This window comes from Winkia neuii subsp. neuii DSM 8576 (assembly GCF_000420405.1).
Classification (GTDB): Bacteria; Actinomycetota; Actinomycetes; order Actinomycetales; family Actinomycetaceae; genus Winkia; species Winkia neuii.
In genome coordinates, this window is the sequence record NZ_ATUW01000005.1 from 115343 (window position 1) to 173013 (window position 57671).

Here is a 57671-nt window from a genome sequence, read left to right on the forward strand (position 1 = left end):
AGGGCGGCATCTAGCGGATCGGCAAGACCTGGCAGCAGAGTAGCTACCACCTGGGACATGTCACTGCGGTACGCAGGGGGCAGCGAAGCCGTAGACTGTGCACCGATCCGGCGCACCGCCCTCGCCAAATCTGAGCTAGTGACAGCATGCGCCTGCGGCACTGAAGAGTGTCCAATAACTTTATTTCCAGCGTTTATACGCAGCCGCTTCAACGGATCCGGCCGGAAACGGCGAATCCAAGAAAGCACCGGCCAGCCGGTCCACATTCCGCCTCGGTGCTTATACGAGCCCGCCGCGGCCTCCGCTACGGTTTTTGCCCCGCTAGCCCGATAGGCGGCCTCGGTCACCTGCCGCAAGTCCCTTTGCTTCAGGGGTGAGCGAACCTTCCCAGTTCCCACTGTTTCACCCAGCTCCAAACGCAGTTGTTCGAGGTCAGCCGCAATCCTTTTAGACCCGGCCTGTTTTTGTGCTCCCAGCTCGCCTATCTGCCGCCTTAGTGTCTCCACGCCCTCGCCAGTGACTGTGGAAACTGCGAGCACGGGAACCGAAAGGCCATCGGAGGCAAACACCTGTCGGGCGTGGGCAAGCAGCTTCTCTCTTTCGGAATTGGGCACCTGATCAATATGGGTCATTACCGCAATAGTCACGTCAGCATGGGCAGCGAAGGTACGCACAAACCCTTCGTGTAAGGTTGCGTCGGCATATTTTTGGGGATCTACAACCCAGACGAACACATCCACTTTAGATGCAAAAGAGGCTGTAATCTGGCGATGTTCAACCGCGTAGGAATCCACGTCCGGCAAATCCAGCAGCACCGTGTCTAAAGGAAAATTGGGACTTTTTACAGGCACCCGTCGCCCCACTTGCAACCAGTCAAGAACCTTAGTAGCTCCCCCGGTTCCGGATAGAGCTGCTAGGGGTTCGGTAGTAGTGGGACGGGTAGCCCCCGCGCGAGCTATTTGAGCACCCGCGACGGCGTTGAACAGCGAAGATTTTCCGGACCCCGTTGCGCCCAAAAAGGCGACTACAGTTGTTTGCAAGCCAGCATCTACGCGGCCGGATATGGATTCTCGCCACCTTCGGTAAGCGGCCTGCTTAGCCGTGGGAAGTAAGCTTCCGGCCCGAGCAATGGCTTGGTCAAAGTGTTCAATTTGTTCGCTCAGATTCACTTCAACCACCCCTCTGCTACTTTGTTCGCTGCTTCAACGACGGGTTCCAAGGGCTCTTTCTCCGGGAGGCACTCCATCGCATCCGCAAGGACGAAATTAAGCAGGCCGTCTACTCGCTCCAGCAGGTCTTCCCGCGCCTGGCGAGCCATAGTACGCACCGCCTGGTCGCCGAATACAGCCTCAAGTAACCGCTGTGCGACAACCGCGGTACCGCCAGCGACCCCGAGTTCAGCGCCCGTCAGCCCCCCGGTTGAGGCAAAAATTACCAGCATGAGCGCCACCCCTAAAACGTTGACGCCAATTGACAAGATTCTAGCTGTGGTTTTCTTTGAATCCGATTGTTCGCGAATCCTATTCAGCAGTGAGCGCTGCCACTGGCGCACCAGGTAAGCGCCCTTTTCGACCAGTATTTGTTCGTCGAGCGGAGAGAGCTCGCGAGCTAACTGTTGCGTTTCTGGGCGCCTGTTCCAACTACTCAGAACCTGCTGGCGCGCAGCCTCCGCTTTGTCGACGACTATCGAGGTGAGCCCGTCCTCTAGAGCCGACTCGACAGGCTCCACAGGGGCTGGCTTACCTCGCAGAGCATTCCATAGCCGATCGCGCCAATGCGAAATTTGCGACTCCAACGAACGGAAGAAATCCGAGGTCCCAACTATATCTTGCCAGCGGGCCAGTACCTCCCCCCGTAGCAAAGTCCCGTCGGCAGTGGCATCTTCAATTGCCTTCAGTGCGCTCCGGCGGGCATCTTCAATCTCTCCGAGGGCGTGCTGGCGGGCCTCATCTTGATCCCTCGCCCCCTCTAGCACGCGAGCTGTCCGTTCTAATAGCTCTCCCACTGCTCCCCGCAGGGTGCGCCTAGCTAGCGCAGCCCGCGACGCGGCATCTGCGGCCAACCGTTCGAGCCATTCTTTTAGCGGGCGCACGTATTTCGTGGGCAACTCACCATTTGTAAGCTCAAGCTCAGGGACGACGAAAATCGGGGCTTCCTGCAGGGCTGACCGTTCTAAATGCTCGGCAAGGTCTGCTCGTATTTGAGCTTCGGCAGAAGCGGGCACGCGGTTCAGCACCACGGCCACCGCAATGTCGCGGCGCGCAGCCTCGTCTAGCACCTCCCACGCCTTCGCATCTGCATAGCGGGCCGCCGTAGTTACGAACACCCACAGGTCAGCAGCGGCTAAAAGCTGGCCGGCTAAACGCCTGTTGTCGTCCACCACAGAGTCGATGTCGGGAGCATCTAGGAGGGCGAGTCCTTCGGGCAAAGTAGCGGCTTCGCGCAGTTCGATAGAGGACCAGGCTCCCTCGGTCTGGGCTGGAGAAGGGGCCGCCTCCGCTGCTACGCGGACCCTGGCTAGTGTGGGTAAAATTCTTTTATCTGAAAACCAGTGTTCGTCTGCACTCGCATGCAGTAGAAGCGGCCGTCGAGTTGTAGGACGAATTACGGACGAGGCCGAAACCTGTGCGCCGACTAGCGCGTTTACAATAGTCGACTTTCCTGCCCCGGTCGAGCCCCCTATGACCGAAAGTAAGGGGGCGTCCAAAGACCTGGTGCGAGGAATAATGTGGTCGTCTAGGCGATGAATCAAAGCATCCCGCTCACTAGGGCCGGCCGGATCCAGATCGAGTTCGAATCGAAGAGCGCCCAGCGCATTCTTTAGATCTTGCAGATCAGCTTCGGGATTCATCGTTATCCTATTCAGTTATTCGCGGTTACTTGTGGCACCAAATATTGTTCGTCTGGCTTCCAGGAGAGAGGATCTGCCTGTACCTGCTCGCCCGTTATGATGTTCTTGACCTCACTAGAATCTGGGAACCACACGTAGGGAATTCCACGCTGGTCAGCAGCCTTTATTTGTTTTCCAAACTTAGCCGCCTTGGGAGCAGTATCCGCACATATCCCCCGCTCGCGTAACGCGTCTGCGACTTTGTTCGAGTCCTCTCGGTGTTCCTCGTTGGTTACTGCAACCAGCACGGCAGAAGGAACCTTCCTAGAAGCAGTGGCCAATTCACCGGAAATGATCCTGGATACCAGTCTCGAGACCCCAATCGACATGCCTACCCCCGGGTAAGTGCGTTTGCCATCCGTAGCAAGTGAGTCATAGCGCCCACCAGAGCAGATCGAACCTAGATTCTCGTGCCCTTCAACGGTAGTTTCGTAGACCGTGCCCGTGTAGTAGTCAAGCCCGCGGGCAATCGACAAATCTGCCTGCACCAGGCCGGGGACGCGCCGGCTCGCCTGATCTAGCAGCTGGGTGAGCTCGTCGAGCCCTTGTTCGAGTAGCTCAGAGCTTACCTGTAACTCTTGAATCCGGGAGCGGACAGTGGATCCGTCGCCCTTTATCTGGGCCATCTGAAGCAGCTTTTCCTGAGCCTTAGTTGAAAAGCTCAGCTCTTCCATCTCTGAGGCCACGCCGCCCGGCCCAATCTTGTCTAGTTTGTCCAACGCACGCAGGGCCCCCTCAACGTTTTCGATACCCAGCGCCTCACAGTAGCCCTGCACAATCTTGCGGTTGTTGACCCGAATGTGCACTGGTGGCAAGGGCAGGGAGGAAAGTACCCTGGCCATCACTACCGCCACTTCGACCTCGTGGAAGAAAGGCAGCTCACCGTCGCCCACTATGTCGATATCAGCCTGGGTGAATTCGCGGAAGCGTCCGTCCTGAGGTCGCTCTCCACGCCATACTTTCTGAATCTGGTAGCGCTTGAAGGGGAAGTTTAGGCGAGCCCTATTTTCCAGTACGTAGCGCGCAAAGGGCACGGTCAGATCGAAGTGCAGACCAATCTGCCTGGGGTCTTCTGCCGCTTTTACTGGGTCCTCTTGCAACCTGCGCAACAGGTAAATCTCTTTCGATGTTTCGCCCTTGCGTAGCAGCTCACTTACGGGTTCTACAGCACGCGTTTCAATGTTGGCGAACCCGTGTAGTTCGAACCCCTGCCTAATCTTTTCCAGCACGTAATTTTCGACGATCCTGCCCTCGGGAAGCCATTCAGGAAAGCCCGACAGTGAAGTTTTCGACATACCTCTTCCTTATCCCTAACCTGCGATGCGCGCCTGCACCAAATAGGGGTTCGTTCGTTTTTCTAGACCCATCGTAGTTGCCCGGCCATGCCCCGGAAGCAGCACCGTTTGGGGATCGGTAACATTTTGCAATGTCCGCAACGTGTGCAGCATTTGTGTAGAGTCACCGCCCACCAAGTCTGTGCGCCCCACAGATCCGGCAAAAATAACATCTGCGGCGAGGGCGAACACCGGAGTTTTCTCGACCAGCTTCGCCCCTTCCCCCTCTAGCGGGCCAGACCCAAAGAACAACGTAGAGCCCTCGGTGTGCCCGGGCGCGGGCACCGCACGCAAAGCAACCTGGGAAACTAGTTCGGTCGCTTCAGTGAGCATCTGTGCGGGCAATTCTTGCACGTTTTTGGGGCGTATCCATTCAGAGTTGCCGGTCTGGGCCATGGCCGCGGCCAACAGCTCGTCGACGAGCGGATTATCCATGCGATAAAGATCGGGACCGGGCACATAAACCGGCCTGTCACCTGCTATTTTTGCCGCGTCCCACACGTGATCGGGATGACCGTGGGTACATAAAACGGCTCCCACTTCCAAATCTTTTTCAGCCAGCTTGTCCAATATTGCCTGGGCATGGCCAGCCCCCGGATCAACTACCAACGCTTCTTTTCCGACGTTGAGAATGTAGGTGTTTGCGGCGAAAAACGGCGCGACCAAGGTGTTTATCTGCATGTGGCAATCCTATCGCACACAGATATTATTGCCCTTTCACTTTGGAGGCCTTTACACAGTACAATGACACAGAGCACAAGTGCTCAGACAATATTTGGCTTCGGCCACTACAAACCTACGGGGTCCGCCCCGTCCAAGTGATTGAAGGTTGCACCGTGAGCGATTCGCCCACCCAGAACGTACCCACCCAGAACCCACAGGCAAAATCCACCGATCCTGCCGAAACTGCTGCACGCGAATTTGGCCGCGTGAGTGAAGACGGCACGGTTTGGGTAAAAGATGCCGATGGCGAACGAGCAGTAGGCCAATTTCCCGATAAGCTCCCCGAAGATCCGCTGTCTTTGTACGTGCGTCGCTTTTTAGATTTGCAGGCACAGGTCGAGCTATTCGAAGGCCGACTGCCACATCTGAATAGTAAAGAAATCGATCAGACTCTGAGCGGGTTGCAAGAAGCAGTGCGCGAGCCTGCTGTGGTCGGGAACGTTCAAGCATTGCGCGAGCGTGTAGCCCAGCTCGCCGAAAAAGCCGGGCAGGCTAAAGAGGCAGCGAAGGAACGCCGGGCAGCTCAGAAAGCCGAGGCTCTTTCCCGCCGCATCCAAATCGTAGAGGAGGCAGAGGCTGTTGCGGCCCAAGATCCTGCTCGTACCCAGTGGAAGCATTCTTCGCAAAAGCTGCGCGATTTGTTAGAACAGTGGAAGGGCGAACAGCGCAAGGGGCCGCGCCTCGACAGGCCCACAGAAGACGGGCTGTGGAAGCGTTTTTCTGGAGCCCGCACCGTTTTCGATCGGCACCGCCGCCAGTTCTTCTCGAAACTGGACGCCTCCCAGGCTGAAGCCAAAAAAGCTAAGCAAGATCTGGTACGTCGTGCCGAGGAACTGTCCACATCCACCGACTGGGGGGCTACTGCCGGGGCCTACCGCGATTTGATGAATGAGTGGCGCCGCGCCGGGCGAGCTTCGCGTAAGGACGACGACGCGCTGTGGGAGCGCTTCCGCAAGGCTCAGCAAACATTTTTTGACGCGAAGAACGCTCAGAATGCCGCCCTGGAGCAGGAGTTCCAACAGAATCTTGCGTTGAAGGAAAAGCTTCTCGAGAAGGTGGAAGCCATTCTGCCCGTAACTGACATCGAGGCAGCCAAGGCGAAACTACGTCCTCTACAGGACGAATGGGACCAAATTGGGCACGTTCCCCGTGCCGACAAGTCGCGTATCGAATCCCGCATGCGCGCGGTCGAGGACGCAATACGCAAGGCTGAAGAGGACGAGTGGCGCCGGACTGACCCCGAAACTAAGGCTCGCGCACAGGGCATGCTAGGGCAGCTACAAACAAAACTGGAAGATCTAAGTCAGCAGATTGACGCTGCCAAGGCTGCCGGAAACACCCAGGAGTTGGCGAAACTTCAGGAAGCCTACAACACCTCCAAGCAGTGGTTTGACCAGATTAGCCCGCAGGCTTAATTTTCCACAGCATACTATCCACAGGTGGCGGCTCCCCACGTTGAGCCGCCACCTTCTTGTTGCCAGATTAGAAGCATGCAAAAGCTCATCTATTTTTCTGGCAAAACAATTGTACTTACTCCCCTAGTGGTTGGTGTATACAGGACGCTACTCACCTCCAACCTGCTTGCCAACCTAGGCAAGGATTTTTGGGCCTGCAAAACCGATCTGACCACCCCAATAGGGCGTGCCAGCGCCTGTGCCAGTGTGCTTCCACCCAACGCTTCGCTCACGGGTCCAACGCTCGCCTGGATTCTAGGAGGAGGCGCTGCCGCACCCCTGTGGTGTGCCGGGCGAACGTGCTCGCGTAGAGCCGCAAAAAACATCCACAGGTCTGCCGCGCCCGCACTTATATTGGGAGCGGCGAAGCTTTGCTACCCCGATCGGGCACTAGCGGACCTAGCTTGCTACGGCGGAGCGAAATTGTTTTCTACCTGGGCTAAGAAACTTTGTTTGCTGGGTGCACGCCCGGAGGCGGCCATTACACTAGCATCTTCAAATTCAATAGGCCCAAAGAGACTGGCCGCCTTAACGTGAGTTGGTAACTCGCTTAGCCGAGAATACCCCATCAATCCTGGTCAACGCCGATAATATAGCACTCAGATGTGACGCTTCGGCCATCTCGAAAGTCCACCGCTGGGTTGCCACCCTGTCAGAGCTTGTGGCGGCCGACACCGACATCACGTTCACGTGGTAGTCCGAGAGTACCCTCGTTACATCGTTTAGGAGCCCCTCGCGATCCAGGGATTCTATCTGCACCTGAACCAAGAATGCCGAATGTGGATGCTCTTCCCACGACACACCGATTATCCGCTCAGGATGGCGCGACAGGTTCTTAACGTTCGAACAGTCTCGCCGATGCACGGATACGCCTTGGCCGCGAGTAATGAATCCAATAATCGCGTCCCCAGGAACCGGAGTACAGCACTTAGCTAGTTTGGTCCAAATAGAAGAGTCCGCACCCTCGACAAGCACGCCAGTGGAACTACTCCTAGAACGCTTTGTACGGGCAGGAGTTACGGCCTCAGCAAGAGTCTCTTCGGACCCCGACTCACCACCGGCCTGTTCCAACAGCCTACTAGTGACGTTCGCGGCTGAAATGTGCCCGTCTCCGATGGCAGCGTACAGCCCAGAAACGTCGGCGTAGCCAAAGTCGGTGGCTACTGCAGTAAGAGACTCCCGGGTAAGAAGGCGGCGCAACGGCAAGTTCTGCTTACGCAAATTTTGCCCCAACTGGTTTTTGCCCGCCTCAATGGATTCCTCGCGGCGCTCCTTGGAGAACCACGCCTTGATCTTAGAACGGGCACGGCCGGTGGCAACAAAATTCAGCCAATCCCTAGACGGACCAGCTCCAGGTGCCTTAGAGGTCAAAATTGCCACGGAGTCGCCATTTTCAAGCACGGTATCCAAAGGTACAAGTTTGCCATTTACCTTTGCTCCCACAGTTTTGTGCCCGACCTCGGTGTGAACTGCGTAAGCAAAATCTACTGTGGTAGCTCCAAGTGCCAACTCCACGACCTCGCCTTGAGGGGTGAAGACATAAACGCGATCTCCGGACATTTCGTAGCGCAGTTGGTCCAAAAACTCCGCCGGATCCTGGGTCTCACGTTGCCAATCGACCAGCTGGCGCAGCCACGACATGTTCTCGGTTTTTTCAACCTCTTTTTCGTTAGTCGCATTTGGATTCTGCTTGTACCGCCAGTGTGCAGCTACGCCAAATTCGGCCCTTTGATGCATGTCGAAGGTACGCACTTGAATCTCGACAGGCTTCCCGCCGGGGCCCATTACCGTAGTATGTAGCGACTGATACATATTGAACTTGGGCATTGCAATATAGTCTTTGAACCGTCCGGGCAACGGGTTCCAGCGGGCGTGCATTGCCCCTAACACCGCGTAGCAGTCACGGACTTCTTCGACGAGGACGCGCACGCCCACCAGGTCGTAGATGTCGTCAAAATCGCGCCCGCGCACGATCATTTTCTGATAAATCGAGTAGTGGTGTTTCGGCCTACCTGAAACGGTTCCGCGAATGTTGTTGCGCCGCAACTCATCCTCGACATCGCGGATGATCTGTGCAAGATATTTTTCGCGGGCCGGAGCCCGCTCAGCAACGAGTCGATCTATTTCCTCATATACCCCGGGGTAAAGAGTCTTAAACGAAAGGTCTTCAAGCTCCCATTTAATGGAGTTCATGCCGAGGCGATGTGCCAAGGGCGCATAGATTTCGAGAGTTTCACGCGCCTTCTTTTGCGCCGAGGACGAAGATACGTACTTCCAGGTGCGGGCATTGTGCAACCGATCCCCGAGTTTGATCATGAGGACCCTGATGTCCTTTGCCATCGCAACGATCATTTTGCGAACGGTCTCGGCCTGGGCAGCCTCCCCATATTCCACTTTGTCGAGCTTCGTGACCCCGTCGACAAGCAACGCAATCTCGTCCCCATATTCGGAAGTAAGCTCTTCCAGCGAGTAATCAGTGTCCTCGACGGTATCGTGGAGCAGCGCCGCAGCCAAAGTAGTCGAAGTCATCCCCAACTCGGCCAATATAGTTGCCACCGCTACAGGATGGGTAATATAGGGCTCGCCACTCTTACGCATCTGCCCTTCGTGGAGCGCCTTCGCCTTAGCATAAGCAGATTCAATCAGCTCAATATCCGCCTTAGGATGGTTTGCTCGCAGCGCTCGCACAAGCGGCTCCAAAGCGGGTGGGACCTTTCGGTGGCGTGCCCCAAACCAGGCAAGTGACGACCTTACACGAGACGACGACCCAAGCCCTTTGGGTCCTTCTGAATCTTGATCACCACTCATGCTCCTTATGGTATCTCAGAAGGTGACTAAAGATTGAAACGGTACATCGCCAATTACTTTGCGCCCTCCCAATTCTTCCAGCTCCATGAGAACCGCGATCTCGGCAACGGAACCGCCAGAGCGATCTATGAGCTGCATGGCCGCGCGAGCAGTACCCCCAGTAGCCAAAACGTCATCCAAAATGAGGACACGAGCGCCCTCGGGAACTGAGTCAGGACGAATTTCCATTCGCGCACTTCCGTACTCAAGATCGTAATCGACGCCGATGACCGGTCCCGGCAGTTTCCCACCCTTGCGCACTGTCATCATGCCGATGCCAAGCTCAACTGCAAGAGGCGCTGCAAGGATGAAGCCCCTGGACTCCAGGCCGGCTACCGCGTCGATTTTGCCGCGGTAGTGCTCGGCCATCAAAGTGATGAGTTCCTTAAATGCAGGACCATTTGCCAAAAGTGGGGTGATATCGCGAAACAACACCCCTTTTCGTGGAAAATCCGGGATTTCGCGAAGATTTTCTAGAACCAGGTCGCGCATTCGAGGGGGGAACTTCATCGTTTACTCCTAGGAGTTCGTTTAGGTTGGGCACTCTGGCCAAGATGACGGCCAGCCTTTACCGGAGTGGCATTTACATGCTCAGCGGAACTAGAGCCGCCCTCGCCCATCTCTGTCGCACCGTCGCCGTTACGGCGTGCGTGCACGGCAGCGGTGTGCTTCTTTATAGCCTGTTCGCGAGAACGCACTGCCACAAGCATCGGGGAAGCGATTAGGATCGAGGACGCGGTACCAACAATCATGCCGCAGAAAAGCGCCAAAGAAATGTCGCGCAGCGTGCCTCCCCCGAGTACAAAAGTGGAAATTGCCAATATAGCTCCCACCGGCAAAACTGCCACCACGGAAGTATTTATAGAGCGAACTAGGGTTTGGTTTACCGCTAGGTTTACCAGCTCACCATAAGTGTTGAAATGCTGGGATTTGAATCCTTCGGTGAGCTCGCGAACCTTATCGAATACCACAACCGTATCGTAGAGGGAGTAGCCCAAGATGGTCAGCAAACCAATAACTGTTGCAGGAGATACCTCGACCTGAGTTAGGGCAAATACACCGCCCGTCAGCAAAATGTCGTGTAAGAGGGCGAACAACGCCGCAAACGCCATGGTCCAAGTGCGGAAATACAAGGCCATCACGATAGCGACCAAAACCAAGAAGATAAGCAGGGACTGCGCTGCCTTCTTAGTTACGTCGGCACCCCACGAGGGACCGATCGTGGTAGCCGTTACTTTAGACTCGTCTACTTGGTAGGCCTTAGCCAAGTCCGTGCGGATCTGCCGCTGCGCTTTGGTTGGCAACGACTTCGTCTGTGCGCGCACACCGGTAGAACCCAAATCGCGAACGTTGGCATCCTTCTGCCCAGCAGCAGCTAAAACTTTCTTTGCCGGATCCAATTGGTTGGCGGGGACTGAAGAAATCGTGAATTCAGAACCGCCTCTGAAATCAATCGAAGGATTCAAGCCGGGAAAGACTAGCGTGATGAGCGAAATAACGATCAGTACAAGCCCGATGCCAATCCACAGTTTGCGTCGACCGATTATGTCGTAAGAGGTCTTGCCGGAGTAGAGCTCATTGCCCCAGGTTGCGAAGCTTTTCACTTTAGCTCTCCTTTTGTCGCAGTCGTGGAACCGGGGGTTTTCTTGTGTACTACCTTGCGTTCCCGCCGTTGCCGCTTCTTATAGGTACGCCTGGTAGCACCCAAGTGCTCCGGATCTAGGCCAGACAGTTTGTGCCCCTGACCGAAGAACTTAGTACGGATGAGCAGTGCCATAACTGGGTGCGTAAACATGAAGACGACCAGCAGGTCAAGCAGTGTAGTGACGCCTAAGGTAAACGCAAATCCCTGTACCCCGCCGACAGCTAGGAAGTACAGTACCAGGGCGGCGAGCATGTTGATTGCGTCGGAGGCGAGAATAGTGCGCTTCGCCCTAGCCCATCCCTGTTCGACAGCGCTATCGAGCGGACGCCCATCGCGCACTTCGTCGCGAATGCGCTCGAAGTAAACGATGAAAGAGTCACACGTTACGCCAATCGCAACAATAAGGCCGGCTACGCCCGCTAATGACAGGCGGTACCCCATTGCCCAAGAAAGCAAAGAAATAGTGAGATATGAAAGTAGCCCAGCAATGATCAGTGAACCAATGGAAATAAGGCCCAGCGCCCGGTATTGCCACAGCAGGTATATGACGATCAGAGCAAAGCCAATTAGGCCGGCAATTAGCCCCCATTGCAAAGAATCGGTGCCGAGTGTCGGGGAGATCTGCTGTTCGGATTGAACTTCAAAGTTCAACGGCAGGGAACCGAATTGGAGCTGGTTAGCCAGAGTCGCCGCGGAATCCTGAGTGAAATTACCCGAAATGGCTGCCCGCCCATCAGAGATAATCGCGTTCATCGTCGGTGCCGAAACGACGAGTCCGTCGAGGACAATCGCAAAGGCGTTTTTGGTGGGCTCAGAGGCCTTGAAATCGTACAGACGTTTCGAGACCTCGGCAAACTTATCAGTGCCCTTCTTGTCTAACTGAAGCGACACTTCCCACTTGCCAGTAGAACCACCCGTTTGGGTTTGCCCCATCCCGGAGTTCGCTTGAGCAACATGGGTACCTTCGAGGTCGACCGGCCCCAAAATGTATTTTGCTTTGCCTTCGGTAGAGCAAGCTACGAGTGCTTTCTTGGGATCTCCAGCGCTACCGCCCTGACGGTTTTTGTTGTCAGTACAGTCGAGTTTCAAGAAGTCGTAAATGACTTTTTCGGTAATGTACTTCGAATCGGAAGGGTTGGCAGGTTTCCCTTCGAGCTGATCCGAAAGTTTTCCATCGTGGTTCTGATCAGCTTGTTCCTTGGCGAGCTCGTCAGCCGACTTGTTTGGAACCTGCACTGATTTCGGGTCCTTGCCCTGCGCTTTAGCCTGAGCGCGCAGCTGCTGGCCTATGGCCTCGGCCGAAATAGCTTGTGGGGCTCCAGCTTGAATCACCGGCCGGAAGTCGAGTTGAGCGGAAGAACGAACCAGATCCAAGGTTTCCTCAGAAGGCTGCCCGGGCAAAGACACCATAATGTTACGCCCACCGGACGCAGTAATTTCGGCCTCTGAAACACCTGAGGCATCAACACGTTGGCGGATAATTGCAATCGCCTGGTTTATATCATCTTGAGTGACATTATTGCGCCCGGCCCCCTCTTCCGCCTTCGGAGTGAGGATTAGCTGCGTGCCGCCCTCAAGATCCAATGCCAGATCCGGAACGCCATCCGTCTTCTTCTTAAATATTTCAACTGCCAGGATCCCAGCCATTGCCAAAGTTATGACAAGGAGGGCGATCAGAACGCGTCCTGGCCGCGATTGCTTTTTTGTCTTGGGCACTTTAGTTCCTTACCGCTCTGCGGTGCAGGTTAGTCCTGCTTCTTATCCTCATCTTTAGGGTCTTCCCCTGCTTGCACAGCCGAAGAAGTTTCTTCTGGATCGGCTACCTCTTCCGCGGTGGCATCATCAGCCTCCTGGGGACCTTCAGCCGACTCCGTCGTCTCAGTAGCTACAGCAAATGGCGGCTCCTCGGGACCAGCAACAGCCCGCTTGTTGAAATAGAGCTCTTGTCCGCCGGGAGTTTCCAAAACCATTAGGTCTCCGTCCTGGTCGACGAATCGCAGGTACATGCCCCCTATAGTTCGCACCCAGGTTCCCGGTTCCAGGTTGGCTTGCATCTTCGCCTGCTGCTGTTGCTGCTTCTTCCGGGCTCGTGAGGACAGAAAGAACATGACTCCGAGGAACAGAATCATGATCAACATGAGCGATAGTGGGTCCACAAAACACTCCATTCCTTTACTAACAACGCTAGAAGTCTATTGGAGAATACGCGAATGTAACAATTCGCCTACAAATCTCACAAATCAAGGGTCCCCTCGTTTGCCGGCGGGCGCAACCCCAAATGCTTCCAGGCCTTAGCAGTTGCGAGGCGCCCTCGCGCAGAACGAACAACAAAACCTTCCCGCACCAGATAGGGCTCTGCAACAGTTTCGATGGTTTCAGCTTCCTCACCTACAGAGACTGCAAGTGTGGTGAGCCCCACAGGCCCTCCTGAGAAGCGTTTGCACAAAACTTCCAATACCGATCTGTCCAGACGGTCTAGCCCCTGAGCATCCACTTGGAATAGGTCGAGGGCGGCCCGGGCAGCTTCCAGATCGAGCTCGGTGTGGTGCACCTGGGCGTAGTCGACAATGCGCCGCAACAGCCTGTTGGCTATACGCGGTGTTCCCCTAGAACGCGAGGCGAGTTCCAACGCCGCCTGCGGGTGCAGCTCAACCCCCAGAAGGGCGGCAGAGCGCAACGCCACCTGTACTAGATCTTTGGCACTGTAGTATTCCAAATGTCCGGTGAAGCCGAAGCGGTCGCGTAGAGGCGCCGGCAGCAGGCCGGCTCGAGTCGTGGCTCCCACCACCGTAAATGGCGGTAGCGTGAGCGGAATGGAAGTAGCTCCAGGTCCCTTCCCAACCACCACGTCAACGCGGAAATCTTCCATAGCCAGATAGAGCATCTCTTCGGCCGGACGCGACAATCTGTGAATCTCGTCGATAAACAGTACGTCGCCCTCTTGCAAAGCAGACAAAATAGCCGCCAAATCGCCCGCATGTTGGATCGCGGGCCCAGAGGTAAGCCGCAGCGAAGTGCCCATCTCGTGGGCGATGATCATGGCTAGCGTTGTTTTTCCCAGCCCTGGAGGCCCTGAGAAGAGAACGTGGTCGGGACACATCCCCCTCCCGCGCGAGGCATCCAAAACGAGCTGCAATTGTTTGCGGACCGTCTCTTGCCCCACAAAATCAGCCAGGGATTTGGGCCTTAGGGCCGCCTCAGCGGCTCGCTCGGTGTCCCCTGCCCCTGGTTCTACAATGCGTGCTTCGTCTTCAGCCACGGTCACGTCCTAACACCTGGAGCGACAGACGCAAAAGCGCAGACGCTTCGGTCGCTTCCCCTCGAACTTGTTCAACAGCCTGGGAAGCTTCAGATTCCGACCATCCCAGTTGAGTAAGAGCCGCAATTACCTCACTTTGAAGCGCAGACGGACCAGAAGCTGATGTAATTCCAGATGCAGGGGCTGGCCCAAGCTTGTCTCCAATATCCAGAATCATCCGCTGAGCAGATTTCTTGCCAACCCCGGGAATCCTAGTAAGCGCCTTCTCGTCACCATTGGCAATGGCGGCCCTAAGCTCGGCGATCGTGAGCACCCCCAACGCCCCCAATGCCATCTTGGGGCCTACTCCGCGCACCGATTGCAAGATGTCAAAGGCCTGGCGCAGCGAGGGGTCCAAAAATCCGAAAAGCGTCAGAGAATCTTCACGCACCACCAACGAAGTGTAAATGGTGTATTCCTGGCCCACGTGCAGCGATGCCAACGTATCGGCGGTAGCGAGAAACACATACCCCACCCCACCTACGACTATGTTCGCCGAAGCGGGCCCAACCACACTGATACTGCCGGTCAAGGACGCGATCATACTAACCCCCATTCGAACACTTGTACGATACTAGCTTCGCCTGGATTTGTGCCTTCTGGGATCAACAGCTCCGGTGCGCCTAAAAGCCGCTTGTGCTTTTGCCCACTGCTCCTGGGCTGGCGTTAGCTTTGTCCGCGCCGAGACCTTTCCAGAAAGAGAAACGCTTACTGTAGAATCGCTAGACTCACCGGCTAGCCCGGTCCCTCGCCAGGACTGAGTTATAGCAATTGCCAGAGCATCCGCCGCGTCGGCTGGGCGCACTACCTTAGGAAGCCGCAAAATGCGTTTTACCATCTCTTGAACTTGCGCCTTCCCGGCCACGCCGGAACCTGTCACAGCGGACTTCACCTCGGAGGGAGTATGAATAGCAAGCGGCAAGCCGGCCTCGGCAACCTGGTACATTGCCACACCCATGACCTGCATTGTGGTGGTGACCGACTGCAAATTCTCTTGAGCAAACACGCGCTCTATCGCCACGACCTCGGGGCTGTAGGCAGCAATCACTCTGCCAATCTCGCGTCCGATGTGGCGAAGGCGAAAATGCTGGGCCAAACTTGCGTTAGTGCGGGCAACCCCGACATAAACCAAGGATGCACTCTTGTCGGTGTTAGTGTCTATGACACCTAACCCGCATCTGGTTATGCCGGGGTCAATGCCCATTATTCGCAAGGGTAACTATTCCTCTTCTGCCTCAGCAGCCTTGCGCACATCCTCAGGGACGTTCATAGAGGTAAAGACGTTCTGCACATCGTCAGAATCCTCAAGAGCGTCGATAAGGCGGGTGGTCTTGCGGAGCCCTTCGAGGTCAACATCAATCTGGGTCGAAGCAACCCATTCAGTTTCTGCGGAGTTGTAGTCGATACCGGCCTCCTGCAGAGCGGTGCGCACGTCGACTACTTGGGAGGGGTCGGAGTCGACGACAAAAACCTCACCCAGGTCAGTTACCTCTTCGGCACCTGCATCTAGCACCGCCATCAAAACGGTGTCCTCGTCCACTCCTTCGGCCTTCGGCACTTCTACGATGCCGCGGCGCGAGAATAGGTAGGAAACCGACCCGGGATCGGCCAGGTTGCCACCGTTGCGAGTAAAGGCCACGCGCACGTCCGAGGCTGCCCTGTTCTTATTGTCGGTAAGGCACTCGACCAAGAAAGCAACGCCATTAGGACCGTAGCCTTCGTACATGATAGTTTCCCAATCTGCGCCACCGGCTTCGGCGCCAGATCCACGCTTTACTGCCCTATCGATATTGTCGGCAGGAACGGAGTTTTTCTTTGCCTTCTGGATGGCATCGTAAAGGGTCGGGTTGCCGTTGGGGTCGCCACCACCGGTGCGGGCTGCAACTTCAATGTTTTTAATGAGTCGCGCAAACAGCTTGCCGCGCTTGGCATCAATCGCAGCCTTCTTGTGCTTGGTCGTAGCCCACTTAGAGTGTCCCGACATATGTACCCCTATCTAGATTTCGAATAATTTTTTGCGGCCCGGGCCGCCTGGCACGCAACAATGATACAGGTTAGTCGCCCGATTCGTTTATTCCTATGCGTTTTACCTGCCCATCCCAGTTTTTCTGCCACTTTGGAAGCAACTTGAACAGTTCCTTCGGGTAGAGCGCTGATCCGCCAGCTTGCAAGTCTTCTAAGTCGCTTAGGCTAAACCATTCGAGCCCATCTAGGACCTCCTTTTCCGAGGACGTCCACCCTTTTGTACGTATCCGCTCGGTACGTTGCAAATAAAGGAGGAAAAACCACTCATCTTGCCTGGCAGGCCCCTTGGCGAAATCAAATAACCCCTGCCGGAACATTACTGGTCCCACCAATTCTTCAAGAGTCGCCGCGATGCCGGTTTCTTCCTTTAATTCGCGCCGCGCGGCTTGGCGGGGATCTTCGCCCTCTTCGATTCCCCCGCCCACTGTAAACCACCAGTGTCGGCCCGGATCATCGCCATCGTGCCCTTGCACCAGCAAAACTCTGCCGCAGCTGTCAAAAACAATGACTCTAGCGGCCTTTCGGTAAGGTAGGCCCTCCGCCCCAATCTTCCAGGTGCTCACTAGAGCCCCTCCCCAATATTTATTGTCTCGGGCAGCGGAGCCCGTCCCGCTAAATGGGCCAAGCTGATCAACTTGCCCGAACGGATTTGGCGTACGCGCACTACCGCTCCGTTGTGAATCTTACGGGCGATTTGCACCTCAGTTTCAGCCTCCTCCAATTCGGCATACAGCCCCCGCCCCAGCGCGCCAGGATCTGCTGCGGTAGCCTTTATTACCTGCGAAAGATTAGATTCAACGAGCGAGCGTTCCCCGTGCCTACCCGGGGCATCAACCGCATGTAGAGCCTCCAGGGCGGCCTCTTCTAAGAGTAGGGAACTAGCCGGATCCAATACGCCCGAGCGGGCAATACCAAGGGCACAGGCCGCCCTCTGTAACAACGCCCTGTCCAAGCGGTGGCGCATGTGCTCGATCCGCTTGTGCAAATTGTCGAGCTTGCGGGCTTTTGCAACGGTGCCAACTACGATGATGATAAAGGCGATCGTAAAGAGAATGAACGCAAGTTTCATTTCGCCCCCAAAACCGTTCTATATACGGCCTCAACCTTATCTGTAACCGCTTGCCAATCGTATTGCAGGGCTCGCCTGCGCCCTTTTCTAGAAAGCTCTTCCCTAAGCGAGCGATCCGTGGCTAGCCTAAGCATCTTTTGCGCAAGATCGGCCCCGTCGCCACTTTTAAAACTCACTCCGTATTCTTCCCCGTTCAGCACTGCGGTAAAGGCAACCAAATCGGAAGCAATGACTGGGGCTCCCGCTGCCATGGCCTCAACTAGTACGATCCCAAAAGATTCCCCTCCCGTTTGGGGAGCCACATAGGCTGTCGCAGACGCTAGCAGTTCCGCTTTTTCGCGGTCGCTGACGCCCCCGATGAACTGGGCTCCCTCTACGCCTTGAAGACCAGCTTTTGCCTGGGTGGCCTCGCCTCGGCCAGCGATCAAAAAGCGAGCCTTCGGAATTTCTTTCGCAACGCGCCGAATGGCCTTTGCGAAAACCGGCAGACCCTTGCGCTCTTCGTCTAGGCGACCCAAAAAAGCGAACGTAGGGGCCCCGGTGCTCCCCTGCCATTTAGGAACTGGACTAACCTGGAAATCTGCTACAGAAACCCCGTTGGGAATCACCACCGCGTCCCCACCTAGGTGCTCGACAACCGTGCGCCGTGCTTCGTCAGAAACAGCTATGCGAGCATCAAGTTTGTCCATCAACGGAACCAAAATAGGTGATGTCATCTTAAGTGCTAACGATCTGGTCATATTCGAATGGAATGTGGCCACTACCGGGCACTTAGCATGGGCTAGGGCAAGCAACGATACCGAGGGCGAAGCAGGCTCGTGCACATGAATCAGATCGAAATTGCCCTCTTCTAGCCACGCGCGAACTCTTGCGGCCGAACGGGGGCCAAAAGACAGTCTAGCCACCGATCCGTTGTAGGGAATAGAAACCGACGGCCCCGCGGATGTGAAGCCAGAAAACCCGGGATCCTTGGTGGCGGGGCCAAGTACCTCCACCTGGTGCCCGCGTGCCGAGAGTACCTGCGCAATGTCGCGTATATGCACCTGCACTCCCCCGGACACGTCGAAACTGTATGGGCAAACTATTCCAATTTTCAAGATTGTTTTTCCATCTGCTCATGCTTTTTTCTGGAGCGAGCGAGGCGGACTGGGTCTAAGTCGGAAACGAAGAGCGGTTGACACATATGCCAGGATTTCAAACGAGGGCGAAGCTCGCGCGCAAAGGCGTCGACCCACGCCTGCGTGGTCTCTTCGACTGAGTCGCTAACCTTTATTGGCCCCCGCACTACAAGTTCTGCCCCGTTCTTGGTACCCGCAGCACGCAGACGCGCTCCCCGCAACGTGATTTGGTCGGCAACGGCAACGTAGAGGGGCAGGTTGGCCTGCTTTGCGAGTGCTGCCGGCCCAGCAGCTACTAGTGCTTTTTGGCCGAACAGCTCGACTTCGATGCCGGCACCGGTAATATCGCGATCCGCTAGCAGGGCGAAAATACCCCGGCCTTTACGGGCCCGTGCCAACAGTTCACCGAAGACTGGGCGGCCCTTTTGGGCTGGCACAATATTCATGTGATTGCGGCTTCGCAAGCGTACAAACGTGTCGAAAAGCGCTCTGGGCGAGACTACCTCAGCCACCGTAGTCAGAGGTGCCAAATTAGTTGCAGCCCAGGCACCGATAAGATCCCAATTAGCGCAGTGCCCTAGCGCCACGCATACAGGCCCTCTTTTCAAATCCGAATAGAGTTGACTTGGCACGGAAGCAGTTACAGCCGCGTCAATTTTCAACTGAGATGCAGCTGCAAAATTACCTAAATCAGCAAAATAGTTGTAGTAGCGCCCCAGCGCCTCCACAACTCCCTCTTCCCCACCTCGGCGAAGGTTGTTCTGGAGCTGCACGGCGCCCCGGTAGCCCGCTTTTACAGCTGCGGCCGAGCCTATTCGCGCCGCTTTATCCCGCCAGTAGGGTGGTACAGAGCCCAAAACGCGCAGGGCTATGTCGTAAAAGCTCATCCGAGCTGTTTCCTAACGGCACCAAGCCGCTGGAGTACGGTTACAAAACCGGCAATCCCCACTAGGGCTAGAGCGATGGTAACGCCCCAGTAAGGTAACCCTAACCCGGTAGCCAAAGCGCCTATGCCAGCGATTATTAGCCTGTCCGTGCGCTCGGCAATTCCTACTGTGGCATTCGCTCCCAACGATTCTGCTTTCGCTCTCGCATAAGGTACCGCCGCTGCCATTACGGTTGCTACTAACCCCGCAGCAACGGTCAGTGTGCGCCCTGCTCCCGGCTGAATGGTGAGGGCAGCCCACAGGCTCAACGAGCCAAAAACTGCTCCATCGGAAAGCCGGTCCAGGGTGGAGTCCAAGAAGGAACCAAATTCCGATTGTTTGCCGGTCATTCTAGCAAGAATGCCGTCTAGTGAATCGCAAAACATCACTACAACGAGCACAAGGACAGCCGCGACCAGGTGATTGGTAGGAATAAGGACGCACGCCGACACCACACTGACAGCCGTTCCCGCTACAGTTACTGTGTTTGGCGATATTCCGGCCCTGGCAAGTAAGCGAGCCACCGGCGTAAAAACTGCCTTAGTCAGCGAGCGTCCGTAAATTCCCAGCAACTATTCCTCCCAAGCCTTCGCTATGAGCTCACGCTCTTCGCCGAGCAGCTGTGGCACAGCCTTCACCTGTGCCACGATCGGGAAGAAATTGGCGTCTCCCGACCAGCGCGGAACTACATGCTGGTGTAGGTGAGCCGCTATACCCGCGCCGGCTACGGCGCCCTGATTCATGCCCAGGTTGAAACCGTGTGGAGACGCCACCTTATTCAGTACGCGCATTGCCTTGGCCGTAAGTTCGCCAAATTCAGCGCGCACCTCGGCAGAGATATCCGAGTACAAAGACACGTGCTCGTATGGGCAGATGAGCAAGTGACCGGCGTTGTAGGGGTAAAGGTTCATTAGTACAAAGCATTCCCTTCCCCTGTGCACGATCAGGCCGTCCTCGTCGGACTTATCCGGAGCCGCGCAAAAAGGACACTCTTTCTGAGTTGAGTCCTTAGGCTTGTCTTGGCCAGAAATGTAGGCCTGCCTGTGCGGGGTCCACAACCGCTGGAAAGCGTCGGGGACCCCGGCGAATGCCCTAGAGTCTTCGGTAGGCAGCTCAGATGTCATTGCGGCGCGCCCTGATCGAATCAACTATCTTTTCTACGGCCTGATCTACAGGGACACCGTTTTCCTGTCTGCCACCGCGGTAGCGGAAGGAAACCGCCCCTGCCTCGGCATCCTCGCCACCCGCAATCAGAATGTACGGCACTCGTTCCTTGGCGGCGGTGCGTATTTTCTTGCCGAACCGATCAGAAGATAGGTCGACCTCGACCCGCACGCCCTTTTCGCGTAGTTTGGCGGCAACCTTTTCCACGTAATCGTAGAAGGCTTCGGCAACCGGCACTAGACGAACTTGCACCGGAGCTAGCCACGGCGGGAAGGCACCCGCGTAGTGCTCTACCAAAACCCCAATGAAGCGCTCCACGGAGCCGAGCTTTGCCGAATGGATCATTACTGGGCGCTTGCGCGTGCCGTCCTCCGCGGTGTATTCGAGGTCGAAGCGCTCGGGCTGGTTGAAATCGTATTGCACGGTGGACATCTGCCACGTGCGCCCGATGGCGTCCTTCACCTGGACGGACACTTTAGGCCCGTAGAAAGCGGCTCCACCCGGATCAGGTACTAGGTCTAGTCCGGTTGCCTCGCAGGCTTCCTTCAAAATTCTAGTAGCGGTCTCCCAGTCCTGATCAGAACCAATAAATTTGTCCTTGTGAGCCCCGTCGTCGCGGGTGGAAAGCTCTAGGTAGAAATCGTTCATTCCGAAATCGCGCAGGATCCCCAAGAAGAAGTTCAACTGCATCTGAATTTCTTCTTTTGCCTGTTCGGGCGTGCAGTAAGTGTGCGAATCGTCCTGGGTGAAGCCGCGCATTCTGGTGAGGCCATGTACCACTCCGGACTTTTCGTAGCGGTAGTCGTGACCGAGCTCGTAAAAACGCAACGGCAAATCGCGGTAGGAACGCCCGGAGGACCTGTAAATCAGGTTGTGCATCGGGCAGTTCATAGCCTTTAGGTAGTATTCCTGGCCCGCCTTCGTTATGTTTCCGTCCTGATCGCGTTCCTCGTCAACTTTCATAGGCGGGAACATAGTGTCGGCGTAATACGGCAAGTGCCCAGAAGTGTGGAAGAGGCCGCCCTTAGAAATTTCTGGGGTATGCACTAGCTGAAAACCTGCCTCAATGTGCTTACGAGTTACGAAATCTTCAATCTCGTGTCGCAGTATGCCACCCTTTGGGTGAAATACCACGAGCCCAGGGCCGATCTCTTCGGGGAAAGAGTACAGATCCAGCTCAGTGCCCAATTTGCGGTGGTCGCGTTTGGCGGCCTCCTCTATACGAGTTTGGTAGGCTTTCAGATCTTCTTTGGAGGCCCAGGCAGTTCCGTAGACGCGCTGGAGGTGGTCATTCGCCTGATCGCCGCGCCAATAGGCTGCCGACGATTTAGTGAGGGCGAAGCCGTTACCCAGATATTTGGTGGAGGGAACGTGCGGACCGCGGCAAAGGTCTTTCCATGCGACCTCGCCGTTGCGCTTCACATTGTCGTAAATGGTGAGTTCGGCACCACCAACTTCGACCGAGGCGCCCTCGGGCTGGCTACCTCCTTTGAGGCCAATCAGCTCGAGCTTGTAGGGCTGGTCGGAGAGCTCGGCCCGAGCCTCTTCCTCGGTAACGACCCGGCGCACGAACGTCTGGTTTTCCTTGACGATCTTCTGCATAGCCTTCTGCAGCTTTTTTAGATCCTCGGGGGTCAGCGGAGCAATGTTGCCAAAGTCGTAATAGAATCCGTCTGTCACAGGCGGGCCGATGCCTAGATTTACCTGCGGGTTAGCTTGCTGCATTGCCTGTGCCAACACGTGGGTGGCGCTGTGCCGCAAAATGCTTAGTCCCTCGTCGCTAGCAGTAGTGATGGGCTCAATTTCATCCCCGTCGCTAATAGTCGTAGCTAGATCAACTGTTTTTCCGTTTAGCCGCATGGCAACGGTAGTTCGATCCTGGCCCCAGATAGTCAACCCGGTGCTTTCGGCCTCGAGCTGTTGGGGTTTGCCATCTACTGTGCATTGGACGGTGGCCACTGCATCTCCATTCGTAGGGGTTATTCCGATATTGATTCTACAGCCATATAAAACTGGCAATAGTTGAGTCTATTTATTTTCTAGTTTGGAAAGGTGGGCGGTAACGAACCGCTTCCCAGCCAAGGCGTTTTTCAGTGCCGCATAAAGAGGCCTGCGCACCGGCACATCCCAGGCCCAGGGCAACTCCGTGCGTGCTTTGGCCCAGCGTTTCTTGTACTGACCCACCCCGTAAAGTTCTGGGCAGCGTGAGGAATCGGTACCCATTAGGTCAAAGGTTTTGATGCCTTCCGATGCTAGTTGCGAGCACGTCCACAAATCCAAGAGGTCGGCCCCCAACACGTCGTGGGCTTCCGGTAGGGAGGCCCCATAGTAGGCCCACGAATGCGCCCCGTTTACTACAACTAGGTCCCAGCAAACCGGTTTTCCGCCAACGTGGAGGGCGAAAAGGCGGGCGTGGCTCGGCCCAAGAATATTTAGCATGTCCCAGTACACGCCCATCGGGTGAGGACGGAAACCGTCGCGGCGGGCAGTAACTTCCATGATCTGGTAGTACTTGGCAAATTCCTTTTTGTCGAGTGCTGAGACCTCTTTAAACTCCACGTCGGTGCGATCGGCGATACGTTTTTTGGCTCTGCGGATTGCCCGCCTGCCCTCGGTGGGCAGAGCTTCAATGATGCCCTCTTCGGTACCCGAGGAGAGGTCCACTAGTACGGTCTTGTCGTACGGCAGGTACTGCAGGACCCGCTTTAGATCTGGCGCCTCGTAGGTGGCGTGCAAGCGCAAAAAAACTACTTTCTTGTCACGCTTTTTTACTAGTTGCACGAGCTTTTCACGCAGCTCCGCCTCATCTGCAGGAGAGGGGCTCTTGAACCACACGGGCCCGTTTTTGGCCCAGAGATATTTAAATCCGCGCACGGAGTATTCGGTTAGGGCTATTACCGCGCGTGTCTTTTTGCCGGCTTTGAGTGCAAAACGCCCCCACAGTTTGCGGCCTAACTTCTGGTTGTACTTACCCCAAAGCTCAGTTTGTTCTATGGGATAGCGGTCAATTCCTGACGCGAGTTGTTTTAGTTCGGCTTCCGAAATCTGAACGAGCTCCACAAATTACCTTCCGCTGGCTTCTTCTGGTCCAATCCTAACCGGCTTTAATATGAGGTCTGGGTGGCTTTTGGATAGTACTTTGCGAACTTGCGATACTGGTTCAGCCGCTGCCCGTGCAGCAATAGCCGACGCCCAAGTGACGGCTCTAGGCGGGAAAGCGTGGGATCGGCCACCTTGCGGTCGCGCAGTAGGCGCCACAGTCTGCCGCGCAGTTGTTTGTCTGAAACGTAGTGCAACAGCAAAGGGAAGGGAACCAGCGAGTACAGTACTTCCTTTTCAACCGTTCGCTGTTTCAGTGTCCGCCCTTCGACCAGGTCGTAGATCATCGGCTCCATGGGATTTACCCCACCGGCGGCCATGTAGTAGGAGTTACGTCCGATACGGGGATTGATTTCAAAGAATAGGGCCCGCCCGTCGCGCGGATCTATTTTGACATCAAAATTAGCGAATCCGCGATAGCCGGTCTGAGTTAGGAATTTCTTCGCATCTTCCCACAGCTGTGGAAAGGGCTCGGTAATCATGGCTACTGGATTTCCGATCATGGTGGGCAGGTGGTCTTCCAGCAGGACTCGGGCCGACCCCAGCATGGTCACCCTCCCGGCGGAATCTACGTAAGCGGTTATAGACCGCATCTGCGTATTGTCGCCGGGAATGAGTTCTTGTACTACGAATGTGGAGCGGTAGCCGGCGCGGGCCAGCTGCGCCCACAACTCGTCCAATTCTGCTTGCGAATCAACGAAGTAGATCTTCTTCTTGCCCGGAAAAGATACTTCGTCGTAGTCTGCCCCAACCGCAGTCTTGGCTACTACCGGGAAACGGAGTTTGGTGGCAGGTACTGCAAAATTAGCCGAATCCGCCCCCGAGAAATCAACGACCTCGGTGTGTGGGGTAGCAATGTCTAGTTTTTCGCAGATACGGGCGAAGTTCACCTTGTCAGAGACTCGATCGATTACCTTCACGTCCGGAAACGGAACTACCCACCGCTCCCCCAATACGTCCCTCGAGCGGGAGATGAGCCGGGCATGCCCGTCGGTGTTGGCCATGATCACCAATTTGCCTGCTGGTACCGCCTCTTCGACCTCTTTCAAAGCCGTAATGACGTCGGCCGCAGACCCCGATTTTAGAGGGCGAACCTCACAGTAAGCAGACTTGGTAATAGCCCCTATTGCTCCTCCGCTGAGGCAGATGGAGGTCTTAGCAAAGGCCTCGTAGAACTCGCGGGCCAACGCATAGATTCCAATGTCTCCACCTATAAGTACCGGCGTAAAGTCAACCATCTTTTCCTCAACATCTTGGACACTTTTCAGCTTCCCACCATACAAGGAATGGGCCGAGGAGGCAGTTTGCCCCGCCGGAACTATTTCCTTCCCGGGCTCCCTTGTACTAACTTTAGGAAAATGCCCTCACTGTATTGGATTGGTATTGCCCTGGCCCTGGTTGCGACCGCTTTCTGCATAGGAAAGTCTGCAGCCAAGCCCAGGAAAAGCTCCCAGCCTTTGGAAAATGTGAGTTCCTTCGCCGTTTTGACGCACGAAATTCGCACGCCCCTGGCGTTGGTTGCGGGCGCGGCCGAATTGTTACAAGAAGAATCCACCGGTCCCCTAAACTCCGCCCAATCCCAGCTGGTCCAGACTATTTGCGACAATTCCTCCAGAACCATTGCCCTGGCAGAGTCGTTCCTAACTTTCGAAAAGGTGAGGGCGAAGGATTTTTCGCCATCGTTTGAAACGGTAGATTTGCGCTCCCTCATCCGGGATTCTGCCAGAGCACTGCGGAACATCAACGATCGTCCTATTTTATTGACCGACGACACCGAGCCGCTGCAGGTGGAAGCGGATCCAGCTCTACTGCGAGCGGTGGTATGGAATTTGGCAAACAATGCGCTCCGCCATTCCGGCGGCCGCGCCGCAATAGAAATTTCCTCGCACGCCAGCCATGCCTGCGCCTACATTGAGGTAACGGATTTTGGGGCCGGGATTACCCCTCATTCTCAGCGAGAACTGTTCACCGCCTTCTCGAGCCCAGCTAGCGAGGACGGCAGCTACGGCCTCGGGCTGGCTATAGTGGCGCAAATCGTAGCCCTCCACGGTGGGAACGTGCGTGTGGATTCCACCCCTTCGGGCGGTACCCTATTTCAAGTGGAAATACCCCGGAGACAAAAGTGAATCCACTAGCCCTTGTAGTAGACGACGAAGTACAGATGACCTCGATCGTTGCCTTTGCTTTACAGACTGAAGATATTGCATGCCAAGTGGCCCATTCTGGAGCTGGCGCCTGGAGGCTTTTTTGTGAACGCGACTTTGATCTTGTGGTTTTAGACCTGATGTTGCCCGACATCTCAGGGACTACTCTGGCCCAGCGTATACGTGCCGTTTCCTCGGTACCCATCATTATGCTCACGGCTTTAAGCGAGGTCGACCAGAGGGTAGCCGGTTTTGAGGCGGGAGCTGACGACTATGTCCCCAAGCCCTTCTCGCCCAAGGAATTGGCGCTGCGTGCCCGAGCCCTGCTGAAACGTGCAAAGCCGCATTCGTCAGATTCCACACTTGTTGAAGTTGCCGGTTTCCGTGTCTCTCGGGCGCGAGGTACGGCAACTTATGAGGGCGAAAACTTGTTCCTTACAGAGACGGAACTAGCCACGTTTGCTGCCCTGCTCGAGACTGCCGGACAGACCTTGTCCGTGCGAGACTTACTCAACCTCGTGTGGGGTACCGCGGCCTTACAGGGAGGGCGAAATATGGTAAAAACCACCATTTATAGGCTCCGGAAAAAACTCGAGAATGCAGGTGCAAATCCCGAGGTAATTCGCGCTATCCGAGGACGTGGGTACTGTTTTACAGCTAGGTAACAGCACTGTTACCAACCGTTACCTAGACCAGGTACTTTGTTCCCAGGTTTGCCCCAATAGTTGTAAGTAGTCCAATAAACCACTATTTGCACGAAGGAGTGCCACAATGGCAAAAGGCAAACTCCCAGGATGGCTACAGGCACCCCCGCCTGCACCCGCGCTAGCACCAAAGGAAGTAGCTAGAAAATATCCGCAGCTGAGGCTTCAGGTATTCATCGGCATCTTCATTGGCTACGCAGGTTTCTACCTGATTCGAAACAACATCTCTTCTATCGCTCCCCTTTTGATGGATGAAACCGGCATTGACAAGGTTGGGGTCGGCATCATCGCCAACGCGGTACTTCTTGCCTACGGCCTGTCGAAGTTTTTCTCGGCGATGGTCTCCGACCGTTCCAATGCTCGCTATTTCTTGGTAATTGGGCTTGCGCTATCGGCTCTTACTAACCTCTTTATTGCGGCTGTGCCCTGGGCGACCGCCTCTGTGGGGATTTTCGCCACCGTCATGTTCTTTAACGGCTGGTTCCAAGGTATGGGCTGGCCTCCTTGCGGACGCGTATTAGTGCACTGGTTTTCCACGAACGAGCGCGGTTGGAAGACCTCAGTTTGGAACACAGCCCATAACGTGGGCGGAGCCGGCCTTCCCATCGCAGTAGGCGCGGCACTGTCCTGGACAGCAAATGACTGGAGGTCGGCATTCTGGTTCCCCGCCGTAATTGCCCTTGTCGTCGCGGCGATAGGCTTCGTACTGATACGCGACACTCCCGCCTCGATGGGGCTACCCGCGATTGAGGATTACAGGGACGATCCGGCAAAAGTAGAGGCAGATGATCCCGAAGATATCTCTACCAAAGACCTAATCTTCAAGCACATTTTGACCAACCGCACGATCGTCATGCTTGCAATAGCTAACGTGTTCGTCTACGCACTGCGCTATGGCGTTTTGAACTGGATTACAGTTTACTTGCACGAAAAGCACGGAGCAGAGATCGGCTCTGGCCTATTTGGTATAGGAGCCTATGAGCTCGCCGGCATAGCCGGCACGCTGCTGTGCGGGTGGATGTCTGACAAGGTATTCAAGGGTTACCGGTCCGGGGCCGGCATATTTTTCACCGTTGCCACCGCCCTCGCAATTCTCGGCTACTGGCTGGCTCCCGTCGGCACCCCCATGCCATTGCTAATAGGGCTCGTTGCACTTATTGGAGGCCTAATTTACGGCCCCGTAATGCTGATCGGCTTGCAGGCTATCGATCTTTCCCCACGTCACGTCGCTGGCACTGCGGCTGGCTTTACGGGCCTGTTCGGATACCTGCTAGGAGCCACCCTGGCCTCCAGCGGCGTCGGAATTATCGTGCATAACTTCGGCTGGAACGTCACGTTCGCCGTATTCGTGGTATTCGCAGTTCTGACCGTGGCCATCTTTGCCCTGGTGGGGCGCTACGAAAAGGCCATTATGGCAAGCAGGGAAAAGAAACTCGCCCAGCGCTAGCGGCCTCGGGTAATAGTCTAGGTGGGGGAAATCCCACCTAGACTATTACTATGCGCAAGTTTCTTGGAGCACTCCTGGCTGCTCTTCTTCCAACATCTCTGCTCAGCTCTTGCTCCGGGCCAGTGGAGCTGCGCGTACTGTGCTCTAACGACGAACGAATTTGCAACAACTGGGCCACCGAGTATGCCGCCCAAACAGGCCAGAAAGTACGTTTCTTGCGTTTACCAACAAGCGCGGCCCTAGCCAGAATCCGTTCCCTTCGGACACGCCCGGAATTCGACGTTTGGGTAGGCGGACCAGCCGAAAACTACGAATTAGCCCAAACTGAAGGACTGCTAGCCCCTACTAGCTTGCCCGCCTCTCGTCAAATTCCCTCCCAATTCAAAGCGCGCAACGGGAGCTGGTATGGCGTCTACGGGTCTGTACTCGCCATTTGTGCTAATCCAACAGAACTCGCCCGCAAAAAACTGCGTCCTCCACAATCGTGGAGGCAACTGTCGCAAAAACAGTATTCAGGGGTAATCTCCGCCGCTTCCCCACGGAGCTCTGGAACTGCGCTTTCCCTAATTCAAACCATCGAAATGACCTACCGAAATCCCAAAGACATCCTTACCGGCATTTACAACAACGTGGGACGCTTCACAAACTCGGGGACCGCTCCCGCCTCCGCAATTGCTAGCCGCCAAGGCGCTCTTGCTATTTCCTTCACTCCCTACTGTCGTGCCCAAAGCCTTGAGGTGATCTACCCATCTGAAGGCACCACCTACGAAATCGGCGCGGGTGCCCTCCTCGCAAAATCGCCCCACCCTAAACGCGGCAGAGCATTTTTGAACTGGCTGTTGTCGCCCCCTGGCCAGCGTGCAGGTGAGGTCGGCAACCTAAAGCAAGCCCCCACAAACGCCACTTTTGAAAACTCCCTGGCAAAATTACTTGCCAACCCACACCTGAAAATCGTTTCCAAGCCCCCCACCCGAGCCGCGAAGGAGCGCAACAAATGGATAGATTGGTTTAGCTCAGGCCGGTGGCAGCAGTGAAACAAATCTTTTCCGCACTCGGTTGGCTACTACTACTAGCGTTTTTCACACTGATAGTCCTAGTCCCACTCGCGGCCCTCGCCAAAACAAGTTTGGTGACCGGGGCAATAATCCCCAATAAGGTACTCGCCCCTCTGGCTACTTCGGTAATGTTTGCGCTCACTACCTCGGTGCTTAGTGCTCTCGCTGGTGCTTGTGCTGGAACAGCCGTAAGGTTCACCGGCAAGGTATACGGCAGCTGCCTGGATGTTTTGGCGCTTGCCGCGATTGTCTTCCCGCCATTTATCCACTGCGAGGCCTACCAAAGTGTGTGCGAACATCTTCTGCCACGTTACGCAATATGGGGTAACGCTACCGCCACATTTCTTGCCGGAGCAGCCTACGTATCGGCTTACCTGCCCATTTCTTACTTCGCCATGCGAATAGCGTTGGCAAAAATCGACCCGAATGCCGTGGCGAGTATGCGCGTCCTCGGGGTAAGCGAAGCGAAAATATACTTCCTTTCTGCCGCTGGCCCCGCGGCCCAGGTACTGCCGGCAACCGTCTTATTCGGTTTTGTGCTGACTATCTCGGACCCCCTAGTACCGGCCCTAATCCGCCTCCCCTTCCCCTCCGCCGCTTACGCGACCTGGCTGTCGACTACTTCAGCCACCCATATCGGCGAGGGCGCTACGTTGGCTCTAGCAATTGCACTAGTCACCCTTTGCGGGGCAGGTGCCACAGCCTTCTACTACAGACGCTGGGGCCTGGATTTGCTACGCCAAAACCTTCTTTCTACCGCTCTGGCGAGCAGACCTTTGCGGGAAGCTCACCTGCGCCCCGCACCCGTATACACTTTGGCAATGTTGGCTATAGCTGCCTTCTTGGGGATATGTCCTCTTACCCTCGCAGCTAAGGTCTCCCTGCCCACCATGACCAGCTTAGAACCCGTAGCAACCACTATCGCGCTTGCCGTAATTTCGGTAGCTATCTCTCTAACCATCGTCGCCGTCGCATTTTTACTTACGTGGCAGAGCAGGTCGTTGCGCTGGGCAGATTATCTATTCTTCTTCCTAGCTGCCACACCCGGAGCAACGCTTGGCACTGCTTTTTCACTTGCATATTTACTAGATACGCCCGTGCAGATCCTTGGCACTTCCGACTGGCTAGCTACCATTTTGTCCTACTGTGGAGTAATAAGTCCGCTTTGTTATTTCTTTCTGCGCGCATTTGCCGCTTCCCTCGATCACAATGCAATATCGCTGACGCAGATACTTGGTATCTCCAAGGGGCGGGCCATACTACTAGCGTCTCAACCACTACTACAACTGTTGCTTGCGAGCGCAGCGACCATTTCAGTGGCCATAGCCGCCGTCGGCACTGCTCCTCTCATGTGGGTGATCTCCCCGGACGTCAACCTGGTGGTACCACTCTTATTCAAATTGCTCGATCATGCCCAAACACAGCAAGCATCTACACTCACTCTGTTCGTGGGGGCAATAATCTTAGCGAGCGCAGGCATCGCCAACTACCTTGTCCGCTCCCGATTGCGAAGGAGGAGCCGATGGCGCCAGGTTTAGAAGTCACCCGACTATATGTGAAAACTTCCCGTCGCACACTGCTAGACGGTTTGTCCTTTCAAATCGCCCCCGGCGAACTGGTGGCGTTGCTGGGACCTTCTGGGGCCGGCAAATCTACCATATTGCGTGCCCTCTGCTGCCTTGTGGCGTCAACCGGTAGTATTCTTTGCGCCGGAAAAGAGGTGAACGGCCTCGCCCCGCAGAAGCGCCACATGGGACTGATGTCCGCCGAGGCCGGACTGTTTAGCAACCTGAGCGTAGCCCAGAACATATCTTTAGTAGAGCCTAAAAACGTGCAGCGACTGGAAACTACACTGTCAACGCTCGAGTTAAATCTTCTGCGCGACAGGTTCCCGCACTCTCTTTCTGCTGGGGAAAAGCAAAAAGTCGCATTGGCGCGCCTACTTTTCGCCCGGCCTAAAGTACTGCTATTTGACGAGCCCCTAGCCCACGTTGACGAAGTAAGTGCTCAGCGTATGCGCTCCGAAATTTTAAGAGTCCATCGCCATCTTGGGGCCCCTTCAATCCTGGTTACCCATTCTCCCAGCGAGGCGATGCAACTCGCCGACCGGATTATTTACTTGGAAAACGGCCAGATCTTGCAAGATGACCTTCCCGAGGAGGTGTTTGAGTCTCCTGCCCGCCTCAGCATAGGAAAACACCTTGGCGCTCGCGTGATACTTTTTGCGCAAGCCGAACTAGTAAGCTCCCCCACAGGCCATTTAGCGAGGGCGAATGTCCTAGGCCAACAGGTGCTAGTTCCTGCCGCCCCTACACTGACCTCGGGCAAAGCGGTTTTTGTGGGACACGAGCAGGCTGCCGAATTGTCCCCCGCAGAGTCGGCGCGCTTTCAGATTGCAGGTGATGTAGGGCAAGTTATTTCCCTTGTCTACACAGGTGGCGCCTACTTGGTTGAGGTAGAAACTGAACAGGGGCGTATTGGGGTGAGGGTGCCTTCTGCAGGGTGGGTACCAACTCCGGCTGAAGCAGTCACAGTGCATCTGAAGGCTTCGAAACTGTGGGCCTTGCCGGCAGAAAACGTATAAAAAAATCCGGCAGCTGCCGGATAGTGGTGGGCGATACTGGGATCGAACCAGTGACCTCTTCCGTGTCGAGGAAGCGCGCTACCGCTGCGCCAATCGCCCGAGGTGGGTACCGGATTCGAACCGGTGTATACGGCTTTGCAGGCCGCTGCCTATCCTCTCGGCCAACCCACCGGAGAAGGACCTAAATAGATCCCAGAGCGGATGACGGGACTCGAACCCGCGACCCTCACCTTGGCAAGGTGATGCTCTACCAACTGAGCCACATCCGCGTTACTCGTGCCGCTCGGCACGCATGAAAGTTTACGCAACTTTTGGCCTCAGCGCAAAAATCTGAGTGTGGCGTTAGTCATGCTCAAAAGAAACCTCAGGTTCACCTTCGTTTAACCTGCAAAAAGCTGCAGCGGGTGCACTCTGATTCAACATAGCGAAGGGCTCAATGAGCAAATCCCTTAAACAAAAAATCCGGCTGCTGCCGGATGGTGGTGGGCGATACTGGGATCGAACCAGTGACCTCTTCCGTGTCGAGGAAGCGCGCTACCGCTGCGCCAATCGCCCGAGCGGATGACGGGACTCGAACCCGCGACCCTCACCTTGGCAAGGTGATGCTCTACCAACTGAGCCACATCCGCGTGCCGCCCTCTTGAACCGGTTGGCTCAACAGGTGCGAGAAGAACACTAGCACGGTTCGAAGTAGAAAATAAAATTTACACCGCCGTGATACCTACCACTCTCAAAGCTTTTCCGCATTACTGCAACGATTCTTCCGCCCTTGCACAGCTACCACCCGCGTTTTACATTTGCCGATTTTGTGTAGAGGCTTGAGGTTTGCTAATGTTTGTCTTCGCCGGGCCATTGGCGCAGTGGTAGCGCGCTTCCTTCACACGGAAGAGGTCACTGGTTCGAACCCAGTATGGCCCACCGGTTTTGCCCCCGCCGCCCGGGGGCTTTTTTACTGCCTCCCTAGCGCGAGCGGCCACAAAATCTGTTTTGCACCTGCTATCCTCGGCTATCTTTGCTAAAACGTGAGAACCTAAAGGCATGAATATTAGGCCAGGAATTCCGTATCCACTAGGCGCAACATACGACGGCTCGGGCACTAATTTCGCCCTGTTCACCTCGGTGGCTAGTTCTGTTGAGCTTTGCCTTATTAGCGAAGATCTAACCGAGGAGCGCATAAAACTTACCGAATGCGACAACAACGTCTGGCATGCTTACCTACCTGGGATTTCGCCCGGACAACGGTACGGCTACCGCGTCCACGGCCCGTTTGATCCCGGTGCTGGCCATCGTTGCGATTCTTCTAAGTTGCTTCTGGACCCCTACGCCAGAGCGATCGAGGGCGAAGTTCAAAACAACAATTCGGTCTATTCCTATCAATTCGACGATCCCGGCCAGCGCAATAACGACGATTCGTTGGGCTCTACCATGTTGTCTTTAGTTACTAGCCCCTTTTTCGATTGGGCCCACGACCGGCCTCCGGGACGCGATTATCACGAACTTGTGATTTATGAAGCCCATGTAAAGGGCTTGACCATGCAAAATCCAAATATTCCCGAGGAACTGCGTGGCACCTATGCAGGAGTCGGCCACCCTGCCACTATCGAGTATTTGAAGGAGCTAGGGGTAAATGCGATTGAGTTGATGCCAATCCACCAGTTTGTCAACGACTCGTATTTGAAGGAGCGCAATCTTTCGAATTACTGGGGCTACAACACCATAGGATTTTTCGCTCCCCACAACGGCTACAGTTCTGACCCGCATAACACGGTTCAAGAATTCAAGCAGATGGTCAAGGCCCTGCACCAGGCAGACATCGAAGTTATTTTGGACGTGGTCTACAACCACACCGCCGAGGGCAACCATATGGGCCCCACCCTATCTTTTAGGGGCATTGACAACGCTTCCTATTATCGACTGGTTGACGACGACAAGGCGCACTACTTCGATACCACGGGCACGGGCAATTCTTTGTTGATGCGTTCACCTGCGGTGCTGCAACTTATTATGGATTCGCTACGCTACTGGGTTAGCGAGATGCACGTTGACGGATTCCGCTTCGATCTAGCTTCCACCTTGGCTCGCCAATTTCACGAGGTTGACAAGCTGTCGGCTTTCTTCGAGCTTATTCACCAAGATCCAGTCGTTTCGCGGGTGAAGCTAATTGCCGAGCCCTGGGATGTAGGCGAGGGCGGATACATGGTGGGCCAGTTCCCCGTACTTTGGAGTGAGTGGAACGGTTCCTATCGCGACACTGTGCGCGATTTTTGGCGCGGGCAGTTTTCTACATTAGCTACGTTTGGGTCTAGGTTGGCGGGTTCTTCGGACCTGTACCAAGACGACGGTCGCAAGCCCATGTCCTCTATCAACTTCGTTACCGCCCACGACGGTTTCACGCTGAATGATTTAGTCTCTTACAACGAAAAACATAACGAGGCCAACGGCGAGGGCGGCAAAGATGGCTCGGACGACAATAAATCGTGGAATTGTGGTGCCGAGGGAGAAACTGAAGATCCGGAAGTTTTGAACTTAAGGATGCGCCAGCGCAAGAATTTCATTGCCACGCTGATGGTCTCTCAGGGGGTTCCCATGATCTCTCACGGTGACGAGGTGGCTCGCACCCAGGGTGGCAATAACAACGCCTATTGCCAAGACAACTCGATATCGTGGATGAGTTGGAAGGAAACTGACACGTCTACCGAGATGTTTGATTTCACTAAGAGGGCGATTGCCTTGCGCGAGCAGCATCCGGTGTTCCGCCGTAGGCGTTTCTTTGCTGGCAACCCCCATCAGGGTGGCGAGTCCGAACGCGGCGAGATCGAGTGGATGAACCCCGATTCCTCGCACATGACTGCCGAGTCTTGGGACGCAGCCTATGCCCGCACCCTGATGTTCTTTTTGAATGGTCTGGCTATTGGAGAACCCGATCAGATGGGCAACCGAATTGTCGATTCTGATTTCTTAGTTATGATGAACGCCGCGCCCGAGGACATCGAATTCACCATCCCTGCTCAAGGTTACGGTTCAAGCTGGACTGTTCGCCTAGACACCGACGAGCAATACGTCGGCTCTGAATTTCACGCAGGCGAGACGATCTGTTTGCGCAATAGGTCAATTTTAGTTATGGAACACGCCCGGGCAGCCGGCGAGGACAGCCCCACCGTTAGCATCGAGAAAGTAGTGCCGCCAGTGCACAATGAATAGGAGAAGCCATGAGTCACCCCCACTTGCCGGAAGCTGGAAAACGCCTTCCCGTCACCACGTACAGGCTACAGCTGAATGCAGATTTCACCTGCGCTGACGCCGTGGGGGTGCTCGACTACCTAACCCGCCTGGGCGTAACTGACATTTACCTGTCCCCCATTTTGCAAGCCGCCCCCGGGTCTACACACGGCTACGACGTAGTCGATCACCGGCATATTTGGCGCGAGATCGGCGGGCGCGAAGCTTTTGAGGAGCTGGCAAGGCAGGCACACAAGCGTGGTTTGGGCGTGATTGTAGACGTTGTACCAAATCATATGGCTGTCCCTACCCCGGTGTGGCACTGCCGGGCCATGTGGTCGGTTTTAAAACGTGGCCCGGAATCTGAATACGCCAATTGGTTCGACGTCGAAGTAAATGAACCGATTTTGATGCCCATTCTGGGCTCCCGCATAGGCCAGGTACTTTCAGCTGGAGAACTGGAGCTGGTACAGATCGTTGTACCTACAGAGCCCGAACGCGGCAAGCAGTGGGTGCTGCGTTACTTCGATCACGTATTTCCGGTTGCCGAGGGTACTGAATCTTTGCCTTTGGAGGTGCTCGTCGAGCGACAGCACTACCGGCTGGCCCATTGGAAGGTAGCCTCCGAAGAGCTAAATTACAGACGTTTTTTCGATGTGGGAACTTTGGCGGGGATCAGGGTTGAGCTGCCCGAGGTCTTTGAGGCAACTCATGCACTGCTGCTAGAGGAATTCAGGAACGGCTACATTGACGGTTTCCGGGTGGACCATCCCGATGGGTTGGCCGATCCGCGTGGTTATTTTCGTGCTCTTTCCAAAGCCACCGGAGGGGCGTGGATAGTAGCCGAGAAAATACTCGAGGCCGACGAGCAAATGCCTTCTGACTGGCCGGTGTGTGGCACTACTGGCTACGACACCGCTTGGCGTTTGAACGCACTGAATGTAAAGCAGTCTGCTGCCTTGTCGCTGGGGGCGGTCATGACCGAGGTTACGGGGGATTCGCCCTCGAAATACGCCGACTTGGTTAGACAGGCAAAAGAGCAAATAATAGACACCTCGCTTGCCGCTGAAGTGCACCGGCTGGGCAACATAATTTGGAATATTTGTCTACAGGATTTCCGGCTGCGCGACCACACCTTCCGCGGCTTAATCGAGTGTTTGCGCACTTTGATTGTCGAAATGGACCGCTATCGGGCTTACGTGGTCCCGTCCGAGCCGGCCTCTTCTCTTGCTCGTGCTGTCGTCGAGGGCGCAGCTAGGCGTGCCCGGAAGCAGATTCCGGAGGATCTTTCGGACACCATGGATGTGATAGTTGCGCTGGTGTTGGGTGACGAAATAGGGTCCGCGGGGAACTACGAGTCGCAGGCCCAGCGCGACGAGGTAATCATTCGCTTCCAGCAGGTGTGCGGGGCGGTAATGGCAAAGGGCGTCGAAGACACGGCGTTCTACCGTTGGACTCACTTGCTTTCTCTGACTGAGGTGGGGTCCGATCCGCAAAAGTTTGGCATCAGTGTCGACGAGATCCACCGCCACGGCGCCTACATTTCTGAGCAGTGGCCGGCAACAATGACCTGTGGATCCACCCACGATGCCAAGCGTAGTGAGGACGTGCGCGCGCGTTTGAATACGTTGGCTTCGTTCCCCGAAAAGTGGGCGCAGCTGGTCGAGGATATGCGCGCGCAAACGGCCGAATACCGCCCGCGTGACCTCGATGGTCGTAGCGAATATATAATTTGGCAGACTTTAGTTGGCACTTGGTCCGATCGAGGTCCTATCGGCTTTGAGAGGCTGAAGGAATATCTACTCAAGGCCGCTCGCGAACAGAAGACTTGGACTAGTTGGACCAGTCCAGACACTGCCCGCGAAGGTCGCTTAGTTGAGTTTGCCGAACGGGTTTTGGCCGATCCGCAAATAGGTAAGCTTGTCGCAGGCTGGCGCAAAGAAACCTCCGGGGCAACTAGCGTGGCGATTTTGGCTACCAAGGCATTGCAACTGACAATGCCAGGGGTTGCTGACCTTTATCAGGGCAGCGAGGTAGTGGGCACGAACCTTGTCGATCCCGACAACCGCCGTCCGGTTGATTTTGCTGGACTGTCCCGGTCTTTACGGCGTCTCGAGGAAGGGGCAAGTCCCGAGACTTTGGATGAGCAAAAACTCGACGTGGTGCGGAAGATTCTGGCCTTGCGGGCCAAATTTCCGCAGGTATTTGTTTCGGCCTCTTCCGCCTACTGGGCTCTGCCGGTCTCTACGTCGCACGCGCTCGCCTTTGCTCGTGGCATCGAAAAAGCGCAGGTGGTAGTGATTGCTGCAAGGAATTTCGCCAAGAAAGACAATTGGGATTCTCACACAGTAGGGATTCCGAAGGGGGAATGGGTTTCGATCTTTTCAGGCTCGCGCTGTGCGGGCGGCGTTCGGTCTCTAGCTGAGGTATTGGGAGAGTCTGCAGTCGAGATTTTAGTGGGGACTGAGATGGATGTTGTTAGCTGAAGCCGGTAGAGCCCGCGTTCCCGTATGGGCTCCCGCTGCTGGAGGGGTGGAGCTGGTTCTAGCAGATAGACGGATCCCCATGGAAGCGGAGAAAAATGGGTGGTGGGTAGCTCCCACCGCACTCGCGGATGGCATTGACTATTCCTTCAGCATAGATGGAGGCCCTCCCCTTCCCGATCCGCGCTCGGCGCGCCTGCCAGGAAGAATTCACGGCCCCTCGCGTACTTGGAGTGCGCCCTCGTCTGTACCGCCGTGCGAGGGCGGAGCGAAGGTCCTCGGCGGGGTGATCTACGAACTACACGTGGGCACGTTCACTCCTGAGGGAACATTTCAGGCTGCGGCCGCAAAGCTACCTCTTCTAAAAGATCTGGGCGTTAGCACGGTTGAGCTAATGCCCGTAGCCTCCTTCGATTCTTCCCACGGATGGGGATACGACGGGGTGTGCCCTTACAGTGTGCACGAGGCCTACGGCGGCCCCGACGGGCTTATAGAATTTGTCTGCGAGGCCCATAAAATAGGGCTGGCTGTATGTATCGATCTGGTCTTGAATCATCTGGGCCCTGTAGGCAACTATCTGGCCAAGTTCGGACCCTACTTCACTGAACGACACAGCACTCCTTGGGGCGATGGCCTCAATTTAGATGACTCCTCAACCGAGGTGCCCCGGCAGTACCTTGTGGGGGCGGCACTCAGATTATTTTCAGTATTTGGGGTCGACGCGCTGCGCTTAGATGCGGTCCACCAGATTAAGGACAACTCCGAGGTTCATCTACTTCAAGAGCTTTCGGTAGCTGTGAAAAAACTTTCGTCTGAGCTGGGCAGATCTTTGACCCTGATCGCAGAATCTGATCTGAACGACGTTTCGATGGTTCGTCCAGTATCCGAAGGGGGAATGGGAATGGACGGACAGTGGGACGACGATATCCACCACGCCCTCCACGTAACGTTCACCGGAGAACAGCAGGGATATTATAAGGATTTTGCTGATCCGGGCGCTCTTTGCAAGGTTTACGAGCAGGTTTTTTACCACGACGGCTCGTATTCTTCCTTCAGGGGAAAGAATTGGGGGCGCCCAGCCGGCGATGTTGAACGGTGGCGTTTTGTTGCTTGCACTCAAAATCACGATCAGATCGGAAACAGGGCAAGGGGCGATCGACCAAACCTGACTCTGGCTCAAGCGGGTAGCCAGGGTGCACTACTGCTGCTGAGCCCGTTCACTCCCCTCCTATTCATGGGTCAGGAGTGGCACACAAAGGTCCCCTTTACTTTTTTCACATCTTTTTCTGACCCCACCGTAGCCCAGAGCGTAAGCGCAGGTAGAGCCCGGGAATTCGCACATATGGGATGGGACGAAAAGGTACCCGACCCCCAAGATCTAAAAACCCGCGACAGCGCAGTTTTGGATTGGCAGAATGCAGCCTTGCCGGCAGGGCTAGAGTTGAGGGCGTTTTACAAAAAACTGATCGTGTTGCGAAATGATTTCGATCTGGCTAATCCTTCAAAGCCAACCCGGCTTCAGGCCAGTGCCAACCAGATAGTGTTGGACCGCGCAGAGCTGCGCCTTGTGGTAAATAGAGGCAACACGGATCTATTCCAGTATATTCCCGCCAACGTGGCGGTGTTGCCCTGGCAAGCCCATCTTGACCAGTCCACCTTGAGGTTGCCGCCGTGGTCTGCAGCGGTGCTATATCGCCTGTAGGGGAATTGGCCCAGCAAGCCCTGCCCGCCGGAGCTTTGCTACTAAGGTGTGAGTAGACACTAGGAGGCAAGGATGCTCCGCGAGGACTACACCGCCAGCGATTTAGAAGAGCTCGCTCACAAACAGCCACATCTATGGCCCCAAATTTTGCACCACCCGGCCTGCAGCAACGAGCTGCGCACCTGGATTGGCGAGCGCAGCTCAAGAACGCGCAACCAGGCCAAAACCCACGTGAGATTCGGCCTGGTTGTTGGCGTCGGGAGTATTTTGTTTGCGCTTATGGTAGCTGCAATGACTCTTTAAGCCAGGTACTCGTAGCCCATACAAATGCGGCCGCCGTCCTCGGTGTATTCGACCAACCCCACCTGCTTGTAGCCTGCCTTCTCGAACACTGCCCGCATGCGTTTGTTTTCCTCGGAAGTGTCCCCACGTTTGTTGCCATTGGGAGATATTTGGGCCGCAAAATTCAGTAGCTTGGACGCAATTCCCAGCCCTTGGGCATCCTTCGAAATCGCCAAGCGATGCACAACTAGTGTGCCTTCGCGCGGCGTCTTCCACTCCAATTCGTCGTTGTCGTAGGCGGGCTCTGGCTCGGGGTCCAGGCAGATAGTACCTACAACAGTTCCGTCGGCTTCAGCCACGTACGAGATACCGCGGTCGATGTCGTGGGAAATCGTGTGTTCGTTGGGGTAGTCGCCCTCCCACTGGTCTACCCCCTGGGCACGCAAAGCCTCTTTACCAAAATCAATGATTTCCATGATGACCGGTAGGTCGTCCATGGTGGCGTGACGGATGTCGATTTCCATAGATATGCGTCCCTTCGGAGAATATATCGATGACCTGACTTTAACACGAAAGGTAGCCCCTACCCTAGTGTCTGATTCAAAAGCGATTTTCTTCTGAAACGTGCACTACCAGGTAGTATGCCCTAAGTTGCGGCGCTGTTAGGCTACTGTTTCACAAATATTCAATATCGCTTCCCCGGTCTATAGCTTTAGACACTAAAGGCCACAATCATTATTTTGCCCAGCTAGCAGTACTGGCTGAATTTTTTATAGGCCTAGGAAGGGAAGATTTGGCTCAGTTTCTTTTTCCAATAATGTTGCTAGGTGGGAGAAGTATGCCTTCCGGTCGGCTGCCTCGATCACCGTGGCGTTTGGAGGGCGGTCGAATTTGTCCCAAGCCATAGCCGAGTACCCCCTGGTGAGCGCGGAGGAGGTGTCCACGTCAACCCGATACTGTTTCTCCTCCAGAACTAATTCAGGATGCAGTAGGCACGAAAGAGTAAGGGAATCCGGATGCGTGGAGCCATTGACTCCCACTGATTCGTTGAAGTCCAGGGTAGTGTCGCAGACTTTCTTGAAAAATTTTGCGAGAACCGTGGGCTTATCTGTGAGCTTGGCATATTCCTTGCGGGTAATAGTGGCGTCGCGCAAAGTAACCGGATCCCAGGTGAGCACGTGTATGTCTGAAAAGCCTGCAGTAAACACTATTTGGGCGGCCTCAGGGTCTACGTAGAAGTTGAATTCTGCCGAGCTGGTAGTATTTCCGCGCCCGTTGTTAGAACCGCCCATTATGAAAAGGCTCTTCACATTTTTCACAAAGTTGCGGTCTTTCACAGCTGCCGTGGCCACATTGGTGAGTGGACCGATTGCTACTACGCTCACCTCGCCAGGGGCGGCTGCCGTAATCCGGATGAGGGCGTCTACGGCATGTTCGTCTGCAACTTCAGTTCTTGAAAAGTCCATGCCGAGACCGCCGGCTCCGTCTCCATGAACTTCCTCAGCAGATACCCATTCGCGTAGCATCGGTTGCGAACAGCCCACGTGGATAGGGACTTGTCCGAGCTTCCCGGCAGCATTTAGGGTCATTTGCGCGTTCTTCACCTGGCGTTCAAAGCCTACATTGCCGGCTACCATAGTGATGGCCCGCATATCCGCTACTTCGTCGAGTAGGCCAACCAGGATTGCCACACAATCGTCCTGAGCAGTATCTGTGTCGAGTATAAAAGGTACCTTCATGTTTCCTCCTCGCACAGCATATCGGCCAGATGGTTTTAGCGCTCGGCGAGTTTAGCGCGGCTCGTCGCTAAGTCCCCGCCAGAATGCAACTGCGGGCCGAGAGTTCCGTACCGCTACGATCATGTCCGGTGCGCTAGCGAAAGACCGACAAACTAAACCCACAGCTTGTCTGGTCTTGAATAATTCGCCCTGCGACAGAAAGCTTATTACTACACTCCATATAAAGCACTATTGTTCCAGCAGCTTCATTTTCCGGTAGTGTAGTTTTACCTGTTTTTGGGTAGCTCGCAAAAATGCGAACGCGCAATTCCAATCTGCTAGCGCATATTCTAGGCGAATAACGTGATCTTCGTTTTTTGGCCCTGGTGTTGCCATTTCGTCTTTTATTTTCTCTATTGCGACGTCAACTTGTTCGACTGCTTTATCTAAAGCGGCTATTGTTTCCACGGCGATCTCCTTTGATCAGTGCGGGCACCTCTTTCAGGTAATTTTATCGTACGGCTTGCCTACCTGTAATGGGACGTGAGGCCCTACTGGCGGCTTATGTGTGGCGGAATTTTCAAAATAAAAGAAGCCCGCGCCCAGTATTAACACTTGCCCTAAGCGCGGGCTCCACTTTGGCGACTCAGTCAAGGTGCAACATAGCCGCCGGATATGGAAAACTCTGAACAAAGTTAGGGTTCAGGTCAACGGAGCGATCTAGCCTGAAAGAAGTGAAACAAGCAGGCTAAACCGCTACAACCCTTGAAAATCAAAGTTCCACTCAAAATGGTAATAAACGTTTAAGGGTTTGGCATGTCCAAATGGTAAGAGTTTTCGCACACCTTTTGGCTCTTGCTACCGAGCGCCATTCTTATAACTTGGGTATGCCAAAACACTCCACTCACTAGTAACCTTCTTTTGTCGCCCTTACGGGCCCCACGCCGCGATCACATGTGAGGCCCGGGCGACATTTCACTGTGCGTTTATCATAAGCTCCTTAAGTAGCCCCTGGTGAACGTTTGGCCAACCGGCAAGAATTGAGCCTTTTTGGCAAACATCCATCCTCGTGCCGTCAAGGCGCGTAACGGATGCTCCTGCTTCCTCGCATATAAGTGTTGCAGCAGCGATATCCCAAGGGGAAACCCACATATGGACGAAGGCTCCAGCCCGACCAGCCGCGACTTCCACTATTTCTAGAGCCGCCGAGCCGTACCGTCTGTGTCCCCGCGAATGCACTAGCGCATTTGCAAGGCGGGGCATTGCGCAGATCTCTTTAATGTCGGTAATTATGATCGCGTCTTCAAAGCTCCGTTCGCTATCAACTTCCCATATAGGCTCTCCATTACATGACGCCCCTTGACCAAGCCCGGCTACGTAAAAGAGGTCTTTAGTTACGTCTACTACGCATCCCCAAATCGGTTTGCCCCCTTCTAGCAGTGCTAGGGAAATGGCATAATCTCGCCCGGTGGCAACATAGTTCATTGTTCCGTCTATTGGGTCTAGAACCCACACTCTGCCTCTAAAGTCTTCGACACTGTGGGATTCCTCCCCCATCATCTTGTAGCCTGTGAGCGCGATAAGTTCTTTGGCAACATAGTTTTCAATCTCTCTGTCAACCTGGGTCACCAGATCGTTGCGATTGGCTTTTACAGAGATTTCCAGCTCCCTGGCCTCTAAAGCAATCTGCCTTGCATGCCTGAGGACAGGAAGCGCTATTTCGCTGATTTCTTTCAGGCTCATTTTGCCGCTGCCCTCTTATCGGCACGGAGCATTTTTTCCTCAAGTAATGCAACACCGGCCAGGCATGCTAGGCCCACTACGGCAGATGCGATCAAGACGGTGAAGGTGGACCCCCAACCATGCAGAGTGTAGCCAAGGATGTTTAGCCCGCTCTTTTCTGGATCTGCGATTCTACCCAGCAGAACCTTAGCCATTGAATCCCCGAAAATATAGCCAAATGCTCTGGGCACTGCGTTAACTACTACGGTTGCGTTCTTTGGTGCGAATCCGATTACGCAGATGCCAATTAGTGTCACTGGTCCAAAGATCAGGAACCCGATGAAGAACAGTGCTACGTATACGACAACTACTGAAGTGGCGAGGGAGTACACCCATATGGGGAGGATGACGAGTCCGATGCCTATGGATCCTGCCAGCGCTCGTCTTCCACCTAGTTTGTCTGAGAAGTAGCCCCACAACAAGGATCCAGCGAGCCCGCCTGTTTCAAGCGCAAAGGTGGTGTTTACGGCGGTGTATTGGCTAAAGCCTAGTTCAGTTGAAGTGTAGAGGACGTTCCAGTTGTCAATGCCAATTCGTACACAGTAGGCGGCAACGTTCGCAATACAGAGCAGCCATACTGCGGGGTTCTTTACAACGTAGGTTAGCAGGATTTGCCCTTTGCTCATTCCAGTAGAGACAAGATCGTTGGTTGCCTTTGGTTCTTCGAATATTTCTTCAGCGCTTCGCCAACCCAGTTCTTTCGGATCATCTTTGCCGCAGACAATCCCCCAGACACCAATTGGAATTGCAACTACAGCAGGGGTTATAAACATTCCGGCAACCGACCCGCCAAAGAAGGTGTTAGCACCCCATACTGCTAGTACGCCGGCGATCATCGCGCCTAGATTGTGGGAGGCGTTCCACCAGCCAATAAACCTTCCGCGCAGGGATCTTGGGGTCCACCTGTTCATGGTCGAGTTACACGAGGGGCCTCCTGGCGCCTGGAATAGGCCGTTGAGGGCCCACAGGATCATCAAAAACCCGTAGGGGTGGTTGGCGCTCATCAGCACAATACCGATTATTACTGAGATAACTCCCGCTGCGATTACAAGTGCTGAGAGGGCTTTTTTAGTGTTTTTACCGTCGAAGTAAAATCCTAAGAAGAGCCCACCGAAACCATATGTTAGCGAGAAGGCGAAGCCGATCACACCGAGCTCGGTGGTTGAAAACCCTGCTTGGTTAATCAACTCGGGCTGGGCGGCTTTGAAGTTTGTGCGCAGCAAGTAGAAAGCCCCGTAGGCGACGATGAGTACCAGGTAGGTTTTTAGGAACTCTTTCAGCCAGCGGCCTCTTTGCTCTTGTAGTGTAAGTGTTGTCTTCGGCACGTCTTTAAGTGCCAAAAAATTGCCTAGGGTTTTCATGTCGTCAACTCCGTTGTTGTTCCGATAGAAAATCACGTTTGTGATGGTCAAAGCCTATTCAAACGTTTGAATGAGGTCAACCAAATAAATCGAAATATATGAGTATTTAGACTGTTTCAGGCTAGTTTAAACGTTTGAATGAATTTAGATAATTTGCGGGGCCGGTTGTGGAGCGAATCTTCAAGCTGGTTGCGCAGTGAAGTTCGCGAGGGGCTTCGACGCTTCCGGCGTGGCGTTCTTTAGCGCGGCCGTACGCGGCAGCTGCAACCTCTTTCGGATGGCGGTCCACGCTGGTTATGGAGAATGCACAGGAGGCCGCTATTGCAGAATTGTCAAAGCCCGCAAGCGACACGTCGGTTGGCACAGACAGTCCAGACTTTAACAGTGCCAGATAGGCTCCTTGGGCGCACTGGTCGTTGTAGCAAACAATCGCACTGCATTCGGTAAGCGGCGCAGCCGCCGTACCCCAGAGGTCAGCTAGAACGCTAGTTGCGGCTTTATACCCTGCACTCAGGGTGTTCCCAGCCCGCCAGCGCTTTACTTGCAGTCCAATTTTTTTTGCTGCGGCTTGAATGGAGGCTGCTCGTTTTTGCGCTGAAACCCCATCTGGCCCATCTAAGTAAATAATCTTGCGATGCCCGAAGGAATACAGATGTTCTACGAGTTCTGCGGCTCCGACCGTATTATCACTTGCCACCAGATCAGCGTGCGCATACGGGCTTTCTTGCCCAATAACCACTTGAGGGTGCAGCCCCCGCGCGTCATCAGGAGGATTTATAGCAATGACCGTGTCCACTCTAAACTGCGCGAGTTTATCTAACGGGTCATGTAGGTTCGCATATAAAGCTATATTTTCCGTAAGCACCCGAAACTTGTCTTTGTGCGCCAAGGCAAGAATCTCCTTGGTGTAGGAAGTGTGCAGCTCTTGATCGAAACTTGCCACTATCCCAAGAATCTTTGGCTTCGTCTGCGACAGCAACACTCCCGACAGATCAGCTCGGTACCCTAGTTGTTTAGCTGCCTGCTCTATGACTAGGCGCACAGGCTCACTTATGCGCCTATCACCCCGCAGGGCCAAAGATACGGTCGAGACCGACCTGCCAGTGTGTTTGGCGACGTCTTTTAGGGTCACCCGCCTTGAAGCCATGCTCTAAATTCTATTACGCCCTCGCCGCCTATCCCGGGAGTTGGCGTATCCAGATGGGCTCCCCACCCCACAGACAGGTAAGAGCGAGCAATTTCGGTCCGCAAGCACACGCTCAGGCAGCCCTCTATCATCTTGAGCAGTTTCCCCCATTTGTCCCAAAAACTCCCCGACCTATGCTTTCTAAGAGCCTAACGCCTATCATTCTTGCGCGCCCGTTACGTGCCTCCAACACCAGTGGACCATTCTATGTACCCGCGCAGGTTTAGAAAGCCCCTCACAATTTAGGTTGACCTAAGTTTCTTTTCGTTTTTAGAATGGTAACCGTTGCCATTTGCAACAACGTACGGAAACTATCTATAAGGAAAGAACGTGAAACGGTCAATCCTCGGAGCAGGCGTATGTGCCATGCTCGCACTCAGCCTCGCCGGTTGCGGTGCTACAGATGGCGGGAAAAAAGACACCGCAAATAAAAAAGATAAAAACCAAGTGAACGTGGTAGCGACTACCACCCAGATCTGCGACTACGTAACTCAGATTGCTGGGAGTAAGGATGCTGACAGTCAGCTAGCACTAAAGAAAACTGACGCATCTGGCAAGGTCTCCAACCTCGGTGCTGATCCGGCAAAGGCTAAGACCACTATCTCGTTGAACTGCCTGCTAGCGCCGAACGCTTCAGCACACGAACACGATATGACCACCGCGCAGTCTAAGGCTCTCTCAGAGGCTGACGTCATGCTGGTCAACGGCGTAGACTTGGAGCACTTCCTCGACGGTGCAGTCAAGGCTACCGGCTTCAAGGGCACCATGGGCGTCACCTCCGGAGTGCTCACTTCTAAAGAAGTCGGCGGCAAGATGGCCGACGCAGAAAAGACCCTGCCCTACAAGATTGATCGCGGTGTAGAAAAAGTAAACGTCCGCAAGTGGCCGTTCCCGCCAGAAAATGGCGAACCGGCAGAATTCGAATACGACCCGCACGTGTGGACCAGCCCGAAGAACACCATGGTTCAGGTGAAGAACATTGGTGCGATCTTGTCGAAGGCATCACCCGAAAACAAAGCGATTTTCGACAAGCACGTAGAAAAGTACACCAAGACTCTTGCCGACCTCGACAAGTGGGTAAAAGATTCTATCGACACGGTTGATCCGGCCCACCGCGTCCTGTTCACCTCGCACGACGCCTTCGGTTACTTCTCCAAGGATTACGGCATCAAGTTTATTGGCGCCGCTCTCTCGGACTTTAGCGATCAGCAGGATGCAACTGCCGATCACATTCAAAAGGCTGCAGCAGACGTGAAGAAGTCGGGCGCTGTCGCTCTCTTCGCCGAAAACTCCAACAATTCCAAGTCAATTGAGGCCGTGGCCAAGGCCGCCGGTGTGAAGGCGATCATTGGCGACGATGCCCTCTACGGGGACTCGCTCGGACCGGCAGGTAGCGCGGGTGAAACCTACATCGGCTCCATCACCCACAACGTTACCGGGCTGGTAAAGGCATGGGACGGCAAGGCTGCCGACATGCCCGCTAGCCTAAAGTAACCACCTAGAATACGAACGGCGCGGTAGGCCAAACAGGCCTACCGCGCACTTTTGCCGTCCCTGAGGACAGGTAGGTTCGCCGCCACACACGAGTGATAGGTCATCTAAAACCAAACCGCAAGGAGGCGGCCCGCGCTCGAATATAACGAGCACGGGCCCACAAGAAACAATCTCACATACCTACCAATGATTTTTGCGCCAATCTAAAGCAGAGGTCTGCCTCCCGCGCCAATTCTTTTGAATGGGTTACCACTATTACGCATTTATTAGTCTTATGCGCTGCCCCACTTAGCATAGCGGTAATCTCTCTGGCAGTTTTTTCGTCTAAGTTTCCGGTTGGCTCATCTGCCAAGATGACTGGCGCCTTAGAAACTAAAGACCTGCCGATCGCCACTCTTTGCTGTTGCCCGCCGGATAGTTCCATAACATTTCTTTTCGCCTCTTGCGGCGTGAGCCCCAACTTTTCGAGAGCCTGAACCTTTGCCCTTTTATCAACTAACCTTAGATTCTCTAAGGGCGTCATATAGTCGATAAGGTTGTACGCTTGGAATATCAGCGATATTTGGTTGCGACGATGGTGCGAGTAGCCTTTTTTAGCTATATCTTCTCCTTCAAATCTAACCGTCCCGCTAGTTGGCTTATCTAATCCGCCTAGCATGGCGAGCAACGTTGATTTCCCAGCCCCGGACGTCCCAAGGATTGCATAAAATTTACCCCGCTCAAAACTAACATTGACGCGGTCTAAAACAGGAGTACTCCCCTTCTGGTAAGCGTAAGTTACATTATCTAATTGCAGAATAGTCATTATTGTTTCCTAGTTCGTTTTTGAAAGAATTTTTAGTGTCGGAATTTTCAATATGGGCAAAAGCGTTACTAAAAGCGCCACATTTACCACTAAGAGGCCGATTCCAACCGTTGGTAGCACTTCCACCAAGGTTGCTTTCGGCGTGATTCCACCGAGGCCTTCTTGACCAGCCACCTTGTAGACCGTGCCAGCGACAATCTCTGTCAAGCTCAGACCGACAATAGTTCCCACGGTGATTGCGACAACTGTAGTCACGGCTATTTCGAAAGCTAGCTGAGCTGCGATCTTAATTTTTGTTGTACCAAGTGCTAATAGGATTCCAATTTCCCGTAGTCGAGAGCGCAGCCAGAACACAAAGGTGCATACGAGGATGCCTGCACCACTTAGGCACACGCCGCCAAGAAGCAAAGTCAAGAGTTTTTGAACTCCTGATATAGCCCCTACCAAGGAGGCAAGCTGATACATTTTCGACGAGTAGTCTAGCTCTGGGGCTAACGCTCTGGCCTTAGCTAGCACTTTTGGCAGCTTTTTGGGGCTGTCCAGCTTGTATCGGGCGTTATCGACAAGCTTATCGCCTTGTATTTTGAATGCTGATTCAAGAGTTGTGAATATCTGGTTTTCAGGAGCAGCCTGCTCTAGGGGATTATTATTGTCGCTCTTCCCCACAAAGATTCCAGCGACAGTTAACTCCACTACCCGTCTATCCTTCGAGAGTACAAACCTATCGCCAGTCTGTAGGCTGTTTTGTTTAGCAAAGCTCTGGTGCACGAGGGCTCCCCTGCCAAAACCTTTTATATGTGCCCCGGATTTTAGGGAGTAAGCCCGGCCTACAAAGTGCGGATGCAGGCGGCTTGCAGTAGTACCGATCACCGAAATACGCTCACCGCCATCTAGTCGCACTGTCCCAGCAGCTACGGCTGTTGCACCTACAGGTTTAGCTTTTATTTGCGTGTAAAGCGAGTATGATTTTACCCCTTCGATTGCGGCTATTTTGCGCGCCAAATCGGGGGTAATCTTCCCGGAGGCGGTAAAAACTTTTCCGGTAGAAGACCTAATCTCGCCGATTACCTCACCCAACGTTGAATGTATGGCTCCTGCAGCTACCAGGGCTGCAAATAAAACTGCCATTATTGCAGCTAGCAGTGTCCCTCTTGCCGGGCGGCGGACGAGTGATATGCGGGCTCTATATAAGATGCTCATTTTATTGTTGTCAGCAGTTCTCGTACAGGCTTACGCAACATGGGAATCGCAGCAATTAGCACGCACAAGGCAAGTATTGAAGCCACCATTGCCGTGGTATATGCAAAGGCTTGCGCCGTTACTGTCACCTTCAGCGCATCCAGGGTCTTTGTTGCCATTGCTGTTTCCATGTCGGCAGCAAAATTTCCAGCCTTGGCCTGAGCGGCCATTGCTGCTTTATTTACAGATGCAAGTACGGAGTCTGAGAACTTCTGGGCTGTAAAATTCGCCAGAACGTATGCTCCGCCTATCGCCGGCAAGGCTATTAGTGCTAGCTCACTAAAATACTGCCCAATAATTGAAGCTTTGGTTTTACCTATCGCTAGGAGTACTCCGGTTTCCTTCTTGCGCTCCAGCATCCACAAGAAGAGGACAAGCGTTAAAACGAGGAAGGCAAATACAGAGGTTGCGGTAATAGTCGTTTTCACGGCCGAGCGCACCCCGCTAATGGATGCCGACATGCCGGCTAGGAAGTCATTTGCATTAGTTAGTTGGTATTTGTTCCAATCTATCTTCGTTGTGCCTATCGCCTTCGTGAGCTTCTTGATGTTGGCATCCTTAGCCAGAAAGAACGTTGCATCTTGGTATATCTCACTCTTGGGCTCAACTTGGTAAAGCTGTCGGGTTGTAGACAGGTCGGTAAATATTGTGTTGCCGTTGAGCTCAGCTGAACGTGTCGCTTGTTTGATGTTGCGTCCTGCGGTGAGCCCAACGATTTCTGTTTCAACTTGGGTACTAGATTTCTTGAGGTTGTCCGCGTCGAAGGGGTTTGCCCGAAGGGTGAGTTTGCTTCCAAGCTTTAGTCCATTAGCTTTAGCTAAGTCTTCATGGATTACTGCTTTGTGAACGTCATCTTCCGTAAGGTGCCTGCCGGCGACCAAAGCGAGGGCGCCAGAGCGAATGTTCTTGTCTTGTCTGGTTTGGTTGACGCCCCAAATATGAGCTGCGTTGCCAAACTGGGCTTCTTTACGGGGGTCGAATTCATTTTTCCCTACCCTCAGGATCTTGGCTCCTACTAGGTCCGCGGTTGCATTCTGGCGTACCTGATGCCCGCTAATTCCAGCAATGCGGGCAAGGCTGTCAACATCCCTTGCCTTTACGGTTCCTGCCCCGGACGGGGTACCGATGTTTGTACGCATATTGTTGGAGAGGGTGAAGCCCTTACCGTTGCGCTCATTTATGTCGGTTGTGGCGCGTGCAGTGGCGGAGCTGATCGCGTTTGCGATTAAAAATAGCGTGGCCATGGTAGTGATGATCGAAAAAATCACCAAAGTTTTTATGCGTTGCCGGGCCACATACCTCAGGGCCCTACATGTGAAAGTCAAGTCTTCTCCTACTTTTGCAATCGCTTGCTGTTTGCTCCTTACATCTTGGAAAGACTTTCTATGATGCCGCTGTGCGACGATTATGGAAGTCGTATCCGATAGCGAGGAACCGGCAGAATCCATCTACAGCCCCGGGGAACTGCTAACTGAAATAACTACGGTCTTCATAGAGGTGAAAAGCTGTTTTTCGACCATTTCCACGTTTGCGGATTAAAGCCGATCGTATTACGCCTCAGCTGCCTTATCGCATTTACTACACCACACCATCTATGTCAATATCTCACCTATTGCAATTGTTTAATATCTTTAGCTGCTATTAGTCTGGTGTAGTAATCATTCCGATTACGCCCAGGAGGCTAGTCGGAGCGGCACCTTGGTTGGAGTGTATATAGGGACTCCGAACCGGCTAGCTTTCACAGGGTATTCCGCCGGCCTCACCATCTTAGGGCGGGCAACCTCCTTTGAAATCTACAAGCGCTTTAAAGCTCGCAAGCTCCGCCAGTAAAATGTCAGTATTTTTAAATCTTAGATTTGACAGTTGTTGAAATACAGTAATTGCATTTACCATTGCGTCAGTACCTAGTCGATCACTGGTACTGGTAACACTAGCCGGTTGGATGTTCCGTGTTTGGACGTGTTTCCGGCTCCATCCTGGCTAGTGTTGGCCAATGGGGAATATATGACCTGTCCGCCTGGACTGTCTCAGGTGGGCAGGTCATCGACATTACCCCAACCAGGCTACGGCCGCTCTAACTTATGTGGTCAACCTAGCCAGAGGCATATAGGCTAGCCACCTACCACAAGACGTCTCAGTGTTCACAGCATAACCGCCCAGCAAATATAAATTACAGGTTTATACAAATTCTAATAGTTGTTCACGATCCAAATCTAATTAGGCCGGCAAGCCTTATTTACCCGTTTTAACGATTACTAAATTAGTCGGGCACTTCACTGGGCCGTACGTTAGAAACCTCCGCAGCGACGGGGTTACATATCTACCAATATCGACCTATCCACCTTGCAGGGAGGAAGAATTGGTTTGTAAAATAAGCTCACACTTTCCCAAAGATTTATCTAGTTTGTGATAGTTGTTTAACTCTTTTACTTCCCCGTAGACTCATTCCAGTACCTTCCTCGTAGGGTACATACTGGTGGCAAGTCGGGGCGAGTATTACCTGTGATATATATTCACAGCGTTGCCCCGCCTTGCGTAATATCTACCGCGTATCACACCTGCGCCCGCCTCAAAATGGCGGGCGCATATTTTATTTTGTTTATAATCTATACAATATGTTGAGGTTGTTAAAACCTACGCCCCTTACCTACAATGATTTTCATACCCGGTTATTTCTAGGGTATTTACCAACACCTGCCGGGGCGGATCTTCCATGTTGGATGTGTATTCGGCTCCGTCCCGGCTTGTGTGGGGTTTCATCGGTAACATTTGGCCCGCTCACCGCATCCCTGCGAAGGTGAGCGGGTTTACCTTATATACTGCCTCTTTTTCAGGCTAAATACTGCCGCAAAGGCCCACTCTTGCCAGAGTGCACGCAGCTCCTACTTTGAGTTTTCAAGCATGAGTGAAAGTTACAAAAGCGGTGCTAACCGCTATGCATATTACTAAATGCAACTCAATCATTGCCCGCCTGTAGGCTGATGCAAGCTGAAGCTGGAGCGAGTGCGCAAACTCAGCGCTGGGACAAACTCCTAACACTACCACGCGCAAGATGGCCACTGGCAGGGCGGCAGCAAACATCCATCCTCCTTGACATTCCCCGCATCTAAATCGAGGGGTCTTACTACAGCACAAGAACTCTCAGCGACTTACCAAAACTAAGAATTCTAAGAAATTTGACCTTGTTTTGAAGCCGGCAAGCACTAAAGCTTAACTAAGTTAGGGTCCCCTAACCCCACAGCGAGGAGGTCTCATGAAAAGAACTACCGGGGCAGCAATGTTGCTAGCCCTTGTTGCCAGTTTGGGCTTTAGTCCCATAGCTCATAGCGAGGACGCTAAAGTCGACAAGGATTTTGCCGCCTGTCTAAAGACCCAAGCCAGCATAACCGTAGAAGATGGTAAGTGGCCCGACCAGGCCAAGCTAGATGCCGTCAAGAAGTTTCAGTGCAGCTCATTCAAAGGTCTTTCAAAGCTGCGCAATTTAGAAGAATTTAAATTCAAGAAAAAATACCAATACGACAATGACGCGGTACCAGTTGACGATCTAGCCCAGCTTTCGAAACTTACAAAGCTAAAGAAGCTGACACTGGTCAAGGCCGGGATTCGAGACATCTCGTTTTTGAAGGACTTGGTTAACCTCGAAGAGCTTGACTTGCATGCTGACTTCCTTTCTTTCCGGCCAGATCTTGTAGCAGAGAACAAGATTACCGACGCCTCGGCGCTCTCCGGCTTGAAAAAGCTTAAGAAACTGAATCTGAACAACAACCTGGTGGCAGATCTTTCTCCGCTAGCCGGCCTTACCGACTTGGAAGAATTGAAGCTCGGTCACGATAGTCCAAACAGCACCACCTATGAGGTCAAGGAACAACCCGAAGAACACGGCCTCAAACTAATTACTGACCTTTCCCCTCTGGCTGGGCTTACGAAGCTTACTTGGCTAGATCTCGAACGGAACACGGTCCAGGATGTAAGCGCCCTAAAGGGCCTGAGTAAGCTGAAATTTTTGGACCTAGATGACAACTACGTTCACGACTTGCGCCCGGTTTGCCCAATCAATATCAAATCGATCCGCGCTCGGGTCCAGCCTGGATATGCTCTTTACACTCCCATCTATGCTGAAGTGAATAAACCTGCGCCACTTGTATACGACTGCACCGGAGTGCTGCCAATGGCCAAGACTGAATATGAGGCCGGAACGAGTGGCCTAAAGAAGTATTCTGATACAGATCCGCTAGTTTTCACCAAAGCCGGTAACCATTCGATGGTTTTCCAAAGCGATAAGATGCCTTACTTTGATGTGAAGAATTATCCCAATGATCGGCGCCCACGCCAGGTAACTTACATTGTTATACCCGCTAAACCTGCCGACAAGGTTGAGGCTACCAATTGGATTGACTCGAGGGATGGCGGTGCCAAGGATTGCCAAGCCGGCAAGGTGAAGCAGACCCGAACGGTAACTACTACCTCACATAAATGGGACCGCGTGGCCAAAAAGTGGCTGCTAGATAAGGCTACTGCCGCAACCAAGACGGAGTCTCAAATGCGGCCTATGACCGACGCAGAGCTGAAGACGTGTGCTGGCGATGCACCTAAAGCTAAGGTTGAGGCAACCGATTGGGCTGACGCAGCTAACGGTAAGGATTGCGCCAAGAAAACGGTGAAGCAGACCCGCAAAATAACCACTACCCCGTACACGTGGGATATAGCTAAGCGCGCCTGGGTGCTCGACACGGTTACGGCCAAGGTCATAACGGAAGAACAAGCCCGTGCCATGACCGACGCAGAGCTGAAGGTCTGTGCCGGTGGTCCACCTGAGTCTAAGGTCGAGGCAACCGATTGGACAGATGCGCCCCAGACCGATGCCAAAGACTGCACTAAGCAGACAGTCAAGCAAACTCGCAAGGTAACTACAACCCCGTACACGTGGAACTCCGCCGCGCATAAGTGGGAGTTGGACAGCGATAACGCCACCGCCAAGGCCGAGACTCAGATGCGCGAAATGACTGGTGCGGAAAAAGCTACTTGCGAGGCAGGACATGTAGTTCCGCCCTCAACCGATAAAGTCGAGTGGGCTCTTTCTCCAACTACACCCGGAAAATCGGTTCGACTTGAGAAAAAGAAGGGTACCGTCCCCCCTCACACCAAGCTGCTCGTTGAGGGCCCCGGCGTTGCCAAACTGAACAAGGATGGCTCGCTTACAGTTACTCCCGACGCGAACGCCACCCCGGGCGAAAAAATCACTGTGACTTTGTTTGACGCCAAAGGCAGGCTTCTCGGCAAGGTAAGCATCCCTGTTGCCAAGGCGATGATCGTTCCTGCCCCGCAAGATAGGCCGGAGAACCTGCCACCTAAGCGGCCGGTAACTTCGAATAGGCTTTCAGCAACGGGAACCGGTGTTGCAGGGTTTATTTGCCTATCCCTAGCTCTGGCCACAGCTGGAACGCTTCTGCTGCGGCGCCGTAGAGCCTAGTACACACGAAGTTGGCTCCCCCGGCAAGGCTGCGGGAGCCAACTTTTATGCCCAAATTCTTCTTCCACTCAAGATAAGTACGACAAAGAGGTTTGCATGTTAAAAAGAACAATCCTCGTCTGTGCCTTAGCTACTTGTTTAAGTGCACCGGCAACGTTGGCCGCAACAGCGGCCCCTACCCCCGAAAAAGCTGCGAGTACTGCCGATTCGGATGAGCGCAGATGGGGCGGTATAGACGGCTCCCGCTACGGCGACAGTATCCGCAAGACTGCGCGCATTACCTATCCTGATGCCGGGATAAGCCCCCAAATGTCCTGCAACGTCGTGGGTGTTGGGGGCACGGACATGATTTTCCTAGACAAAAAGGCTAAAAAGCTTCACATCGTTGACCACATTCCTTACGGTTTGGATCAAGAAGAGGATGAACGGTCGATCCTAACTCAGCCTGGAGCCATGCATGTTAATTTGCCGCCTGGCGATGATTGGCAGATTAGTTGTGTCAAACGGGCCCGGGGAGAAAACCCAACTATTGCGGTTGCAAGTAAGAATAAGGTCTACATTGCCCAGGTAGACAAACTTGCTGACGGTAAGGACTTCCCTATTGCCTCAACCTATACTTTTGACGCAGACGTGTCTTCTATCGCTGCTTTAACCCCGAGTCTCGATGCGCCCGGCATGGTCGTGGCCTCAGGCGGTAAAGTCTATTACTTCGACTCCATCAAGGAAGGAGAGAAGAAGGGGATTTCCGCAGCAAAAACATGGAAAGGCTTTGACGAAAAGACCCAACTGACTCCCCTAAACTACGCCCTCGGTGACGACATAACGGTAGGCGCTTCCACGCCCGGTAACAACGTCGTCTACGCGATTCCCACAGGCGCAGATGCGGGCCTGGTAACAGACGTTGCCACAACTATTAGGGCTACCGGGGGTGAGTTCGGTACATCGATGGTCGCAATCGGGGATGTAAACGGGGACGAGATCGATGACTTTGCCGTTGGCGCCCCTTCAGCCAACGACAATACCGGGGCTGTGGCAGTGATCTTTGGTTCGAAAGAGGGGCCGGGCACTATAAGCGTTGATGTGTCTTCTAACTCCGAGGGAGCTGTCACGCGGGAGTCTAAGCCGGCTGGGACTTTACTTCGGAGCGCAACGCCTAGCAAAATTGGCACCTCGCTCGCCTATATTCCCCAGTATGATCCCGATAATCCCGGTGCACTGGTTATTTCTCGTCCTAAAGACGCTGAGCACCCCGGTGCCGTGATTGTTAGCGAAAAGGCCTTAGGAAAAAACTGGAACTCTGGTCTTGGCATAGATGCCATAAGCGCTAAGATGAAGGTCCAGTTGGCCAGCGAAGAAGGCGCCACGGGCGATGGCGGCTACCACGTTGGCACTGTTGCCCCGGATAATTCAGACACAGACCTGACCGGCGTCTACACCATAGACACTAAGGGAAAGGTTGACGTGTGGACAGTAGATATGCGTCGCCAAACCGGCACCACCAAGCCGGTAAAGCCACGCTACCCTCAGCCCCCAGCGCCATCGGCTGAGCCTGCCTATGAGCCTGTTGATAAAACTGATGAGAAGTCTTGGCTTGGAGAGTTCACTTCCGGTTTTGGTGGCTCTCTTGCAAAGGGTAGATGCGACGTTACTGGCGACGGTAAACCCGATTTGATAACCGGCAGCGCCGTTCGCTCCGAGTACAAATTTGATCCGTATTATGAGGATTCGACTCCAACTCATGGGTGGGTTTTCAACGTTACCGGCCAGGTCCAGATTATTCCAGGTGGTACCCCCGGCGGAAAGGCACACCCCAATAAGAAAGTAATTTCTATTCTTGGGCCAAAGCAGACTCAGGATCCTGCAGCCGATGCTGCAGCTGGATTCTCCGTTGCTTGTCTTGGCGACGTAAACGGGGACGGCGTAGATGATATTGCGACCTCTTCGGTAACCATGGGCCGTGTTTGGGTTATTTATGGGGGTAAGGATCTGGCTGAGACTGACCTAAATAACCTGGATAAGTCCAGGGGATACTACGTTGATATGCCTCATGAGATGGGCGCCGCGGGATTCCAGGTTACCCGTGTCGGCGATCTGGATGGCGATGGTCTGAGTGATGTTGGTTTCGTAGTTTCTAATACCGCTTTGGCGATGGGTGATTCTACTAAGACTTTCGGTTCGGCGATTGTGGTCAAAGGTAACAAGGATGGGCGTATCGTAAAACTGCATGATTTCGATGCACCGAATGAAGATGTGCTTTGGCGCGTCGATTCTCCGGCCGGACATACCCTCAATGCTTTTAGTCCTGTGGGCGACGTAAACGGGGATGGCAACGAAGACTATGTTGTAGCTGATTTTAACAGTTTCACGAAAGCGAGCACTGTTCCTGGCAAAGCCTGGGTGCTTTACGGAGCTAAGAAGTCGGCGCCTAAGATTGGCTATGAACTAGCTATCTCGGATGATGCATCCTACAGGCTCGGTGCTGGTAACTCCATTGCTCCGGCCGGTGACGTAGATAAGGATGGTCTAGCCGACTTTGTTATTGGTTTCGATGGTGGAGCCCTAAAGCACCAAGCCGAGGGCGGTATCGCCCTGGTTTATGGGGTGAAAGATGCCGGGGGTAAGCGCACTATTACCCCGGCAAATGAGGGCGCTTTAGATGCCAATATTTCTGTTATTACGGGTCCTTCTAAAGGAAGTTCGTTTGGTTGGTCAGCCGACGTTTCCGATGGCCTACTTGCTGTTGGCGCCTTCGGGGAGGCCAAGAACGGGAAGGCTTACCTTATGCGTCTTACTGACGTTCCCAAAGGTATTACGTCCGTCGCTAAGCTTGGCGGTAAAGTCAAGATCATATCTACCTCTGGTGAGCGCGCCCGCTTTGGCCGCTCAGTAGCTTTCGTTGGCGACTATTTGGGTAAGTCTACTCTGGCTATTGGCGGCGACGGTGTTATTGACGATGCCGCAGCTAAAGAAGAAGGCTACGCGCACTCGGCTCATATCCTCGCTATCGCTACCGAAAAGATAGCTCCTAAGCCGGGTAAGACAGATGGCAATGCCCAAACTGAAACCCCCGGTAGTACCGACAGTGGCACTCAAACTGAACGGCCTGGTACAGCAGATTCCGGTACCCAGACAGAGAAACTGGGCAAGACTGATGCCGGTACGCAGACTGGCACACCTGGCAAGGTAGACGGGGCCACTCAAGCTGACAGACCAGGTAAGGTTCACGATTCGGCTAATCCCAACCAACCTGGTGGGGCTGACGGTCGCAGTCTAACTAGGCAGACTCATGTGGCAGGCAAAAAGGCTCACGAGCTTGCTTCAACCGGTAGCATCGCACTGGTTGCTATGGTACTTGCGCTGGTGGGTATTGGTTGTGGCGGCGCCGCAATCTACTTGAGAAGAAA

At 54.2% G+C, this 57671-nt stretch carries 45 protein-coding genes and 6 tRNA genes (2 of these 51 running past the window's edge); 15 read left to right on the forward strand and 36 right to left on the reverse strand.

All coding sequences use genetic code 11. The features are described from left to right. The 4 genes in view from G437_RS0106200 to G437_RS0106215 are tightly spaced (at most 15 nt apart) and all read right to left on the reverse strand, a layout consistent with a single transcriptional unit that may run on beyond the window. Positions 1–1178: the 5' portion of a GTPase gene (locus tag G437_RS0106200; protein ID WP_024331708.1), read on the reverse strand. 388 nt of this gene lie to the left of the window's left edge; the window shows 1178 of its 1566 coding nt (coding positions 1–1178); the start codon lies at positions 1176–1178; the stop codon falls past the left edge of the window. After that, the gene (locus G437_RS0106205; RefSeq protein WP_024331709.1) at positions 1166–2851 is read right to left on the reverse strand and encodes a dynamin family protein; all 1686 of its coding nucleotides are present in this window, start codon (positions 2849–2851) and stop codon (positions 1166–1168) included. Before G437_RS0106205 ends, G437_RS0106200 begins: the two co-directional genes overlap by 13 nt. Before the next feature lie 11 nt (positions 2852–2862). Next, on the reverse strand, positions 2863–4185 hold the full coding sequence (gene hisS / locus G437_RS0106210) for a histidine--tRNA ligase (RefSeq protein ID WP_024331710.1): 1323 nt from the start codon (positions 4183–4185) through the stop codon (positions 2863–2865). Between the two features lie 15 nt (positions 4186–4200). Beyond that, complete coding sequence (locus G437_RS0106215) at positions 4201–4905, reverse strand: MBL fold metallo-hydrolase (protein WP_024331711.1); 705 nt, start codon at positions 4903–4905, stop codon at positions 4201–4203. 155 nt (positions 4906–5060) lie between these two features. Between G437_RS0106215 and G437_RS0106220 the strand changes: the two genes are divergently transcribed. Further along, positions 5061–6362 (forward strand): DUF349 domain-containing protein, encoded by a 1302-nt coding sequence (locus G437_RS0106220; RefSeq protein WP_024331712.1) that lies wholly within the window; start codon positions 5061–5063, stop codon positions 6360–6362. A gap of 567 nt (positions 6363–6929) precedes the next feature. On the opposite strand, the gene G437_RS0106230 is transcribed toward G437_RS0106220, so the two are convergent. From G437_RS0106230 to G437_RS0106315, 18 genes are all read right to left on the reverse strand, one after another. Beyond that, positions 6930–9209 (reverse strand): RelA/SpoT family protein, encoded by a 2280-nt coding sequence (locus tag G437_RS0106230; protein WP_024331714.1) that lies wholly within the window; start codon positions 9207–9209, stop codon positions 6930–6932. Between the two features lie 15 nt (positions 9210–9224). Then, the gene (locus G437_RS0106235; RefSeq protein ID WP_024331715.1) at positions 9225–9758 is read right to left on the reverse strand and encodes an adenine phosphoribosyltransferase; all 534 of its coding nucleotides are present in this window, start codon (positions 9756–9758) and stop codon (positions 9225–9227) included. Next, positions 9755–10852 carry a protein translocase subunit SecF gene (gene secF, locus G437_RS0106240; protein WP_024331716.1) on the reverse strand — a complete coding sequence of 366 codons (1098 nt, stop codon included), beginning with the start codon at positions 10850–10852 and terminating at the stop codon, positions 9755–9757. Before secF ends, G437_RS0106235 begins: the two co-directional genes overlap by 4 nt. Then, positions 10849–12609: a protein translocase subunit SecD gene (gene secD, locus G437_RS0106245; protein WP_024331717.1), complete on the reverse strand. Its 1761-nt coding sequence runs from the start codon at positions 12607–12609 to the stop codon at positions 10849–10851. Before secD ends, secF begins: the two co-directional genes overlap by 4 nt. A gap of 29 nt (positions 12610–12638) precedes the next feature. Further along, the gene (yajC, locus tag G437_RS0106250; RefSeq protein ID WP_070614120.1) at positions 12639–13049 is read right to left on the reverse strand and encodes a preprotein translocase subunit YajC; all 411 of its coding nucleotides are present in this window, start codon (positions 13047–13049) and stop codon (positions 12639–12641) included. 77 nt (positions 13050–13126) lie between these two features. After that, a complete protein-coding gene (gene ruvB / locus G437_RS0106255; RefSeq protein WP_024331719.1) occupies positions 13127–14152 on the reverse strand; it encodes a Holliday junction branch migration DNA helicase RuvB in 1026 nt (341 codons plus the stop codon). Continuing rightward, positions 14145–14735: a Holliday junction branch migration protein RuvA gene (gene ruvA, locus G437_RS0106260; RefSeq protein ID WP_024331720.1), complete on the reverse strand. Its 591-nt coding sequence runs from the start codon at positions 14733–14735 to the stop codon at positions 14145–14147. Before ruvA ends, ruvB begins: the two co-directional genes overlap by 8 nt. A 30-nt stretch (positions 14736–14765) precedes the next feature. After that, the gene (ruvC, locus tag G437_RS0106265; RefSeq protein WP_024331721.1) at positions 14766–15404 is read right to left on the reverse strand and encodes a crossover junction endodeoxyribonuclease RuvC; all 639 of its coding nucleotides are present in this window, start codon (positions 15402–15404) and stop codon (positions 14766–14768) included. Positions 15405–15410: 6 nt separating this feature from the next. Next, positions 15411–16175, reverse strand: coding sequence for a YebC/PmpR family DNA-binding transcriptional regulator (locus G437_RS0106270; protein WP_024331722.1), 765 nt, complete (start codon positions 16173–16175; stop codon positions 15411–15413). A gap of 70 nt (positions 16176–16245) precedes the next feature. Next, positions 16246–16779, reverse strand: a complete 534-nt coding sequence (locus G437_RS0106275) for an NUDIX hydrolase (RefSeq protein WP_024331723.1) — start codon at positions 16777–16779, stop codon at positions 16246–16248. Beyond that, positions 16779–17285 (reverse strand): hypothetical protein, encoded by a 507-nt coding sequence (locus G437_RS0106280; RefSeq protein ID WP_024331724.1) that lies wholly within the window; start codon positions 17283–17285, stop codon positions 16779–16781. The genes G437_RS0106275 and G437_RS0106280 overlap by 1 nt, the downstream gene beginning before the upstream one ends. Further along, positions 17282–18346: a glycosyltransferase family 4 protein gene (locus G437_RS0106285; RefSeq protein ID WP_231782371.1), complete on the reverse strand. Its 1065-nt coding sequence runs from the start codon at positions 18344–18346 to the stop codon at positions 17282–17284. Before G437_RS0106285 ends, G437_RS0106280 begins: the two co-directional genes overlap by 4 nt. Before the next feature lie 32 nt (positions 18347–18378). Continuing rightward, positions 18379–19290: an LpxL/LpxP family acyltransferase gene (locus G437_RS0106290; protein WP_024331726.1), complete on the reverse strand. Its 912-nt coding sequence runs from the start codon at positions 19288–19290 to the stop codon at positions 18379–18381. Then, the gene (pgsA, locus tag G437_RS0106295) at positions 19287–19901 is read right to left on the reverse strand and encodes a phosphatidylinositol phosphate synthase (protein ID WP_024331727.1); all 615 of its coding nucleotides are present in this window, start codon (positions 19899–19901) and stop codon (positions 19287–19289) included. The genes G437_RS0106290 and pgsA overlap by 4 nt, the downstream gene beginning before the upstream one ends. Next, positions 19902–20453 (reverse strand): HIT family protein, encoded by a 552-nt coding sequence (locus tag G437_RS0106300; protein WP_024331728.1) that lies wholly within the window; start codon positions 20451–20453, stop codon positions 19902–19904. Then, positions 20443–22452: a threonine--tRNA ligase gene (gene thrS, locus G437_RS0106305; RefSeq protein WP_024331729.1), complete on the reverse strand. Its 2010-nt coding sequence runs from the start codon at positions 22450–22452 to the stop codon at positions 20443–20445. The genes G437_RS0106300 and thrS overlap by 11 nt, the downstream gene beginning before the upstream one ends. A gap of 69 nt (positions 22453–22521) precedes the next feature. Further along, on the reverse strand, positions 22522–23553 hold the full coding sequence (locus G437_RS0106310) for a lipid II:glycine glycyltransferase FemX (protein WP_024331730.1): 1032 nt from the start codon (positions 23551–23553) through the stop codon (positions 22522–22524). A 44-nt stretch (positions 23554–23597) separates the two neighbouring features. Then, complete coding sequence (locus G437_RS0106315; RefSeq protein WP_024331731.1) at positions 23598–24830, reverse strand: carboxylate--amine ligase; 1233 nt, start codon at positions 24828–24830, stop codon at positions 23598–23600. A gap of 120 nt (positions 24831–24950) precedes the next feature. Between G437_RS0106315 and G437_RS0106320 the strand changes: the two genes are divergently transcribed. From G437_RS0106320 to G437_RS0106345, 6 genes are all read left to right on the forward strand, one after another. Further along, positions 24951–25718, forward strand: coding sequence for a sensor histidine kinase (locus G437_RS0106320; protein WP_024331732.1), 768 nt, complete (start codon positions 24951–24953; stop codon positions 25716–25718). Further along, complete coding sequence (locus G437_RS0106325; RefSeq protein WP_024331733.1) at positions 25715–26401, forward strand: response regulator transcription factor; 687 nt, start codon at positions 25715–25717, stop codon at positions 26399–26401. The genes G437_RS0106320 and G437_RS0106325 overlap by 4 nt, the downstream gene beginning before the upstream one ends. Before the next feature lie 106 nt (positions 26402–26507). After that, complete coding sequence (locus tag G437_RS0106330; protein WP_024331734.1) at positions 26508–27887, forward strand: MFS transporter; 1380 nt, start codon at positions 26508–26510, stop codon at positions 27885–27887. A gap of 50 nt (positions 27888–27937) precedes the next feature. Further along, positions 27938–28921: an extracellular solute-binding protein gene (locus G437_RS0106335; protein ID WP_024331735.1), complete on the forward strand. Its 984-nt coding sequence runs from the start codon at positions 27938–27940 to the stop codon at positions 28919–28921. Further along, entirely contained in the window at positions 28918–30480 is a 1563-nt protein-coding gene (locus tag G437_RS0106340) for an ABC transporter permease family protein (RefSeq protein ID WP_070454369.1), read from the forward strand. The genes G437_RS0106335 and G437_RS0106340 overlap by 4 nt, the downstream gene beginning before the upstream one ends. After that, positions 30465–31526 carry an ABC transporter ATP-binding protein gene (locus tag G437_RS0106345; RefSeq protein WP_024331737.1) on the forward strand — a complete coding sequence of 354 codons (1062 nt, stop codon included), beginning with the start codon at positions 30465–30467 and terminating at the stop codon, positions 31524–31526. The genes G437_RS0106340 and G437_RS0106345 overlap by 16 nt, the downstream gene beginning before the upstream one ends. A gap of 24 nt (positions 31527–31550) precedes the next feature. On the opposite strand, the gene G437_RS0106350 is transcribed toward G437_RS0106345, so the two are convergent. From G437_RS0106350 to G437_RS0106370, 5 genes are all read right to left on the reverse strand, one after another. Continuing rightward, a tRNA-Val gene (locus tag G437_RS0106350) sits at positions 31551–31625 on the reverse strand. A gap of 1 nt (position 31626) precedes the next feature. Then, positions 31627–31697: transfer RNA gene (locus tag G437_RS0106355), tRNA-Cys, on the reverse strand. A 25-nt stretch (positions 31698–31722) separates the two neighbouring features. Continuing rightward, a tRNA-Gly gene (locus tag G437_RS0106360) sits at positions 31723–31795 on the reverse strand. Positions 31796–32006: 211 nt separating this feature from the next. Next, positions 32007–32081 (reverse strand) — tRNA-Val (locus tag G437_RS0106365). Position 32082: 1 nt separating this feature from the next. After that, a tRNA-Gly gene (locus tag G437_RS0106370) sits at positions 32083–32155 on the reverse strand. Between the two features lie 217 nt (positions 32156–32372). Here G437_RS0106370 and G437_RS0106375 point away from each other — a divergent pair. The 5 genes from G437_RS0106375 (at position 32373) to G437_RS11680 (ending at position 39233) form a co-directional block, all read left to right on the forward strand. After that, positions 32373–32444 (forward strand) — tRNA-Val (locus G437_RS0106375). A gap of 120 nt (positions 32445–32564) precedes the next feature. Then, complete coding sequence (gene glgX / locus G437_RS0106380; RefSeq protein ID WP_024331738.1) at positions 32565–34727, forward strand: glycogen debranching protein GlgX; 2163 nt, start codon at positions 32565–32567, stop codon at positions 34725–34727. 8 nt (positions 34728–34735) lie between these two features. Next, complete coding sequence (gene treY / locus G437_RS0106385) at positions 34736–37231, forward strand: malto-oligosyltrehalose synthase (protein ID WP_024331739.1); 2496 nt, start codon at positions 34736–34738, stop codon at positions 37229–37231. Continuing rightward, entirely contained in the window at positions 37218–38930 is a 1713-nt protein-coding gene (treZ, locus tag G437_RS0106390) for a malto-oligosyltrehalose trehalohydrolase (protein ID WP_029769395.1), read from the forward strand. The genes treY and treZ overlap by 14 nt, the downstream gene beginning before the upstream one ends. Before the next feature lie 72 nt (positions 38931–39002). After that, complete coding sequence (locus tag G437_RS11680; protein ID WP_024331741.1) at positions 39003–39233, forward strand: variant leucine-rich repeat-containing protein; 231 nt, start codon at positions 39003–39005, stop codon at positions 39231–39233. On the opposite strand, the gene G437_RS0106400 is transcribed toward G437_RS11680, so the two are convergent. From G437_RS0106400 to G437_RS0106425, 6 genes are all read right to left on the reverse strand, one after another. Then, positions 39230–39736 carry a GNAT family N-acetyltransferase gene (locus G437_RS0106400; RefSeq protein ID WP_024331742.1) on the reverse strand — a complete coding sequence of 169 codons (507 nt, stop codon included), beginning with the start codon at positions 39734–39736 and terminating at the stop codon, positions 39230–39232. The genes G437_RS11680 and G437_RS0106400 overlap by 4 nt on opposite strands. 246 nt (positions 39737–39982) lie before the next feature. Further along, positions 39983–40951, reverse strand: coding sequence for a nucleoside hydrolase (locus tag G437_RS0106405; RefSeq protein ID WP_024331743.1), 969 nt, complete (start codon positions 40949–40951; stop codon positions 39983–39985). 228 nt (positions 40952–41179) lie between these two features. Beyond that, positions 41180–41398 (reverse strand): hypothetical protein, encoded by a 219-nt coding sequence (locus tag G437_RS0106410; RefSeq protein ID WP_024331744.1) that lies wholly within the window; start codon positions 41396–41398, stop codon positions 41180–41182. Between the two features lie 507 nt (positions 41399–41905). Further along, positions 41906–42673 (reverse strand): inositol monophosphatase family protein, encoded by a 768-nt coding sequence (locus G437_RS0106415; RefSeq protein ID WP_024331745.1) that lies wholly within the window; start codon positions 42671–42673, stop codon positions 41906–41908. Beyond that, on the reverse strand, positions 42670–44109 hold the full coding sequence (gene uhpT, locus G437_RS0106420) for a hexose-6-phosphate:phosphate antiporter (RefSeq protein WP_244263222.1): 1440 nt from the start codon (positions 44107–44109) through the stop codon (positions 42670–42672). The genes G437_RS0106415 and uhpT overlap by 4 nt, the downstream gene beginning before the upstream one ends. A gap of 85 nt (positions 44110–44194) precedes the next feature. Next, positions 44195–45220 carry a LacI family DNA-binding transcriptional regulator gene (locus G437_RS0106425; protein ID WP_024331747.1) on the reverse strand — a complete coding sequence of 342 codons (1026 nt, stop codon included), beginning with the start codon at positions 45218–45220 and terminating at the stop codon, positions 44195–44197. Between the two features lie 405 nt (positions 45221–45625). Between G437_RS0106425 and G437_RS0106430 the strand changes: the two genes are divergently transcribed. Then, positions 45626–46753 carry a metal ABC transporter substrate-binding protein gene (locus G437_RS0106430; RefSeq protein ID WP_051141903.1) on the forward strand — a complete coding sequence of 376 codons (1128 nt, stop codon included), beginning with the start codon at positions 45626–45628 and terminating at the stop codon, positions 46751–46753. Between the two features lie 172 nt (positions 46754–46925). Here G437_RS0106430 and G437_RS0106435 read toward each other — a convergent pair whose 3' ends face one another. The 3 genes from G437_RS0106435 to G437_RS0106445 form a co-directional block, all read right to left on the reverse strand. After that, positions 46926–47558: an ABC transporter ATP-binding protein gene (locus G437_RS0106435; protein WP_024331749.1), complete on the reverse strand. Its 633-nt coding sequence runs from the start codon at positions 47556–47558 to the stop codon at positions 46926–46928. Between the two features lie 9 nt (positions 47559–47567). Next, entirely contained in the window at positions 47568–48686 is a 1119-nt protein-coding gene (locus G437_RS0106440) for an ABC transporter permease (protein WP_024331750.1), read from the reverse strand. Positions 48687–48754: 68 nt separating this feature from the next. Further along, positions 48755–50041: an ABC transporter permease gene (locus G437_RS0106445; RefSeq protein WP_208854303.1), complete on the reverse strand. Its 1287-nt coding sequence runs from the start codon at positions 50039–50041 to the stop codon at positions 48755–48757. A gap of 2009 nt (positions 50042–52050) precedes the next feature. Between G437_RS0106445 and G437_RS10940 the strand changes: the two genes are divergently transcribed. Next, positions 52051–54267, forward strand: a complete 2217-nt coding sequence (locus G437_RS10940; protein WP_024331753.1) for a leucine-rich repeat domain-containing protein — start codon at positions 52051–52053, stop codon at positions 54265–54267. Between the two features lie 96 nt (positions 54268–54363). Further along, positions 54364–57671: the 5' portion of a hypothetical protein gene (locus G437_RS0106465; protein WP_024331754.1), read on the forward strand. Its footprint extends 7 nt past the window's final position; only the first 3308 of its 3315 coding nucleotides appear in the window; its start codon is at positions 54364–54366; the stop codon falls past the right edge of the window.

What these genes read in the sequence shown, in the direction of transcription:
- G437_RS0106205 (WP_024331709.1), bottom strand. Translation starts at nt 2,851, where the DNA reads ATGAATCCCGAAGCTGATCTGCAAGATCTAAAGAATGCGCTGGGCGCT.
- hisS (WP_024331710.1), bottom strand. Translation starts at nt 4,185, where the DNA reads ATGTCGAAAACTTCACTGTCGGGCTTTCCTGAATGGCTTCCCGAGGGC.
- G437_RS0106215 (WP_024331711.1), bottom strand. Translation starts at nt 4,905, where the DNA reads ATGCAGATAAACACCTTGGTCGCGCCGTTTTTCGCCGCAAACACCTAC.
- G437_RS0106230 (WP_024331714.1), bottom strand. Translation starts at nt 9,209, where the DNA reads ATGAGTGGTGATCAAGATTCAGAAGGACCCAAAGGGCTTGGGTCGTCG.
- G437_RS0106235 (WP_024331715.1), bottom strand. Translation starts at nt 9,758, where the DNA reads ATGAAGTTCCCCCCTCGAATGCGCGACCTGGTTCTAGAAAATCTTCGC.
- ruvA (WP_024331720.1), bottom strand. Translation starts at nt 14,735, where the DNA reads ATGATCGCGTCCTTGACCGGCAGTATCAGTGTGGTTGGGCCCGCTTCG.
- G437_RS0106270 (WP_024331722.1), bottom strand. Translation starts at nt 16,175, where the DNA reads ATGTCGGGACACTCTAAGTGGGCTACGACCAAGCACAAGAAGGCTGCG.
- G437_RS0106280 (WP_024331724.1), bottom strand. Translation starts at nt 17,285, where the DNA reads ATGAAACTTGCGTTCATTCTCTTTACGATCGCCTTTATCATCATCGTA.
- G437_RS0106290 (WP_024331726.1), bottom strand. Translation starts at nt 19,290, where the DNA reads ATGAGCTTTTACGACATAGCCCTGCGCGTTTTGGGCTCTGTACCACCC.
- G437_RS0106300 (WP_024331728.1), bottom strand. Translation starts at nt 20,453, where the DNA reads ATGACATCTGAGCTGCCTACCGAAGACTCTAGGGCATTCGCCGGGGTC.
- G437_RS0106315 (WP_024331731.1), bottom strand. Translation starts at nt 24,830, where the DNA reads ATGGTTGACTTTACGCCGGTACTTATAGGTGGAGACATTGGAATCTAT.
- G437_RS0106320 (WP_024331732.1), top strand. Translation starts at nt 24,951, where the DNA reads ATGCCCTCACTGTATTGGATTGGTATTGCCCTGGCCCTGGTTGCGACC.
- G437_RS0106330 (WP_024331734.1), top strand. Translation starts at nt 26,508, where the DNA reads ATGGCAAAAGGCAAACTCCCAGGATGGCTACAGGCACCCCCGCCTGCA.
- G437_RS0106335 (WP_024331735.1), top strand. Translation starts at nt 27,938, where the DNA reads ATGCGCAAGTTTCTTGGAGCACTCCTGGCTGCTCTTCTTCCAACATCT.
- G437_RS0106345 (WP_024331737.1), top strand. Translation starts at nt 30,465, where the DNA reads ATGGCGCCAGGTTTAGAAGTCACCCGACTATATGTGAAAACTTCCCGT.
- glgX (WP_024331738.1), top strand. Translation starts at nt 32,565, where the DNA reads ATGAATATTAGGCCAGGAATTCCGTATCCACTAGGCGCAACATACGAC.
- treY (WP_024331739.1), top strand. Translation starts at nt 34,736, where the DNA reads ATGAGTCACCCCCACTTGCCGGAAGCTGGAAAACGCCTTCCCGTCACC.
- treZ (WP_029769395.1), top strand. Translation starts at nt 37,218, where the DNA reads ATGTTGTTAGCTGAAGCCGGTAGAGCCCGCGTTCCCGTATGGGCTCCC.
- G437_RS11680 (WP_024331741.1), top strand. Translation starts at nt 39,003, where the DNA reads ATGCTCCGCGAGGACTACACCGCCAGCGATTTAGAAGAGCTCGCTCAC.
- G437_RS0106400 (WP_024331742.1), bottom strand. Translation starts at nt 39,736, where the DNA reads ATGGAAATCGACATCCGTCACGCCACCATGGACGACCTACCGGTCATC.
- G437_RS0106405 (WP_024331743.1), bottom strand. Translation starts at nt 40,951, where the DNA reads ATGAAGGTACCTTTTATACTCGACACAGATACTGCTCAGGACGATTGT.
- G437_RS0106415 (WP_024331745.1), bottom strand. Translation starts at nt 42,673, where the DNA reads ATGAGCCTGAAAGAAATCAGCGAAATAGCGCTTCCTGTCCTCAGGCAT.
- G437_RS0106425 (WP_024331747.1), bottom strand. Translation starts at nt 45,220, where the DNA reads ATGGCTTCAAGGCGGGTGACCCTAAAAGACGTCGCCAAACACACTGGC.
- G437_RS0106430 (WP_051141903.1), top strand. Translation starts at nt 45,626, where the DNA reads ATGCTCGCACTCAGCCTCGCCGGTTGCGGTGCTACAGATGGCGGGAAA.
- G437_RS0106435 (WP_024331749.1), bottom strand. Translation starts at nt 47,558, where the DNA reads ATGACTATTCTGCAATTAGATAATGTAACTTACGCTTACCAGAAGGGG.
- G437_RS0106440 (WP_024331750.1), bottom strand. Translation starts at nt 48,686, where the DNA reads ATGGCAGTTTTATTTGCAGCCCTGGTAGCTGCAGGAGCCATACATTCA.
- G437_RS0106445 (WP_208854303.1), bottom strand. Translation starts at nt 50,041, where the DNA reads ATGGCCACGCTATTTTTAATCGCAAACGCGATCAGCTCCGCCACTGCA.
- G437_RS10940 (WP_024331753.1), top strand. Translation starts at nt 52,051, where the DNA reads ATGAAAAGAACTACCGGGGCAGCAATGTTGCTAGCCCTTGTTGCCAGT.